General features: G+C 31.6%; 41 protein-coding genes, 1 tRNA gene and 1 riboswitch (1 of these 43 only partly in view). Of the genes, 39 read left to right on the top strand and 3 right to left on the bottom strand.

Annotated features, from left to right (window positions below; genetic code table 11):
• Positions 1 to 67 precede the first annotated feature (67 nt).
• The 17 genes from atpB (at position 68) to RDK80_RS09330 (ending at position 14825) form a co-directional block, all read left to right on the top strand.
• A complete protein-coding gene (gene atpB / locus RDK80_RS09410; RefSeq protein ID WP_235601219.1) occupies positions 68 to 736 on the top strand; it encodes a F0F1 ATP synthase subunit A in 669 nt (222 codons plus the stop codon).
• A 34-nt stretch (positions 737 to 770) separates the two neighbouring features.
• Positions 771 to 1055 carry an ATP synthase F0 subunit C gene (gene atpE / locus RDK80_RS09405; RefSeq protein WP_094899621.1) on the top strand — a complete coding sequence of 95 codons (285 nt, stop codon included), beginning with the start codon at positions 771 to 773 and terminating at the stop codon, positions 1053 to 1055.
• A 71-nt stretch (positions 1056 to 1126) separates the two neighbouring features.
• Positions 1127 to 1636 (top strand): F0F1 ATP synthase subunit B, encoded by a 510-nt coding sequence (gene atpF / locus RDK80_RS09400; RefSeq protein ID WP_094899622.1) that lies wholly within the window; start codon positions 1127 to 1129, stop codon positions 1634 to 1636.
• Positions 1624 to 2166 (top strand): F0F1 ATP synthase subunit delta, encoded by a 543-nt coding sequence (locus RDK80_RS09395; protein WP_094899623.1) that lies wholly within the window; start codon positions 1624 to 1626, stop codon positions 2164 to 2166. Before atpF ends, RDK80_RS09395 begins: the two co-directional genes overlap by 13 nt.
• A 19-nt stretch (positions 2167 to 2185) precedes the next feature.
• Entirely contained in the window at positions 2186 to 3691 is a 1506-nt protein-coding gene (gene atpA / locus RDK80_RS09390; protein WP_094899624.1) for a F0F1 ATP synthase subunit alpha, read from the top strand.
• A gap of 63 nt (positions 3692 to 3754) precedes the next feature.
• Positions 3755 to 4612, top strand: coding sequence for an ATP synthase F1 subunit gamma (gene atpG / locus RDK80_RS09385; protein ID WP_216554703.1), 858 nt, complete (start codon positions 3755 to 3757; stop codon positions 4610 to 4612).
• Positions 4613 to 4631: 19 nt separating this feature from the next.
• A complete protein-coding gene (atpD, locus tag RDK80_RS09380) occupies positions 4632 to 6029 on the top strand; it encodes a F0F1 ATP synthase subunit beta (RefSeq protein ID WP_094899626.1) in 1398 nt (465 codons plus the stop codon).
• Between the two features lie 2 nt (positions 6030 to 6031).
• On the top strand, positions 6032 to 6457 hold the full coding sequence (locus RDK80_RS09375; protein WP_216554707.1) for a F0F1 ATP synthase subunit epsilon: 426 nt from the start codon (positions 6032 to 6034) through the stop codon (positions 6455 to 6457).
• A gap of 133 nt (positions 6458 to 6590) precedes the next feature.
• Positions 6591 to 7379 (top strand): YwmB family TATA-box binding protein, encoded by a 789-nt coding sequence (locus tag RDK80_RS09370; RefSeq protein WP_308524130.1) that lies wholly within the window; start codon positions 6591 to 6593, stop codon positions 7377 to 7379.
• 18 nt (positions 7380 to 7397) lie between these two features.
• The gene (gene murA / locus RDK80_RS09365) at positions 7398 to 8660 is read left to right on the top strand and encodes a UDP-N-acetylglucosamine 1-carboxyvinyltransferase (RefSeq protein ID WP_308524129.1); all 1263 of its coding nucleotides are present in this window, start codon (positions 7398 to 7400) and stop codon (positions 8658 to 8660) included.
• 181 nt (positions 8661 to 8841) lie between these two features.
• Entirely contained in the window at positions 8842 to 9882 is a 1041-nt protein-coding gene (gene spoIID, locus RDK80_RS09360; RefSeq protein ID WP_216554713.1) for a stage II sporulation protein D, read from the top strand.
• Positions 9883 to 10148: 266 nt separating this feature from the next.
• Complete coding sequence (locus tag RDK80_RS09355) at positions 10149 to 10991, top strand: M23 family metallopeptidase (RefSeq protein ID WP_216554715.1); 843 nt, start codon at positions 10149 to 10151, stop codon at positions 10989 to 10991.
• Between the two features lie 50 nt (positions 10992 to 11041).
• Positions 11042 to 11296, top strand: a complete 255-nt coding sequence (spoIIID, locus tag RDK80_RS09350) for a sporulation transcriptional regulator SpoIIID (protein WP_094899632.1) — start codon at positions 11042 to 11044, stop codon at positions 11294 to 11296.
• 213 nt (positions 11297 to 11509) lie between these two features.
• Complete coding sequence (mreB, locus tag RDK80_RS09345; protein ID WP_308524128.1) at positions 11510 to 12541, top strand: rod shape-determining protein MreB; 1032 nt, start codon at positions 11510 to 11512, stop codon at positions 12539 to 12541.
• A gap of 59 nt (positions 12542 to 12600) precedes the next feature.
• Positions 12601 to 13641, top strand: a complete 1041-nt coding sequence (locus tag RDK80_RS09340; RefSeq protein ID WP_094899672.1) for a flagellar hook-basal body protein — start codon at positions 12601 to 12603, stop codon at positions 13639 to 13641.
• Between the two features lie 10 nt (positions 13642 to 13651).
• Positions 13652 to 14446 carry a flagellar basal-body rod protein FlgG gene (gene flgG / locus RDK80_RS09335; RefSeq protein WP_094899635.1) on the top strand — a complete coding sequence of 265 codons (795 nt, stop codon included), beginning with the start codon at positions 13652 to 13654 and terminating at the stop codon, positions 14444 to 14446.
• 46 nt (positions 14447 to 14492) lie between these two features.
• A complete protein-coding gene (locus RDK80_RS09330; RefSeq protein ID WP_094899636.1) occupies positions 14493 to 14825 on the top strand; it encodes a rod-binding protein in 333 nt (110 codons plus the stop codon).
• Between the two features lie 35 nt (positions 14826 to 14860).
• On the opposite strand, the gene RDK80_RS09325 is transcribed toward RDK80_RS09330, so the two are convergent.
• The 3 genes from RDK80_RS09325 to RDK80_RS09315 all read right to left on the bottom strand — a co-directional run bounded on the left by RDK80_RS09325 (position 14861) and on the right by RDK80_RS09315 (position 20293).
• On the bottom strand, positions 14861 to 17728 hold the full coding sequence (locus tag RDK80_RS09325; RefSeq protein ID WP_308524127.1) for a phosphodiester glycosidase family protein: 2868 nt from the start codon (positions 17726 to 17728) through the stop codon (positions 14861 to 14863).
• 260 nt (positions 17729 to 17988) lie between these two features.
• A tRNA-Pro gene (locus tag RDK80_RS09320) sits at positions 17989 to 18065 on the bottom strand.
• Between the two features lie 197 nt (positions 18066 to 18262).
• On the bottom strand, positions 18263 to 20293 hold the full coding sequence (locus tag RDK80_RS09315; protein ID WP_308524126.1) for a methyl-accepting chemotaxis protein: 2031 nt from the start codon (positions 20291 to 20293) through the stop codon (positions 18263 to 18265).
• A gap of 310 nt (positions 20294 to 20603) precedes the next feature.
• On the opposite strand from RDK80_RS09315, the gene RDK80_RS09310 reads away from it, so the two are divergent.
• The 22 genes from RDK80_RS09310 to pseI form a co-directional block, all read left to right on the top strand.
• On the top strand, positions 20604 to 21074 hold the full coding sequence (locus RDK80_RS09310; protein ID WP_094899639.1) for a small multi-drug export protein: 471 nt from the start codon (positions 20604 to 20606) through the stop codon (positions 21072 to 21074).
• Positions 21075 to 21145: 71 nt separating this feature from the next.
• Positions 21146 to 21247: riboswitch (SAM riboswitch) on the top strand.
• A 410-nt stretch (positions 21248 to 21657) separates the two neighbouring features.
• On the top strand, positions 21658 to 22830 hold the full coding sequence (gene metK, locus RDK80_RS09305; RefSeq protein WP_308524125.1) for a methionine adenosyltransferase: 1173 nt from the start codon (positions 21658 to 21660) through the stop codon (positions 22828 to 22830).
• Between the two features lie 262 nt (positions 22831 to 23092).
• Entirely contained in the window at positions 23093 to 25318 is a 2226-nt protein-coding gene (locus RDK80_RS09300; RefSeq protein ID WP_308524124.1) for an ATP-dependent RecD-like DNA helicase, read from the top strand.
• 2 nt (positions 25319 to 25320) lie between these two features.
• Complete coding sequence (locus tag RDK80_RS09295) at positions 25321 to 25980, top strand: ComF family protein (RefSeq protein ID WP_308524123.1); 660 nt, start codon at positions 25321 to 25323, stop codon at positions 25978 to 25980.
• 13 nt (positions 25981 to 25993) lie between these two features.
• The gene (locus tag RDK80_RS09290) at positions 25994 to 26410 is read left to right on the top strand and encodes a TIGR03826 family flagellar region protein (protein ID WP_094899643.1); all 417 of its coding nucleotides are present in this window, start codon (positions 25994 to 25996) and stop codon (positions 26408 to 26410) included.
• A gap of 63 nt (positions 26411 to 26473) precedes the next feature.
• The gene (gene flgM, locus RDK80_RS09285; RefSeq protein ID WP_308524122.1) at positions 26474 to 26758 is read left to right on the top strand and encodes a flagellar biosynthesis anti-sigma factor FlgM; all 285 of its coding nucleotides are present in this window, start codon (positions 26474 to 26476) and stop codon (positions 26756 to 26758) included.
• Positions 26759 to 26773: 15 nt separating this feature from the next.
• Positions 26774 to 27241, top strand: coding sequence for a flagellar export chaperone FlgN (gene flgN / locus RDK80_RS09280; protein WP_158220011.1), 468 nt, complete (start codon positions 26774 to 26776; stop codon positions 27239 to 27241).
• A gap of 2 nt (positions 27242 to 27243) precedes the next feature.
• A complete protein-coding gene (flgK, locus tag RDK80_RS09275) occupies positions 27244 to 28635 on the top strand; it encodes a flagellar hook-associated protein FlgK (RefSeq protein WP_308524121.1) in 1392 nt (463 codons plus the stop codon).
• A gap of 37 nt (positions 28636 to 28672) precedes the next feature.
• Positions 28673 to 30115: a flagellar hook-associated protein FlgK gene (flgK, locus tag RDK80_RS09270; protein WP_308524120.1), complete on the top strand. Its 1443-nt coding sequence runs from the start codon at positions 28673 to 28675 to the stop codon at positions 30113 to 30115.
• A gap of 5 nt (positions 30116 to 30120) precedes the next feature.
• On the top strand, positions 30121 to 31086 hold the full coding sequence (gene flgL / locus RDK80_RS09265; protein WP_256311240.1) for a flagellar hook-associated protein FlgL: 966 nt from the start codon (positions 30121 to 30123) through the stop codon (positions 31084 to 31086).
• Between the two features lie 197 nt (positions 31087 to 31283).
• Positions 31284 to 31733, top strand: coding sequence for a flagellar assembly protein FliW (gene fliW, locus RDK80_RS09260; RefSeq protein ID WP_216554748.1), 450 nt, complete (start codon positions 31284 to 31286; stop codon positions 31731 to 31733).
• Position 31734: 1 nt separating this feature from the next.
• Entirely contained in the window at positions 31735 to 31959 is a 225-nt protein-coding gene (gene csrA / locus RDK80_RS09255) for a carbon storage regulator CsrA (RefSeq protein ID WP_216554750.1), read from the top strand.
• 43 nt (positions 31960 to 32002) lie between these two features.
• Positions 32003 to 33568, top strand: coding sequence for an HD domain-containing phosphohydrolase (locus RDK80_RS09250; RefSeq protein WP_308524119.1), 1566 nt, complete (start codon positions 32003 to 32005; stop codon positions 33566 to 33568).
• A gap of 74 nt (positions 33569 to 33642) precedes the next feature.
• Positions 33643 to 34455: a flagellin gene (locus tag RDK80_RS09245; protein WP_308524118.1), complete on the top strand. Its 813-nt coding sequence runs from the start codon at positions 33643 to 33645 to the stop codon at positions 34453 to 34455.
• Between the two features lie 119 nt (positions 34456 to 34574).
• Positions 34575 to 35813 (top strand): flagellin lysine-N-methylase, encoded by a 1239-nt coding sequence (gene fliB, locus RDK80_RS09240; RefSeq protein WP_308524117.1) that lies wholly within the window; start codon positions 34575 to 34577, stop codon positions 35811 to 35813.
• Positions 35814 to 35842: 29 nt separating this feature from the next.
• Entirely contained in the window at positions 35843 to 37648 is a 1806-nt protein-coding gene (locus RDK80_RS09235) for a 6-hydroxymethylpterin diphosphokinase MptE-like protein (protein ID WP_308524116.1), read from the top strand.
• Positions 37649 to 37751: 103 nt separating this feature from the next.
• Positions 37752 to 38378 carry a hypothetical protein gene (locus RDK80_RS09230; RefSeq protein ID WP_308524115.1) on the top strand — a complete coding sequence of 209 codons (627 nt, stop codon included), beginning with the start codon at positions 37752 to 37754 and terminating at the stop codon, positions 38376 to 38378.
• A gap of 173 nt (positions 38379 to 38551) precedes the next feature.
• Positions 38552 to 39607 (top strand): UDP-N-acetylglucosamine 4,6-dehydratase (inverting), encoded by a 1056-nt coding sequence (pseB, locus tag RDK80_RS09225; protein WP_308524114.1) that lies wholly within the window; start codon positions 38552 to 38554, stop codon positions 39605 to 39607.
• A 17-nt stretch (positions 39608 to 39624) separates the two neighbouring features.
• A complete protein-coding gene (gene pseC / locus RDK80_RS09220; protein WP_308524113.1) occupies positions 39625 to 40815 on the top strand; it encodes a UDP-4-amino-4,6-dideoxy-N-acetyl-beta-L-altrosamine transaminase in 1191 nt (396 codons plus the stop codon).
• 9 nt (positions 40816 to 40824) lie between these two features.
• Positions 40825 to 41556 (top strand): glycosyltransferase family protein, encoded by a 732-nt coding sequence (locus RDK80_RS09215; protein WP_308524112.1) that lies wholly within the window; start codon positions 40825 to 40827, stop codon positions 41554 to 41556.
• A gap of 84 nt (positions 41557 to 41640) precedes the next feature.
• The gene (gene pseH / locus RDK80_RS09210; protein ID WP_308524111.1) at positions 41641 to 42189 is read left to right on the top strand and encodes a UDP-4-amino-4,6-dideoxy-N-acetyl-beta-L-altrosamine N-acetyltransferase; all 549 of its coding nucleotides are present in this window, start codon (positions 41641 to 41643) and stop codon (positions 42187 to 42189) included.
• A gap of 64 nt (positions 42190 to 42253) precedes the next feature.
• Positions 42254 to 42752, top strand: partial view of a pseudaminic acid synthase gene (gene pseI / locus RDK80_RS09205; RefSeq protein WP_308524110.1) — the 5' portion only. It continues 518 nt past the right edge of the window; the window shows 499 of its 1017 coding nt (coding positions 1-499); its start codon is at positions 42254 to 42256; the stop codon falls past the right edge of the window.

Raw genomic sequence — 42752 nt, 5'->3', positions numbered from 1 at the left:
ATTTATATATTACATTTAGGAAATAAGAATAAGTAATATATAGCAAAGGATGAAAGGAGGGATATATTTGGAATTATTATTAAAAATATTTGGGATGGAAATAATTGTACCTGACACTATTGTTAATATGTGGATAGTTACAATATTATTAATTATTTTTGCCTTTATAGTTAATAGTAAAATTAAAAAGGCTAATGTAGATGAAGTACCATCAAATTTCCTAAATGTTGTAGAACTAATAGTGGAATCTATAGAGAATCTAGTTAACACAACTATGGGCCCACAAAATATCAAATTTGCACCTTATATTTTAACTCTAGCATTATTTTTGGCAGTAGCTAATTTATTTGGGTTACTAGGATTTTCACCACCCACATCAGATTATTCTGTTACATTTTCTCTAGCTTTAATTACTTTTGCGTTAACGCAGTTTTGGAAATTTAGAAATTCTAGAGGCTTAGGTGGTTATTTAAAGAGTTTTACAGAACCTATGATTTTTTTAACTCCGCTAAATGTAATTGGTGAGTTAGCCAACCCAATTTCATTATCTTTCCGTCTTTTCGGAAATATTATGAGTGGTGGAATTATTATGGGCTTGCTATATCAGGCACTAGGATTAATTGCACCAGTTATTGCGGCACCATTGCATGCTTATTTTGATGTATTCTCTGGATTGTTGCAAACATTTATATTTATAATGCTATCTATGATATTCATAGGTGGGGCAGAAGAGTAAATTATTTTTCTAAAATTTGAGAGGAGGAAACAAAATGTTACAAGGAATTACAAGTGAGGCTTTTATATTAGGATGTTCAGCAATAGGTGCTGGTCTTGCAATGATCGCAGGTATAGGACCTGGAGTTGGTCAGGGTCATGCAGCGGGTCAAGCAGCAGCGGCAGTAGGTAGACAGCCAGAAGCTAAAGGTGATATTACTTCAACTATGCTTTTAGGTCAAGCGGTAGCAGAGACAACAGGTATTTACGGATTAGTTATAGCTATAATTTTACTATTCGTTAGACCACTATTAACAGCTTATATCAATCTAGGATTATAATATCTGATGTTTAATCCCTGGATGTGTTCTAATGGGACACTGGGGGTATCTCAGGCTAAGGAGGTTAGTTTATGTTTGTAGTTAGAGCCTTGCCAGAACTTTCATCTATGATTTTAGCTTGGGTGGCTTTGTTGTTACTCTATCTAATGCTTAGGCATTTCTTATATAAACCAGTTTCACAATATCTAAATGCTAGAAAAGAAAAAATTAAATCAGATATTGATGGAGCAAAGGTATTAAAGGAAGAGGCTATAGCCTTAAGAGATGATTATGAGTCAAGAATTAGCCTTGCCAAGAAGGAAAGTCAAGAAATTATTGAATCTGCTAGAAAGCGTGGAGAAGAATTGAAAGAAGGCATATTAGCAGAAGCTAAAAAAGAAGCTGAAGGCATAGTATCAAGAGCTAGAAAAGAAATAGCTCGTGAAAGAGAAGTAGCTTTTCAAGACATTAAATCCCAAGCTGGCGAAATTGCAATCTTAATTGCTTCTAGGATTATGGAAGAAGAAATTAAAATTGATAAACAAAAAAATTTAATCGATAAATTTATTGATGAGGTAGGTAGTTCAAAATGGCAGAGTTAATTAGTAATAGATATGCTTTAGCCCTTTTTGAAGCCGGATTGGATTTAGAAAAGACAGATGAATTTAATAAGGAATTAGATTTTTTAAAGGTAATATTTGAGGAAGAAAAGAAATTGCTTCAAATATTACATCACCCTAAAATTAGTAGGGTAGAAAAAAGAGATTTAATAGATAAACTTTTTAAAGATAGAATATCACAAGAGATGGTCAACTTTCTATATATTCTCATCGATAAAAGACGTGAAGGATATATTTTAGAGATAATAGACCAATATAAGGAATTATTCAATGAACATGAAAACATAGTTAAAGTTGTAGCTATAACAGCAGTACCTATGGAAGAAAAATCTAAAAATAAGCTTCAGACAGTTTTATCTAATAAGCTAGAGAAGAAAATTGAACTTACGAATGAAGTTGATGGTACAATTCTTGGTGGCGTATTGCTTAAGCTTCAAAACAAGCTTATAGATGGTACAGTAAAAGGTCAGCTAGAATCCATAGGAAAAGCTATTAGTGGTGCAACTAACTAGGGAAGAGTGAGGTGAGAAAATGGAGTTAAGACCAGAAGAAATAGGTTCCATTATTAAGGAACAAATTAAAAGATACGAAAAAACTTTAGATATGGTAGACGTAGGTACTGTTATTCAAGTAGGGGATGGTATTGCTAGAATCCATGGTCTAGAAGGATGTATGGCAGGAGAACTTATAGAGTTCCCAGGAGAAGTATTTGGTATGGCTATGAACTTGGAGGAAGATAATGTTGGATGTGTTCTTTTAGGTTCAGATGATAAGATAAAAGAGGGAGATACTGTAAAGAGAACTGGTAGAATCATAGAAGTTCCAGTAGGAGATGCTATGATAGGTAGAGTTGTTAATGCCCTTGGTCAACCAATTGATGGTAAGGGAGCTATAAACACTACTAAATTTAGTCCTATTGAGAAAATCGCTCCAGGAGTTATCACAAGAAAGAGTGTTAACCAACCTTTACAAACAGGTATCAAAGCAATAGACTCCATGATCCCAATTGGTAGAGGCCAAAGGGAGCTTATAATTGGAGATAGACAAACTGGAAAAACTGCTCTTGCTATCGATACTATTATTAACCAAAAGGATCAAAATATAATTTGTATCTATGTAGCCATAGGACAAAAAAGATCTACAGTAGCTCAAATAGTTGATACATTAGAGAAACGTGGTGCAATGGATTACACAATAATTGTCTCTTCTACGGCTAGTGAATTAGCACCGTTACAATATATTGCTCCTTATGCTGGTGTAACAATAGGTGAGGAGTTCATGGATAATGGCAAAGATGTTTTAATTGTATATGACGATTTATCAAAACATGCTATTGCCTATAGAGCTATGTCACTATTATTGAGACGTCCACCTGGAAGAGAAGCTTTCCCAGGAGACGTATTCTATCTTCACTCAAGACTTCTTGAGAGAGCTGCAAAATTAGATGAGAAATATGGTGGAGGTTCTATTACTGCATTACCTATTATAGAAACCTTAGCTGGAGATATATCAGCATATATTCCAACAAATGTTATTTCTATTACAGATGGACAGATTTTCTTAGAGACAGATTTATTCTTTGCAGGACAAAGACCAGCTATAAACTCAGGACTTTCTGTTTCAAGAGTTGGAGGTTCTGCACAAATTAAGGCTATGAAAAAAGTTGCAGGTAGGATTAAATTGGAACTAGCTCAATATAGGGAGTTAGCTGCTTTTGCTCAATTTGGTTCCGAGTTAGATAAGGAAACGAAATCAATACTTGATCAAGGTGCTAGAATGCTTGAAATATTAAAGCAGCCTCAATACAGCCCAGTATCGGTTGAGCATCAAGTAATTATACTTTATGCTGCACTTAATAAACATCTTTCAGATATACCTGTAGATAAGGTATCTACTTTTGAAAAAGAATTTTTACAATTTGTGGATAATAATTATCCTGATATTATAGAAAGCATAAGAACAACAAAAGACTTAACTGATGAAAACACTGAAAGAATCGTAACAGCTATAAATGAATTTAAGAAAAGTTTTCAATAATTGTCAATTATCAATTACAATTGTGAATTGTAAATTGTGAATTGATTCAAGGTGGTGTAAATTTTGGCTGAAACAACAAGAGATATTAAAAGGCGAATAAGAGGAATTAGTAATACAAGACAAATTACCAAGGCCATGGAATTAGTTTCATCAGCAAAGTTAAAACGGGCTAGAGAAAGATTAGAAAAATCTAGACCATACTATAATACTGTTCTTAGTAATATTCAAGATATCCTAGCTACTACAGGAAATATGAAACATCCTTTATTAGATAATAGAGAAGTTAAGTCTTCTTTATATATTGTAGTATCTGCTGATAGAGGACTTGCAGGAGGATATAATGCAGGTGTAATCAGGTTAGCAGAGAACAAAATAAGAGAAGATAACATAGATGCTAAAATAATTGCTGTAGGAAGCAAGGCGAGAGATTACTTTAAGAAAAGAGGTTATGACCTAGTTGGTGATTTTGTGGGAATTAGTGAAGAACCAGAATTTGCTGATGCTAGGAAAATTGGTAATATAGCACTTGAACTATATAAAAACAAGGATATAGATGAGATAAACATAGTCTACACTAAGTTTTTAGGTACTATTTCTCAGGAACCTACGATTTTAAAATTACTTCCATCTACGGAAGTTCACGAGGGATCGAGTGAAAGAAGAACAGTTACAGAGTTCGAGCCTTCTACTGAAGAGGTGCTTAGTTACTTGATTCCCAAATATATACAAAGTACTATCTATGGTGCTCTTATTGAAGCTTCTTCTAGCGAGCAGGCGGCTAGAAGGGTAGCCATGGAGGCTGCTACAGATAATGCTGATGAAATGATTGATGAGCTTAACATCAGCTATAACAGAGCAAGACAAGCGGCAATTACTATGGAAATAACTGAAATTGTCTCAGGTGCTGACGCTCTAAAGTAAGGATGAAAGGAGAGGGCAAATGGAAAAGAACATTGGTAAAATTGTTCAAGTTATAGGCCCCGTAGTTGATATTCGATTTAGTGAAGATAGTCTACCAGAGCTATTGAATGCTATTGAGATAGAGAGAGAAGGAAAAAAATTAGTTGTAGAGGTAGCTCAACATGTTGGCGATGACACTGTTAGGTGTGTTGCCATGGATTCAACTGATGGACTTGTAAGAGGAATGGAAGCTGTTAATACTGGAAAGTCTATAGCAGTTCCTGTAGGTAAGGAAACATTGGGAAGACTTTTCAACGTATTAGGTGAAGCTATTGATGGTAAAGGAGATGTTAATGCAGCACAAACTGCTCCTATTCATAGACCAGCTCCATCCTTTGAAGAACAAGAGACTTCTAAGGAAATATTTGAAACGGGGATTAAAGTAGTAGACCTTATAGCACCTTATTCAAAAGGTGGTAAGGTAGGCTTGTTTGGTGGTGCTGGAGTAGGTAAAACAGTACTTATACAAGAGTTAATAAATAATATTGCGACACAACATGGCGGTTTATCTGTTTTTACTGGTGTCGGAGAGAGAACTAGAGAAGGTAACGACTTATACTATGAAATGATTGAATCTGGAGTAATCGATAAGACTGCCTTAGTATTTGGACAGATGAATGAGCCACCTGGAGCCAGAATGAGGGTAGCTTTAACTGGTCTTACTATGGCGGAATATTTTAGAGATCAAGAAGGGCAAGATGTTTTACTATTCATAGATAATATATTTAGATTTACGCAAGCCGGATCAGAGGTATCTGCTCTATTAGGTAGAATGCCATCAGCAGTAGGTTATCAGCCGACTTTAGCTACTGAAATGGGTGCATTACAGGAAAGGATTACTTCAACTAAGAAGGGTTCCATTACATCAGTTCAAGCTGTATATGTGCCTGCAGATGACTTGACTGACCCAGCCCCTGCGACTACATTTGCTCACTTGGATGCTACTACAGTATTATCACGTCAAATTTCAGAGTTAGGAATTTATCCAGCAGTTGATCCATTAGATTCAACTTCTAGAATTTTGGACCCTGAAATCGTAGGTAAGGAACATTATGAAGTAGCAAGACAAGTACAAGAGATTCTTCAAAGATACAAGGATCTTCAAGATATTATAGCTATTCTAGGTATAGATGAGCTTTCAGATGAAGATAGATTAATAGTTGCACGAGCTAGAAAGATCCAAAGATTCTTATCCCAACCATTTACTGTAGCAGAACAATTTACAGGAATGAAAGGTAAGTATGTTCCAATTAAAGAAACCGTTAGAGGATTTAAGGAAATCCTTGAAGGAAAACATGATAATCTACCAGAGTCAGCCTTCCTATTTGTAGGTACTATTGATGAAGCAGTAGAAAAAGCTAAGGAGATGGAGGGTTAATTATGTCTAACTTTCATTTGGATATTGTAACCCCCGATAAACCATTTTTCTCAGATGAAGTAGAAATGGTTATAGTTAGAGGTATAGAAGGTGATATGGCCATCCTAAAGGGAAGAGCACCAGTTACAACACCTCTTAAGATTGGAAAGGTAAGGATATTCCAAAATGGGGAAGAAAAGGTAGCTGCTGTAGTGGATGGATATATTTCTGTAGTAGATGATAAGACAACTATAGTGACTGAGGCTGCTGAATGGCCTCAAGAAATAGATGTAAAGAGAGCTGAGGAAGCTAAGGAGAGAGCTGAAGAGCTTTTAAAAAATAGAAGAGATAGCATTGACGTGAAAAGAGCTGAATTAGCCCTTCAACGTGCGATAAATAGATTGGAAGTTTCCAAATTAAAAAAATTTGATGAAAAATTTGATGAATAAATAGGTATAAAAAGTACCCACCCTTGGTAATACTTTTATCATAGGGAAAGGGTACTTTCTTTATGAAAATGTTTTGTCCCCCTTTACATTTTTTTAGAAAGTACCTACCCTTAAATTTTAAGGAGGGGTATAAGTGAAAAAGTTTATTCTATTTGCAATTATATTATCTTTACTAATTCCAACAATTACAATGGCAGGTAAGAAACATAGCGAGAAAGATGTTCTAGAAGGTATATTAAAAGACCTCAATGGTGAATTCTTTGAAGGTGACCTTAACATGGGAGGAGTACTCATAGATGAATTCATATCTCGTGAAACTATGGAGGAATTAGGAGAACTGGTAAAAGAATCACTAGGTATTGTTGGAGAGGAAATAGACATTAATAGAGATATCACAGATGTGGAAGGACAATTTTATTGTAAGGAAATCATCTATGAAAAAGGGTTTAACCAAATGTCAATTTATGGATATGATGCAAATATAAATCCAATAACTATAGTTTTAGCATCCTATCTGAACCCTGAGCTAAATAATGGAGAAACTACTCTATTTATTAACTTAATAAAAAGAGAGCAAAATTTTAGTATTAATGGTATAATAGAGAAAATAGAAAGTATCTTTAAAGATTATGGTAAACCTTTAGAAATTACTACTTGCATTATTGGAACAATTGAGGGAAAATTTAGAGAAGAGGATTTAACTAAAAATGCAGTTAAGGCTATGAGAAGGTTCAAGGCAAAAGTTGTGGAGGAGTATACAGACATATCTTTAGTAAGTTATACGGCCTATACACCTCTTATAGAAAGTTCTATATTCTCTGGTGAAAAAAAGGTTAACTTAAATCTAGCAATAAGGTATAATGAAAATGAAGATAAGACTTATATTTGGATAGGAACACCTATTATTACCACTGGATACTAAAATTAGGAGGAGATTTGCTTGGAAAAAATAATGGTGGAAAAAAGCCCCCCACTGAGAGGAAGAGTAAGGATATCTGGTGCTAAGAATTCAGCCCTTCCTATATTGGCAGCATCATTACTTGGAACAGAAGATATAATATTAGAAGATGTGCCGAGGCTTAAAGACGTGGAGGTAATGTGTGAGGTACTTACATCTCTTGGGGCTAAAGTAGAACAGCTAGATATAGGCAAAATAAAAATTAATTCTGCCAATATTAACAATTATGAAACTAAATATGAATTAATGAGTAAAATGAGAGCATCATTTTTAGTCATGGGACCATTACTTACAAGACTAGGTAAAACTAAGAATTCTTTACCTGGTGGATGTGCTATAGGCACTAGACCTATAGATTTGCACTTAAAAGGTTTTAAAGCTTTGGGAGCTACTATAGATGTGGATCATGGGAATATAAGCGCTTATGCTGATAAATTAATAGGAGATAAAATTTACCTAGACTTTCCTTCTGTTGGTGCAACAGAGAATATAATGATGGCAGCAGTAATGGCTAAAGGTGAAACTATAATAGATAATGCTGCTATGGAACCAGAAATAGTAGACTTAGCTAGCTTTTTAAATAAGTTAGGAGCAGATATTAAGGGTGCTGGAACTTCAACTATTAGAATTAGAGGAGTAGAAAAATTAGGTGGAGGAATTCACTCAATTATCCCTGATAGAATAGAAGCAGGTACTTTTATGGTAGCAGCTGCTATAACTAAAGGAGATATAACTGTAGAAAATGTTATAACATCTCATATAAAGCCAGTGATAGCAAAACTTAAAGAGGTAGGCTGTGAGGTAATCGAAAATGGTGACTCTGTTAGAGTTATTGGTACTGAGAATTTAAAGGCAATAGATGTAAAGACTATGCCTTATCCAGGATTCCCTACAGATATGCAAGCACAGTTTATGGCACTTATGAGCCTTTGTAAAGGAACTTCTGTATGTATAGAAACAGTATTTGAAAACAGATTTATGCATGTTGATGAGCTAAAGAGAATGGGTGCAGATATAAAGATAGATGGTAGATCAGCAATTATACAAGGTGTAAGTAATTTAACCTCAGCCCCAGTAAAAGCATCTGATTTAAGAGCAGGTGCAGCTTTAGTATTGGCAGGATTAGTATCTGAAGGAACTACTGAGATAGACAATATCTATCATATAGATAGAGGATATGATAGTATAGAAGAGAAATTTACAAGCCTAGGTGCAATTATATATAGAAAGACAATTGACAATTAATAGATAACAAAGAACAATTAAAACCAAGGTTCTTCGATTGAGAAGAATCTTGGTTTTTTTATCTTTAAATTGTTAATCGCTAATTGTTAACTGTTAATTATATAATATTCAAAACTTATAGGCATATTGCCTATAAGTTTTGAATATTATATCTTATACTAAAGGTAAAGAGGGGGAGAAGATGAAAAAACTAGGGATTTACATTTCCATGGTCTTGATAATAACTATATTGATACCTACAGTTATTGTTAAGACTTTTAATTTTGTACCTAAAGGTAATACCGCACAAGGGAAGTCTTTAGAACAAGAAGAACAAATAATTGAAAAAGTGGAAACACCAGTAACTACTGATTATACAGATAGTACTGTAAAAGTTTATAATACAAAGACTGGAATTGTAGATGAGATTAATATAGAAGATTATGTGAAGGGTGTAGTTTCAGCAGAAATGCCTGCTGAATTTCACATAGAAGCTTTAAAGGCTCAAGCAGTAGCTGCCAGAACCTATGCAATAAGTAGAGCAATAAAATATAAAGATGGACATCCAGATCATCCATCAGCTCCTCTTTGTAGTGGAGACCATTGTCAAGTATATCTATCTTTTTCTCAATTAGGAGAAATCCGCGGAGATACTTGGATAGAAAAGTATTGGGCTAAGATTGAAGAAGCTGTAGATTCTACTCAGAACTTGGGAATTTTCTATAATGGAGAAATTATAGAACCTCTATACCATTCAACATCTGGAGGTAGGACTGAGGATGTAAAAGATGTATTTGCTGGAGAGATGCCTTATCTAAAATCCGTCTCAAGTCCCTATGAAGAAGAAGCACCAAAGTATAGAAATACTATTACTTTAACTACAGATGAATTTATAGAAAAGATTAAATCAAAATATCCAGATGTCAATTTAACTAAAGATAATCTTCATGAAAAGATTAAGTTAATAGAGAGGACATTAACGGGTAGGGTAAAAAAGATTGCCATAGATAAAGTCATAATAGAAGGGAGAGATTTAAGAAATCTATTTTCCTTAAATTCAACTAACTTTACTATTTCTTTAGATAAAAAATTAAATATTATAGAGATTGAGACCTATGGATATGGACACGGTGTAGGTATGAGTCAATGGGGAGCCAATGGTATGGGTAAGCATGGAAACACCTTTGAAGAAATACTTAAGCATTATTATACTGGAGTGGAGATTAGATTGATTGATAATTAAAAATAATAGTAATATACGCTTACGGCTATGAATAATTCTAAAGTCCATTTTGGTGAAAAATCCTAAAGTGTGCAAGCTCGTTACGTTCCAATAGTGCAGGCTACTTAACGGATTTTTCACTTTCATTCACTAAGAATTATTATCATCATATCTTGCAAAAATTAGCTTAATATTTCTATTATTTTTTCTATTATTTTTTTATTTTTTGTATCTTTAATTGTATGTATTTCTTTAATCTGGAAATACTAGGTAATGGAGGTGGAGATATGAAAAATAAATTAATCAAGTTAATAGAAAAGGAAGGATTTATTCTATTTTTATTTGTATGTGTATGCGTGGTGGCTGGTGGGACTTTGTTTATATCCATGAGAAATATGAATATAAGCAAAAATGCAAGCCATAAGATAGGTAATGATGATCTTATAATCTTAGATGAGGAGTTAACTAAAGAACCCAACATTTATGATGAAAATCTTCATATGACCAATGTAACTGATGCAGATGCAATTGATGCAGAAATAATTGCTGCAAGTGCAGCGGATAATGAAGAAGATACTGTAGAAGCAAATTCAGATGAAGAAGGCATTGCAGAAATAAATTTAGATGAAGAGGATATTGCAGAAACGAATACGGAAAACTTAGAATTTGAAGAAGAGGATGAGCAGGAAGAATATAAAGAGGATTCTGATTTAGTACAAGAAGTTAAAACCATTGTCCTTCCAATAGATGGATCAATAATTACAGAATATACTTCCAATTCATTAATTTATTCAGAGACTCTAGATTCATGGGTAGGTCATGGCGCTGTAGATATTGAAGCTTCTGAAAATACTATAGTTAAAGCAGCTGCAGATGGAGTTGTTAAGGAAGTATATGAAGATGAGCTATGGGGAATAGTAATAGTAATAGACCATGGAAATGATTTGCAAACTAAGTACTCAGGTCTTGGTACTAAAGAGATGGTAAAGGTGGGGCTCAATGTAAAAAAAGGAGACCATATATCTAAAGTTGGTAATACGGCAAAAATTGAAATGCTAATGAAGCCACATCTTCATTTTGAAGTCATAAAAAATGGAAAATTAGTAGATCCACGTTCTATTAACAATTAGAAGAGCATAAGTATTTATTGAATACCCAAAATGTCAGGGGGGTTGATTAAGTGAAAGATTATATAGAAGAACGAACATTAGAAGTTGCAAAATACATAATTTCTAATAAAAGTACTGTTCGAGATACAGCTAAAGTTTTTGGGTGTAGCAAATCAACAATTCATAAAGATTTGACAGAAAGATTACCAAAGATAAATCCAAATTTGGCTCATATGGTAAAAGAGCTTTTAGACTTCAATAAAGCAGAAAGGCATATAAGAGGTGGAAGAGCAACTAAACTAAAGTATAGTGCGTCTAATGAGTAAAAAGGTCCCGTAACAGGGACTTTTTAGTTTTTTGTAAAAAATTATAGCAGGATTATTAATAAGTAATTCTAGACACGAATAATTAGTAAAAAAGTCCCATAGTTGGGGCTTTTAGTTTTTGTAAAATTTTGAAGAAATTGCCAAAAAAAGAAGGAGTTTTGGAATTTATGTAGAATATAATATGGGATAAGGATAATTAAGGAGGAATTTTCTATGTGTGGTTTGAGAGCGGATATAGGGATAGATTTAGGAACAGCCAGCGTATTAGTATACGTGAAAGGAAAAGGAATAGTTTTAAAGGAACCCTCTGTTGTTGCTATAGATCAAAATACAAATAAGTTTTTAGCTGTTGGTGAAGAAGCAAGAAAAATGCTAGGCAGAACTCCCGGAAATATTATAGCTATTAGACCTATGAGAGATGGAGTTATATCTGATTATGATATAACTGAAAGAATGTTGAAGTACTTTATACAGAAGGCTGTAGGTAGGTATTTACTTAAACCTAGAGTTATAGTATGTGTACCTAGCGGAATAACCGAAGTAGAAAAAAGAGCAGTTATGGAAGCTAGCAATCAAGCAGGGGCTATAAAGACATATTTGATTGAGGAACCTATAGCTGCAGCAATTGGAGCAGGGATAGATATCACTGAACCAAGCGGTAATATGATAGTTGATATCGGCGGGGGAACTACAGATGTAGCTATCATTTCTTTAGGAGGCATAGTAGTCAGCCGATCTATAAAGATAGCAGGAGATGAATGTGACGAAGCCATATCTAAGTATATTAGAAAAAAATATAATATGATGATCGGAGAGAGATCTGCTGAAGAATTGAAGCTTAGTATTGGATCTGCATATAGAAGAGAAGAAGAGGAATTTAAGGAAGTAAGAGGAAGAAATTTGCTCACAGGACTGCCTATAACTGTAAATGTATCTTCTACTGATATGCTTGAAGCTCTCAAGGACCCTATACAAGAGATTGTAGATACAGTTCATATAGTTTTAGAAAGAACTCCGCCAGAGTTAGCTGCTGATATTAGTAATAAGGGAATATTAATGACTGGAGGAGGAGCTTTACTTTATGGAATGGATAAGCTAATCACGGAAAAAACAGGTATTTCAGTACATGTAGCAAATGAACCAATATCTTGTGTTGCTAGAGGAACTGGAAATGCTTTAGAGTGGGTACAGTATTTAGATAGTAATATAGTAGAAGATAATACAACAAAAAAATATAGAGGCTAAAGTTTTGATTAGAGTAGCCGATAATATATTAGATATCGATTATTAGGATGTGATAAAAGATGAACAGAAGTCTATATATTGGAGCTACTTCTTTAGTAGCTAATCAAAAGAAGTTAGATGTTCTCTCAAATAATTTAGCCAATATAAATACTGCAGGATTTAAAAGGGATATTTCTCTAACAGAATCCTTTCCAGAGAAATTACTGGCAAAAATGAGTAGAACTCCAGAGTTAAGAAATATAGCAGGAGAGAATAATATTACCTATGAAACTAATGGACAAGTACACACTGCACGAACTCAAGAAGGATATTTTGTGGTAAACACTTCTAGGGGAAAATCTTATGTTAAGGAAATAGAATTTGTAGTAGATGAAGAAGGTTACTTAAAAACTTCTTACAAGAATCTAGAGGATGAGCATAAAACTGATTATGAAAACTATATAATTAATAACAATGGGAACAGGGTACAACAAGCTGGAGATATGGAAAATCTTCTACAGGGTTTAGTTTATAATCCGCCATCATATATTATAGGAACTATGAGTGGAGGAGTTAGATTTCAAAAGCTGTTTACAGATTTTACTAATGGTGGACTTATTGATACTGGTGGGACATTAGATGTTGCCATAAAGGGCAATGGATTCTTTAAAATTCAAGGGGAAAATGGAGAGACTCTCTATACCAGAAATGGATCCTTTGCAATAACAGAAGGATATCTAACAGACCTAGACGGAAGAAGAGTATTAGGAAGAAATGGAACAATCTTTTTAGGAAATGGTACTATAGATATTTTATCTGATGGAGAGATTCAGATTGATGGCAATCCAGTTGATACTTTAGATATAGTGGATATTAATAATAAGGAATTCCTGAGAAAACGTGGAGATAATATTTTCTATATGGCAGATAATACCGTAGCAGAAGAGAATATATTTGACGGTGAAATATTACAAGGTTATCTTGAGGGTTCTAATATGAATCCTATATCTGGTATGGTTGAAATGATAAATTTGTTAAGAGAGTTTGAAGCAAATCAAAAAGTAATTAAGATGCAAGATGAAATGTTAGAAAAAGCAGCTAATGAAATAGGAAGAGTGTAGGAGGTATAATATGAGATCATTATGGACTGCAGCTACAGGAATGAAGGCACAGCAATTTAATATAGATACTATATCTAATAACTTAGCAAATGTAAATACGACTAGTTATAAAGTGCAAAGAGCTGAATTTAAAGACTTATTTTATGCAAATATAAAAAGAGCTAATATAAATGATGATCAAGGAAGGCCGGTAAATCTTGAAGTAGGCCATGGTGTTATGCCAGTAGCTACTAAGAGAGATTTTAGGACAAGTAGTTTTATGGAGACTCAAGGAACTTATGATTTTGCTATAAATGGAGAAGGGTTCTTTGCAGTGGAATTGCCAAATGGAGATATAAGATATACTAGAGATGGAAGCTTCAAGTTAAGTATCGACGGAGATGAGGCCACTTTAGTTACTTCGGAAGGATATTTTGTACTTAGTGAAGACGACGATTTAATTACTATAGAGACAGGAATTAAAGATATTACAGTTGATGAACTGGGATATATTTATGGTAAAGATGAAGATGATGAAACAGTTGAGATTGGAAGACTTATGTTGGTTAACTTTATGAATCCAGAAGGTCTTCAATCTGAGGGTCAAAATCTATATAGGGCAACTGCAGCTTCTGGCGAAGAAATACTTTTAGAGGCTGAAGAAATGAGTACTAGGGTAATACAAGGATATTTAGAAGCATCAAATGTTCAAGTAGTAGATGAAATGGTAAAGATGATTACTGCACAAAGAGCGTATGAAATCAATTCAAAGACAATTACTACCTCTGATGAAATGTTGCAATTAGCCAATAATTTAAAAAGATAATTAATAATTATAGTATAATAATTTAAAAGAATAATGAGGTGAACTAATGGAAATATCACCAACTAATAATATTATAAATACGGATAGAGATCCTTCTTTAGTTCAGAAAAAAATTGAGAATTTGAAACATACTGAAGATGATAAAAAATTGATGGATGTATGTCGTGAATTCGAAAGCATATTTATTTATATGATGCTAAAGGAAATGAAAAAAACCGTTCCTGATGATAATGGTTTAATAGAGAAATCTCAGGGGACACGTATATTTGAAGAAATGCATCTAGAAGAATTATCTAAGGAAATGACTAAAGGAGATAATAGCGTAGGTATAGCTAAGATGCTGTATAATCAATTTAAAAATGGTTATGTAAGATTATAAAATGACTTAGGAATGCATTCCTAAGTCATTTTCATTTACTTACCTACTTTAACTCCTGGCTTCTCAAATAATGGAGAAACGGTGTAAGTTACATCAGAGCCATTTACTGTAAACTCTATAATAGATAAATCATAAATATCTTCTGGTTTTCCTAAAGTTTTAGTATTTAATCCAATATATCTTATGCCATCTTTTAAATCTGAAGTATTGGAATTACCTCCGTGGACAACGAATATATTCTTACCTTTTTCTCTAGTTTCAACTAAATGCTTATGAAGAAGGTCTGCTTCTAAAGTATCTGTAAATCCATTGGAACCGAATATCGGTGTAGGGAATAAAAGAACGATATTGTTTTCAGTTGTTCCATTTAAATCAGCCTTTAATTTATTCCATTGTTCAGCATTAGTTTCCCTAATACCATTCTTCCCAGTATTTACATTTATGAAAGCGACATCTTGATGTTTGTTTCTTTTATAAGCTCCAGATGCATCAATCCTTGCATAATTAGTTAAGCCCTTTACAAACTCATTTGACATACCGTTTAAAGAAATAGCTATTTTGTGAGTATTAATCTTAGATTTAATTTTAGAGCTAGCATCATATTTTACTAATTGATTTAATCCCTTTGGCTCCATGAATACAGCAAAGGAAAAGCCATCTTTATTAACATTAGTTTTAATATTTTTACTATCCTTTAATGTACTTGGAGTAGGCAATACTATATTACCTAGTGTAGGAGGATAGAATGCTGTAAGACCATCAAATAATAGTTCTCCTGATTGTTTCTTTAGATTATCAGTTTCAACAGGATAAATTTTTTCTAAAACTATAGGGTATGAAACATTTGATGGAATATTAGTTGTTACAAACTGCCATCCAGTCCAATCAATAGTTTTTACAAAGTCAATTGTATGTGAATTACCTTTATTGTCTTTTATAGTTCCTCTTAACCAGCTACCACTATTATCTCCATTGACCCATAGGCCCAATTTTCTTGGTACACCTTGTATAGGTAGCCCAATATTTTCACCATTCATTAGAGTTAGATATGCTGCTCTAGTGTTTTCTCCTTGAGAGAAATCGTATTTTAATGATATGGATGAATTCCCTTCCTTTGCATCACTACTAAGACCTATTCCACCTATTACTGTTTCTGGATATGCAGAAAATCTTAAATTATCAAGGGACTCAAATCTCTCTACTAATTTACCTTCACTACCAATAGATACTAAGATATTTTCAATTCCTTCGCCTAGTTTAGCAGTAAGAACACCTGCTACAGATGTATCAGCGCTATAAAATATTCCGTTAGTTACGCTTCCGATATTATTTATAGTTGTAAACGTAATATCCTCAGGATATATCTTAGCTTGATATCCATTTTCATCTTTACCATAGAATATAGGTAAGGTTTTTTCACTATTTATATCTATATTGAAGTTAGACATATCAGTAGTTAAATCTTTTACATTGCCTAATACATTGATGTCTATTGAATTAGTTATATTATCATAATTGGCAGTGATTTTTGCTTTTCCTTGGGAAAGAGCTTTGAAACTATTGCCAGCTATGTTACCATTTACTCCCTCTTGAGTAAATACAAGTTTAGATTCATCAATAGTTACAGGATTATGATACTGGTCATATCCCTTTACTGTAAATTTTCTTGTAGTGTTTATAAACATATTGCTATCATCAGTAGACACCTTAATATATGATAATTCGCCTACAGGAGCATTAGAGAATACTCCTACACCATTTACAACAGGTCTCTCAGCACCTTCAGATGGTTTATTTACTATTACGGCTTTTTGAGAATCAACAGGTTTTATAGCCATGGCAGTAGAACCACCACCATCTAAATTTAAGGCATTGTACGCTCCAAGCTCTTTAAAGATTGCTCCAAACATTTCTTGAGTAACTCCCTTAAAGGAAGTATCTCTACCATCTATAGTCACTAAAATTACCTCTGTACCGTCTTTATTAATTCCAATCCCAGTTCTAGGAGCATTTCCAGGAGAATCAAGATCGGGGCGGTTTAATTCGCCATTTTTAAGTATATAACTTCCTCCACCTATGGAAAACTTGATATTGTTAATATCTGGAGTACTGGATATATTAAGCTCTATAGAATCACCTACAGAAAAGGTTTGAAGTTCCTGTGATTTTTGATAACCCCTTACTATTAATACATAACCATCTTCAGGAATATCTATAGCCTCTTGACCGACCCTTACATCTGTTACTATATCATTTTTTACAACTACCTCTACTAAATCATTATGGAATTTAGTTCCTATGGATTTAGGGCCCCAGTGTTTATTTAGAAGAGTTACAGCATCGAAATATGTCGACACATTATTTACGGCATTTATGTTGATTTTATTTCCTTTTGTAAGATTAGTAGCTTCCATTGTCCTCTGGAAATAGTCAATATTAGCATTATTTAAAAAATCTACAAAGAATCCGGGAAGCAAAGGTTTAGCATCATCCCGACGGGCAGTTAAAAGCTCACCATTTTCTATTAATGCACCCAAAGTTGATGGCATGGGGCTGTAATTGAAAAAATCTCCATTTATTCCAGCTACAGCATTATGTTTTTCTACCATGGAACTAACCTTGTCCCTACTTGGCATACCATTGGGATTTATTAGACTTTTTATCTCAGTATGTGGGTCTAATAGATTGATTCTAAGAACATTTATATTCCACCATCCAGCAGTAGTGAAACGCATTATTTTCTCATGGACTACTCCAGAGGAAATATTATTCTTTTCAATATTTTGATATATGGAATATGGCATGTTTACAGTAATTTTATTTGCTAAGACTGGTCCAGTAGATGTAAAAATCGTAGTAGCAGTTAGCAAAGATACAAAAACTTTCTTTAAATTTTTTTTCATAATCTCACCTCGTAATATTTTATGTAATTTTTTGGTAGAAACTTTTAATTCTCCCTTTTTTCCCTGTGATTACTTGTCCATTCTATTATATAATTTAAATATATCAATTAGGTTACAAACATATTACAAGTTGAGGACAATAACAATTGAAAGCTGATAAAGAATGAAATAACAAAGTGTAGGAAACTAATAGAAGAGTTATAGATATTAAAACAAAAAAATAAAAAAATGACTAAAGATTTCTTTAGTCATTCTGTCGATGGTCGGGGTGAGAGGATTTGAACCCCCGGCCCCATGGTCCCAAACCACGTGCGCTACCAAACTGCGCTACACCCCGTCGCTCACTCAACTATTATAGTATACGACGGATTGGGAGAAAATGCAATAGTATAAAATTGGTAGTATTCGACTAAAATAAGATGAATATAAGATATAATGTAAAAAAACGCACTATATTAAAAATAATCTATAAATATCTCTATATATCTCTGTTTTTCATATGAATCAAAAATAAATAATTTGAATAATACTATTTTAATATTTAAGTTTTGAAATGCTATCATACATTTCTTCTGCTAATTCTAATAAAATTCTAGATGCATTTTCTATTTCTAGCATAGATGCCATTTGTTCTTCTATAGATGCTGAGGTTTCTTCTGTTCCAGCAGCATTTTCTTCTGAGATCGCAGATAGATTTTCAATGATTACTATTATTTCTTCTTTTTTATTTCTCATTTCTTCACCAGAATGATTGACATCTATTATTGCATTTTTCATTTTTTCTATGGCTAAAGCAATACCATCAAATTTTTCGTGAGTTGTTTCTACGCTTTTTACCTGAATTTCTGTGGATTCTTCAACCTTTTTAATATTATCTACTGCATACTCTGTTTTAGTAGTTAATTCCTTTATTATTGTAACTATTTCTTCTGTAAATTCATTAGATCTTTCAGCCAGCTTTCTAACTTCATCAGCTACAACAGCAAACCCCTTTCCAGCGTCTCCAGCTCTTGCTGCTTCTATAGCAGCATTTAATGCCAATAGATTAGTTTGTTCTGCAATACTTTGAATCATATGACTGGCAAGTTCAATTTTTTCTGCACTTTCATTTGTATTTGTAATTATTTCATTTATTTCCTTTACAGAGGACTGATTCATTTTTGTCTTTAATACCAATTCTCTTATAGTATTAATACCTTCATCTTTTAAAATATTCACTTCTTGTGTAGACATATTTAATTCTTCAATGAAATTCTGATTTCTTTCTACTAAATCACCGAGGATATTAACATTTATTGCACCTTGCTCCGTATCATGAGCTTGATCATTGGCTCCTTTTGCTATTTCTTGAACTGTATTTGCTATTTCTTCTGATACTATAGCTGACTGTTGACTAGCATATGTTAGCTTTTGTGATGCTAATTTTAATCTCTCTGAAGAGTCCGCTATATTTTTTGTTGTATCCCTGATAAAATTTTGAACATTTTTCATAGCATTTGCAATTTCACCAAATTCATCGTTTTGGGCAATAAATTTATCGGGAATCTTCGCAGTAAAGTCTCCTGATGTCATAATGTTTAAATGCTCTTTTGTAATATTAAGATTCTTTGCTATACCTCTAGATATAGAATACAATATGATTCCTAATATAGTAAATACTAAAACCCCTATGGTTATAATAATAAAAACATTTCTATTAATTGCTTTATAAGTTTCTTCCATAGAGAAGGCGAGTTCTAATGTTCCTAAATATTTATTGTTCATATTAATAGGCATTAGAACCTCATATACTTCAGTGCCTTCATTATCATATACATAAGAATAAGGCTCTTGGCTGGTAATGGCATTGATAATGTATTCCTTACTTTCTTCCGATCCTACCTTACTTATATCACTGTTGGCTAAAACTTTAGCATTAGGGTCAATAAATCCTGCATAGACTATATTATCTGCTTCGGATAAATCTTCAACAAGATTTTGGTATCCATATTGTTCTGTTAATTGCTGAACCTTATTAGCAAGAATAGCAATTTGCACAAGTTCACCATCTTTAGCCTTTATTGCCCCAAATTTAAAATAATTCCCATTTTCTGATGCACCATCTTGTCTAATATCCTCCATTATCTCATTATCATTACTTTCCATAAACCTAGTCAGCGGATGATCTGCAGGTACTTGCCATCCGATATCTCCTCGCACTGTAGAGTAGATGATTTCCATATCTTTATTGTACCAATAGATGGCGTCTACAGTGGAGTTCTCTACAATACTATCGAGTAGCTCGTTACTTAAATTTCCTTGGTTATTAATAGTAGTTTTTGCTGCGGTTCTCATATTTTCTTCTAGGATTTCGTTGATATTTTTAATTGCATTTGAATTATCTTCTATTCTGTCAACTACTTGACTTGCCAGCTCAAAACCACTCACTTTTTTTGCATCTAATAAATTTTTCTTAAATAAACCTGAAGTAATTATAGCTATACTTAGAATTCCAATAAGTACTAATATTAAGGGAATTACAATCAGTTTAAATTTAATTGTTTCTTTGTTGTTTAATTTTATCATTTTTTTCATCTCCTAAGTTATTGATTTAAAAATTAATTGTATAGTTATCTTTATAGGCTTGCAAATAATATGCCATATGGGTTTTATTTCCTTATGAGGCTTTATCATCCATTTTGTATTATTCAGTTTGTATTACTTATAAATATTTATAATACGAAAGACCTATGAAATAAATTCATAGTATGAATTTATTTCATAGGTCATATTGTGTGTAGTTTAAATATGTGGGGAATAGTTTTAAATTAAACATAAGTTAATTGAATAAGGCTAAAAAATACCTTATAATTATAGTAAGATTGGAGGAATCTTTATGCTGGAATTATTAGAAGAGTTACAAACAGAGCTAATAGTAATATTTTTTGCAATGCTGCCTATAATAGAACTTAGAGGGGCAGTGCCTTTAGGCATATCTCTAGGACTTAGTCCAATACATAGTACAATCCTTAGTATAATAGGAAATATGATAATAGTACCTTTTTTATTAAAATTACTTCACCCAATCATGGCATACTTTGAAAAGACTGTAATATTTTCAAAAACTGTAGGATGGGTAAAAAGGAGATCTATGAGTAAAGCAGCTATTATAAAGAAATATAGTTTACTAGGACTTTTTATATTTGTAGCCATACCAATGCCAGGTACTGGTGCATGGACAGGGTCAGTTATAGCATCCTTGTTAAAAATGAATTTTAGAAAAGCACTGCTATCTATATCCTTGGGTATAATAACATCGGGAATTATCGTGGCTACTATATCCTATAAGGTATTTTCAATATTTTGATTATTTTTATCATTATTGACTAGAAATTTTCATTGTGATAAAATCTTTGTTAGATAAAAAATCAATATAGTTCCTTATCAAGAGCGATGGAGGGTATGGGCCCGATGAAATCCGGCAACCAGTATTTATACAAGGTGCTAAATCCCACAGAACTATGTTCTGAGAGATGAGGTAAAGCGAATGCTAAAACCTTTTCTCGAGAAGGTTTTTTTTATGACCTAACTTAGCGAACGATAGTGAGCTTTAGTAGGTCAAACGCAACGAGAACCAAATCTATGCGAGCGTAGCGAGCAAATAGATTTGTGTTTCGAGACTGTGGAAAATGACCTAACTTAGCGAATGATAGTGAGCTTTAGTAGGTCAAACGCACCTACGCTGTCCGTTTTGTCTACAACTCGCGAATGCTCGTTGGACAAAAAGGCAACGAACGCAAAATTCATGCGAATGATAATGAGCGAATGAATTTGTGCAGTGAGACTGCGTAATATGACTTAACACAGAGAAGAATATTTTCTCTTTTACATTAAAATTGGAAAATATAAAAGTGCACCTAATAGAAAAATTTAAGGAGGAAGGAAAGCGAATGAAAAAATGGTTATTTACTTCTGAATCAGTAACAGAAGGGCATCCAGATAAAGTATGCGACCAAATCTCAGATTCAATACTGGATGCAATACTTGAAAAAGACCCCAATGCGAGGGTGGCATGTGAGACAACTGTAACTACTGGAATGGTACTAGTAGTAGGGGAAATCACTACTAATTGTTATGTTGACATACCAAAGATTGCGAGACAAACGATAGAAGAAATAGGGTATACAAGGGCAAAATATGGATTTGACTCAGATACATGTGCTGTGCTTACTTCTATAAACGAACAATCAGGGGATATAGCTATGGGAGTAGACAAAGCACTAGAGCAAAAAACCAACTCTAATGATGAACTAGATTTAATTGGTGCAGGAGATCAAGGGATGATGTTTGGTTATGCATGTAATGAAACACCAGAACTAATGCCATTGCCTATATCATTAGCTCATAAATTAGCTAAGAGATTATCAGATGTAAGGAAAGATGGTACATTAGAATATTTAAGACCAGACGGAAAGACTCAAGTAACTGTAGAGTATCTTGACGATAAACCTGTAAGAATAGAAAATGTTGTAGTATCTACCCAACATAGTCCGGATGTGACCTTAGAGACTATTAAAGAAGATATAATAAAACATGTAGTAATGCCAATAATACCTAAAGAGTTATTAGATGAAAATACAAAATACTACGTAAATCCTACAGGAAGATTTGTTGTGGGTGGTCCTATGGGAGATGCTGGATTAACTGGAAGAAAGATAATAGTAGATACTTACGGTGGATATGGAAGACATGGTGGAGGAGCATTCTCAGGAAAAGATCCAACAAAGGTAGATAGATCAGCTGCATACGCTGCAAGATATGTAGCAAAAAACATAGTAGCTGCAGGATTAGCAGACAAGTGTGAAGTAGGGCTGGCATATGCTATAGGTGTAGCAAGACCTTTATCAATATATGTAGATACTTTTGGAACTGGAAAGATATCCAATACGGAAATTCAAGAACTAGTTAATAAACATTTTGATCTTAGACCAGCAGCTATTATTAGAGATTTAGACTTAAGAAGACCGATTTATAGACAATTAGCTGCATATGGACATTTTGGCAGACCAGATTTAGATTTGCCATGGGAAAAGATAGATAAGGTTGAATTATTAAGGAGTTAGCAAATTCACAATTCACAATGCACTAGATGAACAAACCCTAAAGGACTACCGAATTATACCCTGCGGGGCAAATATCAGTAGCTAAGCGATGAACACAAAATCAAAAACCATGATTTTGGTTCTCTACTTAAGTTCACAATTAAGGAAGCGACCGCTGGTCGCAAAAAATACTGCAAAGCTAGACCTTAACAATTGTGCATTGTGAACTGTAAATTGCGTAAGTGGCCTATGGCTATGAATTGAATAAACAGGAGTGAAATGAATGTTGATTCTAGAGGGTGTAATAGAAGAAATAAGATTTAGAAATGAAGCCAATGGTTATACAGTTGCAAAACTTAATACATCCGATGGACCAGTTACTATAGTAGGTAATACCCCTTTTATAAATCTAGAAGAGACTGTAAAGGTAGAGGGAGAATGGATATATCATCCTACCTATGGTGAACAATTATCATTTACAAGTATATCAACAGTAGTGCCATCTACATTAAAAGGAATAGAAAACTACCTTTCATCGGGTCTAATTCCCCATATTGGTCCTAAGACCGCTAAGAGAATAGTGGAGAAATTTGGTCTGGATTCATTGGAAATCATACAATATAATCCAGAAAGATTAAAGGAAATAAGTGGCATAGGTGAGAAAAAACTTGAAATAATAGTAGAGGCTTATGCTGAGCAAAGAGAACTTAGAGATATAATGGTATTTTTGCAGCAGTACGGTATCACAGTTAACTACGGTATAAAAATATATAAAAATTATGGCAAAGATACAATAAATATAATTAGTGAAAATCCTTATAGACTATCAGAGGATATTTACGGTATAGGATTTAAAACTGCTGATAAGATAGCAGCAAAAATGGGTATAAATAAAGAGTCACCATATAGAATAGAAGCTGGAATTAAATATATAATAATGGAATTCGCAGGAAATGGCCATTGCTATGTGCCTAAGAACGAGCTAATATCTAATGTTTCTAGGCTATTAGATGCAGAAAACAGTTTAATAGAAGAAGGTATAAGGAATCTGGGACTTAGGGGAAATATTCATTTAATTGCAGATAATGAAGATACTCTTGTATACTATACTCCATTTCATATGGCAGAAAATAATGTAAGCAGAAAACTCGTAGAATTATCTCAGGTCAAATTGGAAGAATTAGAGATAGATGTGGAAAAGGAAATTAAAAGAATAGAAGAACAAGAAAACATTCTATTCGCTAAAAAACAAATTGTGGCAATAAGAGAAGCTTTAGAAAATGGATTAGTAGTTATTACAGGAGGGCCAGGTACAGGTAAAACTACTACAATTAATGCTATAATAAAGATTTGTGAAGATATGGATCTATCAGTGATTCTTGCAGCGCCAACAGGAAGAGCAGCTAAAAGGATGACGGAAACTACAGGAATAGAGGCAAAGACAATACATCGACTATTGGAATACTCCTTTATGGAAGAGGAATCTATGGCATTTGGAAAAGATGAGGACAGTCCTATAGATGTAGATTTAATTATTATAGATGAATCTTCTATGATAGATATACTTCTCATGAACTCACTTTTAAAGGCTTTGAAACCGGGAACCCGTGTGGTTCTAGTAGGAGATACAGATCAGCTGCCATCAGTGGGGGCTGGAAACGTGCTTGGAGATATTATTGAGTCGGGAGTAATTAAGGTTGTAAGGTTAGATGAAATATTTAGACAATCAGAAGAGAGTATGATAATAGTTAATGCCCATAAGATAAATAAAGGAGAAGAACCTATTCTAAATGAAAAGGATAAAGACTTCTTTTTTTTAACTAGAAACAGTACTGATGGAATATTAGAGACTATATTAGAACTTTGTCATGAAAGACTTCCTAATTTTTATGGAGTAGATAAAGTAAGAGATATTCAAGTTCTAACTCCGATGAAAAAAGGGGATGTAGGCATCAATTCACTAAATAAACATTTACAGTCCGTCCTAAATCCTAAAGATAAGTCCAAAGCAGAAAAACAAATTGGAGATGAACTGTTTCGAGTTGGTGATAAGGTGATGCAAATAAAAAACAACTATACAACTGAATGGAAAATAGTAAGAGATGGATTAGAAGTAGATACTGGTGAAGGCGTATTCAATGGAGATTTTGGCTTTATAATTGATATAGATGAAGAAGATAGGACAATGAAAGTTTTATTCGACGATGAAAAGGAAGTAGAATATGAATTTAATCAATTAGATGAGTTAAGATTAGCCTATGCAACAACAGTACATAAATCTCAGGGCTCAGAGTTTCCAGTGGTGGTAATGCCAATTAGTTGGGGACCACCGATGCTTTTAACTCGTAACTTATTATATACAGCCATTACTAGGGCTAAAAATTTAGTAGTATTAGTAGGAGAAGAAAAATATTTATCTATGATGATAAAAAATAATAGAATAACAAAGAGATACTCAGCATTAGATAAAAAGATTAGAAATTATGTATCTATTTTCATGGAGGGATAAACTTGCTTCAAACCTTAAATAGTTTACTTTTTCCAACAAAACATATTTGTCTTTTTTGCAAAGAGAAAAATGGAAGCATTAAAGGATATATCTGTAAAGAGTGTTATGAGAACTTGGAAGTATTAAATAGAGAAGTGCAAATAGATTCCATATATATCAATAAGGTGTATTACTCGCTTTCATATAATAGATTTATTAGAGAAATGATGAAGAACTATAAGTATAATGGAAAGAACTATTTATATAAACCATTTGGAGAAATTATGATTAGGACTATTGAAAATAAAAAAATAGCCGAAGATATAGATATAATTATTTATGTTCCCACCCATAAAAGAAAAGAAGCATTAAGAGGTTATAATCAAGCAGAGTTATTGGCAGTTTACATATCAAAAAATCTTGAAAAACCTTTATTAAGGGAGAATCTAATAAAGACTAAATGGACAAAAGAGCAAAGTCATTCAAATAAAATTGATAGAATCATAAATCTAAAGGGCTCATTTCAAATAAAAGATTCTAGTGAAATAGAAAGAAAAAAGATACTTTTAGTAGATGATATTATAACAACTGGAGTAACTATGGGTGAGTGCAGTAGAGTGCTTATAAATAATGGTGCTAAGGAAGTAATAGGTATAGCCTTGACATCAAGCAAAAATAACTAAAGGATGTGAAAGTATGGATATAAGAAATTGTGCTAAGTGTGGAAAAATTTATCAATATGATGGATTTAGAATCTGCCATAGTTGCAGAAAGACTGGTGAGGATGAATTTCAAAAGGTAAAGGAGTATCTATATGATAATCCAGGAGCAACTATTTCGGAGGTTGAAGAAGCTACGGGAGTGGATTCAAGGAAGATAATAGTATTTTTAAGGGAAGGAAGACTAGAAATAGGAGAAGGCAGTAATTTAATATTAGAATGTGAAAAATGTGGTGTAAGTATTAGAACAGGAAGGTTTTGTGATAAATGCAAGAATAACCTTCAAAGAGAGTTGGGACAAGTAGTAGATTCTGCAAGATCAACTAAAAGAACAATAGATAAAAAAGTAGAAGAAAAATTTAGAGTAATAGATAGATATGAAAAAAGAAAATAATATGCTAAAGAAACACCCCATCTTACCGATAATAATAATAGAAAGTTAAGTGGGGTGTTTTTTATGAGAATAAATAAAATAGATAATATTTTTCAAGTGTATAACAAAAATTCGGGGGTCAAGAAAGTTAATTCGGATAAAGGATCAAAGGATATTGATCAAATTAAAATATCTGAAAAAGCTATAGAATTTCAATATGCATTGCAAAAAATTAAAGACGTAGAAGAAATACGTATGGATAAGGTTGAAGATATAAAAAATCAAATTCAATCAGGAACATATCATATAGAAGGGAAAAAGATAGCTGAAAAAATGCTTGAAAGTATTAATTTTGACAAAAAAATTTAATGGCCGGTGATGAAAATGACTTTTAGGGAAGAGCTAGAAGCGGTGATGGAAAAGGAATTGACTGTTTTAACAGAATTAAAAGAACTTTCATTTAAAAAGGCAGATATGATTATAAACAATCATATGCGAGAGTTAGAAGAAACTACAAAAAAAGAAGAAACTCTAATAAATGAAATGGCTCTTTTAGAGGAAGAAAGAGAAAAATTATTAGATACTTGGGGGCTAGCTGTAAACACTCCTATTTCTAATGTAATAGAAAGAATACCAGAAGACAACAGTAGATTAATATATATTAGAGATAAGATGAAGGAAGTCATGGCAGAACTTTCATTGAGAAATAAATTAAACAATGATCTTATACAAGATAATCTAGATTGGATTGATTTTAATATGAACTTAATTACAAATACTCATATAGATCCAGGATATGGAAAAGAAAACAAGAAATCCAGTGGAAATAGTATTTTTGATAGGAAGGTGTAGGAATGGGATTCGGAGGATTATATATATCAATATCAGGATTGCAAGCTTCAAGAAAATCTTTAGACACAGTATCACATAATATATCAAATGCAAATAATCCAAATTATGTAAGACAATCTGCAATACATGCAAGTAATTCATATACCAAATCTGCTGATGGTAGATTTCAAACAGGTACAGGTGTTAATGTTATCCAAATAAGGCAGATAAGAGATGAGTTCCTAGATTTGAAACTTCGACGTGAAAATGCCAGTTTTGGATACCACTATGCAAAAGCACAAATACTTGAAGATATAGAGGGAGTATTTAATGAAATAACAGATAGTGGATTACAAAAAGTAATGGATGGTTTATGGAAAAATTGGGATGAGCTTTCTAAAGAAGCAGATAGCTTAACTATTAGGGGATTAGTACATGAATCTTCCGTTGCATTTGCAGAAACTGTTAATCATATATCAAGGCAGCTTAATGATATAAGACATAACTTAAACAAACAAATGCTTACTAAAGTTGATGAAGTCAATAATATATTGGATAAAATAGGAGAATTAAATAAAAGTATTAAGCTAGTAGAAGGCGAGAACAGTAGAATGAAAGCTAATGACTTTAGAGATGAAAGAAATGCACTTATAGATAGATTATCAGAATTATTGCCGATTACATCCTATGAAAATACCTTTGGAGAAACAATAATATCTTTACAAGGAAGAGATATAGTTAATGGAAGTTTTATCAGCAGAATAGATATAAAAAATGATAACAATGGGTTAGGACATATATACTGGGAAAAATCCAATGAAAAAATAGATTTAAATGGATTAGGTGAATTGGCAGGATTCATAGATGTAAGGGATAAATCTATGGTTGAATATATGAATAGATTAGATACATTTGTACAAAACCTTGCAAATGAAATAAATGCTTTACATTCCACGGGAATAGATTTAGAAGGCAATAAGGGAGGGGATTTCTTCGTAGGTTCAGGTGGAGTAATTAATGCTTCCAATATCAAAGTTAATCCAGAACTTTCGAATTACAATAAAATAGCAATATCCATAACTGGTGGAATTAGTGATGGAGATATAGCTAAGGGTATATATGAATTGAGAAATAAGACTATCTTTGGAGAAATGAGTACAGATGATTATTATAGAGATATAATCTTTTCTTTGGGAGAAGAGAGAAAGTCTTCACGACTTATAGCGGAAAATCAGGGTTTTCTAATAAATACCATAGATGAAAGAAGACAAAGTATATCGGCTGTATCCTTGGATGAAGAAATGGCCGATATGATAAAATTCCAACATTCATATACAGCAAACTCTAGGGTAATAAACGCTATTGATGAGATGATAGAGACAGTTGTAAATAGGGTTGGATTAGTTGGAAGATAGATTTACTAATCAAAATTTTTATGAAGGGACTGAGTAAATGTTTTTTGGATTTAATTCAGCGGTGAGAGGACTTCTTGCGTCACAAAGAGCCTTATATACCACAAATCATAATATAGATAATGCAAACACGAAGGGATACTCAAGACAACAAGTGGAGCAACGAGCTACTAATCCATTTAAAATGCCAGGTATAGGATTTTTAGGTACGGGCACAGAGATTTACAATGTTAAAAGAGTAAGAGATTCCTTTGTAGATTTTAAATACTGGAGTGAAATGGCTCCATTGGGAGAATGGGAAATAAAGAAAAATTCTTTGACAGAAATAGAAAAACTAATGGGTGAACCTTCTAAGAGTAGTTTTACACAATATATGAATGACTTTTATAAAAGTTTAGATGAAATGAGTAAAAACTCATCGGATATATCCTTTAGAGAACCAGTAAGAGAAAATGCCTTAGCATTTACGAAACATATCAATGAAACAACACAAAGATTAATGAATATGAAAACAGAAACAGAACATGAAATAGATGCAAAAATAAAGACTGTAAATAGCTTAAGTGAACGAATAGCAGGATTAAATAGACAAATTTATTCCTTAGAAATAGATGGGAAACAAGTTAATGATTTAAGAGATAGAAGAGAGCTGTTAGTAGATGAATTATCTAAAATTGTAAATATAAAAGTAAATGAATCACCAGATGGAAAATATAATATTTCTCTTAGTGGAATATCCATAGTAGACCATTTATCTACAAATAAACTTTCACTTAAAGCCACAGATACTGGAACTGAAAAAGTATATAAATTAATCTGGGAAAACGGCGGTGAAGTAAACCTAAGATCAGGTGAACTAAAAGGGTTATTGGATATGCTTACAGGAAATGGAGAAGGAAATACTTATAGAGGTATACCATATTTTCAAAAACAATTAAATGAATTTGCCAAAGGGTTTGCAGATAAGTTTAATGATTTGCATAGTAAAGGTTATACGTTAAAAGATGAAAATGGAAATAGTGTAACGGGAATTAATTTCTTTAAATATGACCCAAATAGCCCAGCAGCAACTTTAACCTTAGATAAAAGCATATTAGAAGATGTAAAAAACATAGCAGCAGCAGGAAATCCTGGCGGCTCAGCAGATGATAATATAAACCTTCTAGCACTGATAAAACAAAGGGAAGATAAGACATTCTTTACAGGAGATATATCACAAGGAACTCCGGATGATTTTATTAAATCTATGCTTTCTTCCATGGCAGTAGATAGTCTACAGGCCAAAAGGTTTTATGAAACCCAAGGACTAATGCAAAAAAACATAGATTCAAAACGTCAATCTATATCTGGAGTAAATCTAGATGAAGAAATGGCAGATATGATAAGATTTCAACACGCATATATAGCTTCATCAAAGATGATATCAACTATGGATATGATAATAGATGTTACTGTAAATAGATTGGGAATGGTTGGGAGGTAGTATAATTGAGAATAACAAATAATATGCTTGTAAGCAATATGACATATAATCTAAATAGTACATTGCAGAGGCTAGAAAGATTGCAATATGAAATGACTGAAGGGAAGAAATTTAGAGTACCATCAGATGACCCAATAGGTGCAAGTAAATCTTTGAAATTTAATACAGATATATCAAAGGTAGAACAGTATCTCAGAAACACAAAAGATGCAGCCTCTTGGATGAAAGAAACTGAATCAGCACTAAAGGAAATAAATTCTGTACTTCATAGAGTGAACGAATTAACGGTACAAGCTGCCAATGGAACTAATTCTGAAGACTTAGATAAGATAAAAGAAGAGATAAAAGAATTAAAAGGACATTTGATTCAAATAGGTAATACTACCTATGCAGGAAGATCTATATTTACAGGATTTAAAACCGATAAACCTTTATTGGATGAGAATGGAAATTATTTAGTAGATTTAAAGAAATATGATGTTTTAGATGAAAATGGAAACCCTACAGGAGAAAAAAAGGACGAGATATTTGTATATAATGTAGGAGTTGCAGAGAGGGCATCCGTAAATACTTTAGGAAACAAGATATTTGGTAGTGGAAATAAGGATTATACATCAGATGTTAGTGTTGGTGACAAAGCATATTTATTCGATATGTTTGAGAAATTAGAAGCAGCACTAAATACAAATAACAACGATGACCTTCAATCGGCATTAACAGACATAAAAGATGCCATGAGCAATGTCCTATCTGTTACAGCAGAGATAGGAGCAAAATCCAATAGATTAGACTTAACAAAGAATAAAATAGAAAATCAAATAGTGAATCTAAAAGAGTTATTATCTTTCAATGAAGATGTTAGTTTGCCAGAAGCCTATATGAATCTAGCTATAGCAGAAAATGCATATAGAGCAAGTCTAGCAGTAGGATCTAGAATAATACAGCCGAGTTTAATGGATTTTCTAAGATAAAAAGTAAGGGCGCACATTTAGGCGCCCATTTTCTAATTTTTGGGTACAAATGCTCATATAAGAAGATTCAAAAATAATGTATAATAATTTCACAATTTGTATTATAATGGAATTAGTGTCGAAAGTTTTTTCAATTGTGCATTGCGTAAGTGCCCTTTGGGTATAAATTGTGCATTGAATTAAAGGAGGTAATACAAATGAAAATAAAAACTAGAAATTTTGGAGAAATAGAGATCGAAAAAGAAAAAATAATTAATTTTGAAGAAGGAATTCCCGCATTTGAAGAAGAAAAGGAATTTATAATTATATTAAATGAAGATAAGGAAAATCCTTTTCACTGGCTACAATCAATTAATAACCAAGACTTGTCATTTATTGTCATAAATCCCTTTGAAATATTTAGTGACTATGATATATTACTTCCGCAGACAGCAATTAATAAATTAAAGATAGAAAGAGAAGAAGATATAAGCATATATACAATAGTAGTGATACCAACAGATATGAATAAAATGACAACTAATCTTTTAGGCCCAATAGTAATTAATACAAAGGAAAGGTTAGGTAAACAAGTAATTCTAGATGATGAAAGATACACTACAAAACATTTTATCTTCAATCAAGACTCCAAAGTAGGAGGCGAATAATATGCTGATACTTACTAGAAAAAAGGATGAATCCATAATTATAGATGGAAAAATTGAAATAAAAATAATAGAAATAGAAGAAGGTAAGGTCAAGATTGGTATCGAAGCACCAAAAGACATTGATATAATACGTAATGAATTATATAAAAAAATGGAAGAAGAAAATTTGGCTGCCCTTAATAATATTTCTAAACTAGAAGATGTAAAAAAACTTTTCAATAAATAAGGCAATTAAATTTGCGACTACTCAAGGAGGAGTAATAGCTACCATGGAAGGTACAGAAAGATTTTGTATTAATAAAAGTGGATTCTGGAAAGTATTGATAGTAGATGATGATAATTTTATACATAGGATGCTGAAAGAAATCAATAAAGATCTTACCTTCGAGGATAAAGGTATAGAGTTTTATAGTGCTTATACATCTCAAAAAGCTGTCAATATATTAAAAGCGAATAAAGATATAGCCTTAGTATTATTAGATGTATTTCTAGAAGAAAAAGACTCAGGTCTAGGCTTAGCAAAATACATTAGAGAAGATATGAAAAATACTGATATTAGAATTGTTTTAATGACTGGGAAGGGTTCTAGTAGTTTACAAGATGAAATCATATTGAACTATGATATAAATGGCTATGAGAATAAAACAGATTTATTTTCTAAAAAAATGAATACAGTTATTCTATCATCCCTAAGGTCCTTTAGGGATATTAATCGTATAAAAAACAATAGAGAGTCAATGGAGAAAGTAGTATCATCCATATCTAAACTATATGAAAAAGATGCGCTAAATGATTTTCTAATATCTAGCCTATGTCATCTTAGTTCATTAATCAATCAGTGTAAAGGTAGAGATGAATGCAATATTAATTCTTTTGCAGCAGTTAGACAAGGAGAAACTCATATATTTAATATAGTTGGTGGAACTGGCAAGTATAAGGATTCTATTAATAACAAAATAAGAGAAACCGTTTCAGAAGCTGACTTGATGAAAGCAAATAAAATATATAATGGTGGAGACCATGAACTTTTTGACAATTGCTATATAGCTAGATATAAAAGCACTGCAGGAAATGAAGCCATTATATTTATAGAGAGTGATGATAATGTTGACTATGTGGATATGGAACTGTTAGATGTATTTCACAAAAGTATATCTGCAACTTTCGATAACCTATGTCTAAATTTAGAAATAGAAGCAACTCAAAAAGAAATATTATATACATTAGGAGAAGTTACAGAAGCAAGATCAGAAGAAACAGGATCCCATGTAAAGAGAGTATCTAAATATTGTCAGCTACTAGCAGAAAAATATGGCTTATCTCAGAGAGATACTATGCTCCTTACCCATGCTTCACCAATACATGATATAGGTAAGGTTGCAGTTCCAGATAATATACTACTTAAACCTGGTAAGCTAACACCAGAAGAATTTAATGTAGTAAAAACACATACAACAATAGGATATAATCTACTAAAAAATTCAAAAAGAGAAATTCTAAAAGCAGCAGCCATAGTAGCTCATGAACATCACGAGAGATACGATGGCAGAGGCTATCCAAGAGGATTAAAAGGTGAGGAAATACATATCTATGGAAGAATAGCAGCCATAGCTGATGTATTTGATGCATTAGGTTCTCCTAGAGTATATAAAAAAGCTTGGGTAATGAATGATATACTAAAATATTTCAAAGAGGAAAGTGGAAAACACTTTGATCCAAAGCTAGTGGACATACTGTTTGACAATTTAGATAGATTTTTGGAAATAAAAGAAAAATATTCTGATGAAAATGCTAAAGTTATTGGACAAACATCCGATAATAATAATGAAAGTTAAAAAACCTTTTGGCCAAAGGTACTAAGATATTTTGGCAAGGATGCCAACAAACAAAAATCAAGGAGGAATAAATAATGAGAATTAATAACAATATGATGGCAATGAACACACACAGACAATTAGGTATAGCTAACAATGGTGGAGCCAAATCAATGGAAAAATTATCATCAGGCTATAGAATCAATAGAGCAGGAGATGACGCTGCAGGATTATCAATCTCCGAAAAAATGAGAGCACAAGTTAGAGGACTTAATATGGCTTCCAAAAATGCTCAAGATGGTATTTCAATGATTCAAACTGCAGAAGGTGCATTAGATGAAACTCATTCAATACTTAAAAGAATGAGAGAATTAGCAGTACAAGCAGCGAATGATACAAATGTTACTGTTGATAGAACTGCTATAAAGGATGAGATTGATGAATTGGTAGCTGAAATCGATAGAATAGCAAATTCAACTACATTTAATGAGAAAAAATTATTAGATGGAAGTCTTACATCAGCTAAGTTCCAAATAGGGGCAGATAAAGGTGTAAGTATGTCATTAAAGGTTGGAACCATGAAGGCTGGTGCTCTAAGTGTTAATGCACTTAAAGTAGATACTCACACAAATGCTGGAAGTGCTATATCAAAAGTAGATGCTGCTATAAAGAAAGTATCAGCACAAAGATCAAAATTAGGAGCTAATCAAAATAGGTTAGAGCATACAATTAGAAATCTAGACAATGCTGCTGAAAATATTCAAGCTGCAGAATCAAGAATAAGAGACGTAGACATGGCGAAAGAAATGATGGAGCAAACAAAACAAAACATATTACAACAAGCTTCAACTGCTATGCTAGCTCAAGCAAACCAAGCACCACAAACTGTATTACAATTATTAAGATAATCAGAGAATCAAACTATAAAAATATCCAGAGAATATTCTCTGGATATTTTTATAGTTTCTTTTATATTATTTATTTTTATATTAACAAGTTTAGTAAATATAAAAAAGTGAGGAATTATATGGAAAAGAAAGTTATAACATTAATACCAAGATACTTTAATGAGTTTAAATGCATAGGAACTGGCTGTGAAGATAGTTGCTGCATAGGATGGAGAGTGAATATTGACAAGGATACGTACAAAAAGTACAAGAAAAATAAAGATTTGGAACTAAAAGATATTTTTATGAAAAATATAACTCGAAATCGAAAATCTACTGAAGATGAAACTTATGGCAAAATTAAGATGAACGAAAATGGAGAATGTCCATTTTTAGATAATAAGAAATTATGCAAAATACAATTAAAGTTAGGAAAAGAATATTTATCTAACGTATGCAAAATTTATCCTAGGAAAATTAATCTAATTAACAATAATCTGGAAAAGAGCTTAGAGATGTCTTGTCCAGAGGCAGTAAGAATATGCATTATGAATAGAGATATAATGGAGTTTGACTATATAGAAGAAGAATTTGATGATAGTGTTAGAATAAGCTATGCAATAAACGATAAGGGAGACTATTTTAAAAATGAAAAATATAAATATTTTTGGGATATAAGAATCTTTTCCATAGGAATTTTGCAAAATAGAAATTTTAGATTGAATGAAAGAATAATCTTATTAGGAATATTTTATAAAAAAGTGCAAGAGTTAATGGACAAGAATAAATATAACTACATACCAGATATTATTAATCAATTTAATAATATGGTTAGAGATGGAGAATTAAAGCATAATATTGAGAACATACCCACTAATATTGAGATTCAAATTGTTATAGCAAATGAATTTACTGTTGGAAATGTTATGAAAGGTATAACTAATTGTAGATACTTAGAGTGTCTAGAAGAAACCTTATCAGGATTAAAGTACAAGGGAAGTAATTCTGTAGAAGATATAAGAGAGTTATACTCTGAAGGGTACAGAGATTACTATGAGCCATATATTAAAGAAAAAGAATATATTTTAGAAAATTATCTAGTGAATGAATATTTTGGTAATTGTATGCCTTTTGGTAAATTTAAAACCATATGGGACTCATACATTTATATTTGTATAATATATTCAATGTTAAAATTGCATTTAATAGGGATATCTTTATATAATAAAGAATTAAACGATGATATTGTATTAAAGTTAATACAATCATTTTCAAGAGTTTCTCTACATGATCAGCAATACACACAATATATTATAGATTTAATAAAAGAAAATAAATTTGATACTTTATCATATCTTACAATAATGGTTAAAAATTAAAAATATATAAATTACAAGAGGTGTTTAGATTGTACAAAAAAAACATGGAACAGTTAAAAATACATTATCCAGATATATATGAAGAAATTAATCAGTATGTTATTGATGAAAAGTATAAGTTAATAGAAAATAAAGATAAAAGCTTTAATGTATTGATAGACAGCAAAACTTACTTACATAGTAAGTATAATCCCATAAGAGAAGCTAATGCATGGGTAGAAGGAATAAATCTAAGAGAAGAGGATACCATAGCTATTTTTGGGATAGGTTTGGGCTATTATTTAGGACCTTTATTTGAAAAGTTTCACGATAAAAAAATAATTATAATAGAACCAAAATTAGATATATTTATTCAATCTCTAAAAATTAAAGATTACTCAGAATACTTTTATAATGAAAATATAGTTTTTATTATAAATAAAGATAAATATACTATTAGGCATTTAATCGAGCATTATATAAAAAACAATAAAATAAGAAGCTTATATTTTGCTCATCTTTCCATATATAACAATCTATATAAAGAATATATAGATGATGTATATAAACAACTAAGTTCTCTAGTAATGATGTTTGAAGGGAACTTATTTACAGAAATACTAAGTTCCAAGAGATGGATATATAATATATTAAGAAACATCAAATTTATAAAAAAATATAATACTGTTGATATATTTAAAGATAAATTGAAAGGAGTTCCAGTTGTAATTGTTTCAGCTGGGCCTTCTTTGGAAAAAAACATTAATTTGTTAAACAATATAGAGAAGAAAGCAATTATAGTGGCAGTAGGTTCTTCTGCAAATATATTGGAAAATAACGGAGTAGAACCACATATAATAATGGGTGTAGATGGAAATAAAAGTGAAGGAAATATATTTAAAAATTTAAAAAATCATAAATCATTGTTAATATATAGTAATTTTATATATTATGAATCTTTAATAGACTATCTAGGAAATAAAATGTGGTTATCATTATATTCTGATAACTATATGGATGAACTATGTGAGAAGTTAAGTATAAAAACAAACAAGTTTTTAATAGGAGGTTCAATTGCAAATTTAGCACTTGATTTTGCAATATGGCTTGAATCATCAAGTATTATATTTCTAGGACAAGATTTATGTTATACGAAAGAAAAACTATATGCAGATGGAGCAATTCACCAAAAAAACATTAATAGTGGAGATAAATATATAAAAGAAATAGACATTTATGGAAATGAAGTATATACTAAAAAGGCTTTTTTAAACTTTAAAAGTTGGTTTGAAGACTATATAGACTATAATAAATTAAATAAAAATATATACAATTGTACGGAAGGTGGAATTCCTATAAAAGGTATTCCAAATATAAGTTTTCAAGAAGCTATAGATAAATATTTAACGAAAGAATATGATATAGAAGGAGAGCTTAAATCCTTATCTGAAGTTGATGTCAATATAGATACGAAAAAATATGAGAAACTTATAAATAAGTACAGATTAGAATCAAAAAGATGCCTTAAAATATCTAAAAGAAGAATTAATTTACTAACAAAGTTGGAAAATCAATATCACATAGATATCTTTAACGAAGAATTTGACAAAATAATGAATAAAACCGAGGAACTTGAAAATATTGATTTTTATAAAAGTTTTATTGAGAAGACTAGTGAGAAGTATTTAGAGGCTATTACAATGGGTACCTACAATGCATTAAGTGATATAGAAGATCCACTTGATAAGAAGAAAAGACTATTAACAGGGTTAAAAATGCAATATGAGAATATAGATGAGTTATTGGAAATTGCTCTAGCAGCTATGGAGGAAAAAGAAGTTGGTAATCTGTTCTAGATAAATTTTGAAAAAACTAAAAGCTAAAATTAATAATAAGAATATAATATGTAAATAATATGTATATTTTGTCGATATTATATATAGAAATGGAGGTTTTACAGTGAAAATTTATATAGAAAATCAAATTTTAAAGTTTGAAAAAAGCATAAAAGAAATAGATAGTATTTTTGAGGAAATAGATAATATAGTTAACAAATCCTCTAAGATATTAAGTCATATGGTAATAGATAGTATTGAGGTATATCAGGACTATTATGATTATTTTTTAGATAATATTAGGGTAATAGAAGAAGTAAAAGTAATTACATTAACATATAAGGAATTAGTTGATGATATATTAAATTCTACTTTAGATTATCTTGAAAGAACTCCAACCATAATTGAAAATCTAGCTGATAATTTTTATAAAAATCCAGATAATCAAGACTGGCAAGAATTAGATAACTTACTAGATGGGATTAGTTGGATAATGACTACATTTTCATCTATAGATCAGGATAAAAGATTAAAAGATATAATTATAAACTATGAAGATTGGAATCGTTATGCAAAGGAAATATTTTCTTTAAAAGAATTGCTTGTTGAATTTGAAGAAGCTTTATCTAGTAATGATAATGTATCTATTGCAGATATTCTTTCATATGAAATCGTACCAATATTTATTACAATGAAAGAAAGATTGGTAGAATTAATAGATATAGAAATAATAAAAGAGAAGCTTAATTGATATTAGCTTATAATAAATATACACTTTAAATTTGAGTATTCTTAAATGTATACTAACAATAAAAATTTAATCTTGGAAATATTATGGAGGAATATGGAGAAGTGAAATCTAGTTTTGGATGATACAAAGAATAATAGCAACAGAGTTTATAGTATAAAGGAAAGAGGATAATTATGCTAAATAATAAATCAATTCTAATAACAGGTGGCACAGGCTCTTTCGGTCAGAAATTTATAGAGATGATATTTGATAGATATAGTCCTTCTAGGGTTATTGTTTATTCAAGAGATGAGTTTAAGCAAGATATGGTTAGAAAGAAATTTTCATCTAAATTGACCAAAGAGCAGTTTTCAAAGTTAAGATTTTTTATCGGTGATGTAAGGGACAAGGATAGACTTTATAGGGCGTTTAAAGGAGTTGATTATGTAATTCATGCTGCTGCGATGAAACAGGTTCCTGCTTGTGAGTACAATCCATTTGAGGCTATAAAGACAAATATCCATGGAGCACAAAATATTGTTGATGCTGCCTTGGATTGTGGTGTTAAAAAGGTAGTGGCTTTATCAACAGATAAGGCTGTAAATCCTATTAATCTATATGGTGGGACAAAATTGGTATCAGACAAGCTGTTTATATCAGCAAATGCATATTCTGGTGGGAAAGGTACAATCTTCTCAGTAGTTAGATATGGAAATGTAGCTGGTAGTAGAGGTTCTGTTATACCATTTTTTAAGGAATTAATTGAGAAGGGAGAAAAAGAGCTTCCAATAACAGATTTTAGAATGACACGATTTTGGATTACTTTGGAGGAAGGCGTTGAATTGGTATTTAAAGCATTAGAAGAATCAAAGGGTGGAGAAACTTATATATCAAAAATACCATCATTTAAGATAACAGACTTAGCCGAAGCAATGTTACCAGATTGTAAGTTAAAAGAGGTAGGTATTCGAGAAGGCGAGAAATTACATGAAGTAATGGTAACTAAAGATGATTCAAGAATGACTTATGAATACAAAAATCATTATATAGTATATCCACATTTTGATTGGTGGAATTCTGAACGTTTTTTTACAGAAGGTGGACAACCTATAGAAGATGGATTTGAATATAATTCAGGAACTAATAAAGAATGGTTAGATGTTGAAGAATTAACAGAATTATTAGTTCAATTAGATATGATGCCATTTATATATGATTACACTAAAGAAGTAGCTATAACTAAAGAATAGTAAAGATAGGTGATAATATGAAACTAGCAATATTAGGGGGAGTACCTATAAGAAATGAACTATTACCATATGCAAAACAATATATAGATAATAAAGATTGTTTTGTGGTAAATGAAGTATTGAAATCCGATTTTTTAACAACAGGCCCCAAAGTCAAAGAATTTGAAGAAATAATAGCAAATTATGTAGGTGCTAAATATGCAGTAGCATTTTCTAATGGTACAGCAGCATTACATGGAGCTTGTTATGCAGCTGGAATTGGTACAGGAGATGAAGTTATTACTACTCCAATTACCTTTGCAGCATCAGCAAACTGTGTATTATATATGGGAGCAACTCCTATATTCGCAGATATTGATGAAGAAACATTCAACATTGATGTAGCAGAGATTGAAAAAAAAGTCACTAATAAAACAAAAGCAATAATTCCAGTAGATTATACAGGGCAAGCAGTAGATATAGATGCGATCAAAGATTTAGTAAAAGGTAAAGGTATAGTAATTATAGAAGATGGTGCACATTCTTTAGGAACTAAATATAAGGGGGCGAGAGTAGGATCTCTTGCTGATATGACAATGTTTAGTTTTCATCCAGTAAAGACTATCACAACTGGTGAAGGTGGCATTATTACTACCAACAATGAGGAATATTATAGGAAATTGATATATTTTAGATCCCATGGTATTACTAGAGATATAGATCAACTTGAGAATAAAGATGTTGGTGATTGGTATTATGAACAATTAGACCTTGGTTTTAATTATAGAATGACAGATTTTCAAGCATCCCTAGGAATAAGCCAAATGAAAAAGATAGATTGGTTTATTGAAAGGAGAAAAGAGATTGTAGCTAGGTATAATGAAGCTTTTAAAGAACTTGATGGAGTGATTCTTCAAAAGAATGCTGATTTTTCAGATACTGTAAATCATTTATATGTGTTAAAACTTGACTTAGATAAACTTAGAGTAGATAGAAAAGAAATATTTAATGCTTTGATAGCAGAGAATATTGGAGTGCATGTACATTATATACCAGTATACTGGCATCCATATTATCAAAAACTAGGATATAGAAAAAAATTATGTCTTAAAGGAGAAGAATTGTATAATGCAATACTTACAGTACCATTATTTCCAGCTATGAAAGATGAAGATGTGGAAGATGTAATCAATGGATTCTATAAGATTATTAATTATTATAGAAAGTAGAGTGCAAATATGAAAACAGTAGCAATAATACAAGCTAGAATGGGGTCAACAAGACTTTCAGGAAAAGTAATGAAGAAAATCTTAGATAAAACTGTATTAGAACATGTAGTAACTAGAGTAAAACAAGCTAAAAAAATAGATGAAATAGTAATCGCAACAACTATTAAAGAGGAAGATAATCAGATAGTAGATGAAGTAAAGAGATTAGGAGTTAAATTCTTTAGAGGTTCTGAAGAAGATGTACTTTCAAGGTATTACTATGCAGCTAAAGAAAATGAAGCGGATGTAGTTGTAAGAATAACATCAGATTGTCCTTTAATAGATCCAAAGATAGTTGATGAAATAATTTATTATTATAAAAACAATAAATATGATTTAGTAACTAATGCAGGCTCTGATTTATCACAAAGAACATATCCAAGAGGCTTAGATACAGAAGTATTTTCATTTAAAGAATTAGAATATGCATATATAAAAGCTAAAGAAGCATATCAAAGGGAACATGTAACACCATTTATCTATGAAAATAGTGATAATATATTTTATTATAAAAATGATATAGATTGTTCAAAGCACAGATGGACACTAGATACAGAAGAAGACTTTGAACTAATAGCTAAAATATATAAGGAGTTATATGGAGGAAAACACGATTTTCACCTTAAAGAAATATTAGAATTATTCGAAAGACAACCAGAGTTATTTAATATAAATAAGCATGTAGAGCAAAAGAAGCTATGATATGACATTGAATTTTCTTAATGAATAATTTAGTTTAATTAATTGGCTATAATGGGACTTATATAAGTAAGAGGAGGAATGACTATGTCATTGGAGTTAGTAAAGATAGCTAAAGATGATTTGGAGCAAATTATGCACTGGAGAATGAAACCTGAAGTAACAAAATATATGTATACAGATCCAGTGTTAACTTTAGAGATTCAAGAAAAATGGTTTGATTCAATCAAGAATGATACTAGCGTAAAATATTGGATGATAAAAATTGATGGAGTAAAGATTGGAGTAATCAATCTCAGGGATATAGATTATATAAATAGAAGATGTACATGGGGTTATTATATAGGTGATAATTCATTTAGAGGAAGGGGCATAGCTTCTACTTTAGAATGTAATATATATGATTATGTATTTAATATATTGAATCTAAATAAGTTTTGGTGTGAAGTATTTTCATTCAATGAAAAGGTTATCTCTATTCATGAGAGATTTGGTTCAATTATTGAAGGTACGTTAAAGCAACATATTTATAAAAATGGAGAATTTTTTGATATAGTTATGATGGCTATAACAAAAGATAGATGGGAAGAAATTAAAGATAACTATAGTTATGAAAAAATTTATATAGAAGAATAGTGGAGCAAATACAATAGAATTTATTTTTTAATAGATAAGAATAATAACTGGAGGATAAAATCTCATGTTTAATAGTAAAGTATATATAGTAGGAGAAATATCAGCTAATCATGGACATGATGTTCAAATAGCTAAAGACACAATAAAGGCTATAAAAGAATCAGGAGCAGATGCAGTGAAAATTCAAACATATACAGCAGATACTATCACTATGGATTGTGACAATGAATACTTTCAAATAAAGCAAGGAACGGTATGGGATGGGATAACATTATATAAATTGTATCAAGAAGCATATACTCCATGGGAATGGCATAAAGAACTTTTTGATTATGCAAAAGAAGTAGGAATTACTATTTTCTCCTCACCATTCGATAGAACAGCAGTGGACTTATTAGAGAGTCTTAGCACACCAGCATATAAAATAGCTTCCTTTGAAATAACAGACATACCACTAATAGAATATATTGCTTCAAAGGGAAAGCCAGTAATCATATCAACAGGAATAGCTACAATAGGGGAAATAAAAGAAGCAGTGGAAACATGTAAGAAAGTAGGCAATA

This window comes from uncultured Tissierella sp. (assembly GCF_902479755.1).
GTDB classification, from domain to species: Bacteria; Bacillota; Clostridia; order Tissierellales; family Tissierellaceae; genus Tissierella; species Tissierella carlieri.
Note: the sequence above shows the minus strand (reverse complement) of the source record. Positions and strands in the feature narration are given on the sequence as shown.

Coding starts and splice junctions, on each gene's coding strand:
- RDK80_RS09355 (WP_216554715.1), top strand. CDS start 10,149: ATGAAAAATAAATTAATCAAGTTAATAGAAAAGGAAGGATTTATTCTA.
- RDK80_RS09325 (WP_308524127.1), bottom strand. CDS start 17,728: ATGAAAAAAAATTTAAAGAAAGTTTTTGTATCTTTGCTAACTGCTACT.
- mreB (WP_308524128.1), top strand. CDS start 11,510: ATGTGTGGTTTGAGAGCGGATATAGGGATAGATTTAGGAACAGCCAGC.
- flgK (WP_308524121.1), top strand. CDS start 27,244: ATGGGATTCGGAGGATTATATATATCAATATCAGGATTGCAAGCTTCA.
- atpE (WP_094899621.1), top strand. CDS start 771: ATGTTACAAGGAATTACAAGTGAGGCTTTTATATTAGGATGTTCAGCA.
- fliW (WP_216554748.1), top strand. CDS start 31,284: ATGAAAATAAAAACTAGAAATTTTGGAGAAATAGAGATCGAAAAAGAA.
- RDK80_RS09250 (WP_308524119.1), top strand. CDS start 32,003: ATGGAAGGTACAGAAAGATTTTGTATTAATAAAAGTGGATTCTGGAAA.
- flgK (WP_308524120.1), top strand. CDS start 28,673: ATGTTTTTTGGATTTAATTCAGCGGTGAGAGGACTTCTTGCGTCACAA.
- RDK80_RS09340 (WP_094899672.1), top strand. CDS start 12,601: ATGAACAGAAGTCTATATATTGGAGCTACTTCTTTAGTAGCTAATCAA.
- RDK80_RS09310 (WP_094899639.1), top strand. CDS start 20,604: ATGCTGGAATTATTAGAAGAGTTACAAACAGAGCTAATAGTAATATTT.
- RDK80_RS09290 (WP_094899643.1), top strand. CDS start 25,994: ATGGATATAAGAAATTGTGCTAAGTGTGGAAAAATTTATCAATATGAT.
- fliB (WP_308524117.1), top strand. CDS start 34,575: ATGGAAAAGAAAGTTATAACATTAATACCAAGATACTTTAATGAGTTT.
- flgN (WP_158220011.1), top strand. CDS start 26,774: ATGACTTTTAGGGAAGAGCTAGAAGCGGTGATGGAAAAGGAATTGACT.
- spoIID (WP_216554713.1), top strand. CDS start 8,842: ATGAAAAAACTAGGGATTTACATTTCCATGGTCTTGATAATAACTATA.
- RDK80_RS09375 (WP_216554707.1), top strand. CDS start 6,032: ATGTCTAACTTTCATTTGGATATTGTAACCCCCGATAAACCATTTTTC.
- flgM (WP_308524122.1), top strand. CDS start 26,474: ATGAGAATAAATAAAATAGATAATATTTTTCAAGTGTATAACAAAAAT.
- pseC (WP_308524113.1), top strand. CDS start 39,625: ATGAAACTAGCAATATTAGGGGGAGTACCTATAAGAAATGAACTATTA.
- RDK80_RS09395 (WP_094899623.1), top strand. CDS start 1,624: ATGGCAGAGTTAATTAGTAATAGATATGCTTTAGCCCTTTTTGAAGCC.
- atpD (WP_094899626.1), top strand. CDS start 4,632: ATGGAAAAGAACATTGGTAAAATTGTTCAAGTTATAGGCCCCGTAGTT.
- metK (WP_308524125.1), top strand. CDS start 21,658: ATGAAAAAATGGTTATTTACTTCTGAATCAGTAACAGAAGGGCATCCA.
- flgG (WP_094899635.1), top strand. CDS start 13,652: ATGAGATCATTATGGACTGCAGCTACAGGAATGAAGGCACAGCAATTT.
- atpA (WP_094899624.1), top strand. CDS start 2,186: ATGGAGTTAAGACCAGAAGAAATAGGTTCCATTATTAAGGAACAAATT.
- RDK80_RS09330 (WP_094899636.1), top strand. CDS start 14,493: ATGGAAATATCACCAACTAATAATATTATAAATACGGATAGAGATCCT.
- RDK80_RS09300 (WP_308524124.1), top strand. CDS start 23,093: ATGTTGATTCTAGAGGGTGTAATAGAAGAAATAAGATTTAGAAATGAA.
- pseB (WP_308524114.1), top strand. CDS start 38,552: ATGCTAAATAATAAATCAATTCTAATAACAGGTGGCACAGGCTCTTTC.
- RDK80_RS09315 (WP_308524126.1), bottom strand. CDS start 20,293: ATGATAAAATTAAACAACAAAGAAACAATTAAATTTAAACTGATTGTA.
- RDK80_RS09245 (WP_308524118.1), top strand. CDS start 33,643: ATGAGAATTAATAACAATATGATGGCAATGAACACACACAGACAATTA.
- atpF (WP_094899622.1), top strand. CDS start 1,127: ATGTTTGTAGTTAGAGCCTTGCCAGAACTTTCATCTATGATTTTAGCT.
- pseH (WP_308524111.1), top strand. CDS start 41,641: ATGTCATTGGAGTTAGTAAAGATAGCTAAAGATGATTTGGAGCAAATT.
- csrA (WP_216554750.1), top strand. CDS start 31,735: ATGCTGATACTTACTAGAAAAAAGGATGAATCCATAATTATAGATGGA.
- RDK80_RS09215 (WP_308524112.1), top strand. CDS start 40,825: ATGAAAACAGTAGCAATAATACAAGCTAGAATGGGGTCAACAAGACTT.